The sequence below is a fragment of the Ensifer sp. 22460 genome (genome assembly GCF_052044935.1).
In the GTDB taxonomy this organism is placed as follows: Bacteria; Pseudomonadota; Alphaproteobacteria; order Rhizobiales; family Rhizobiaceae; genus Ensifer.
In genome coordinates this window covers 270,245-325,332 of the sequence record NZ_JBQENZ010000003.1, presented here as the reverse complement: position 1 = coordinate 325,332, position 55,088 = coordinate 270,245, and the positions used below count along the sequence as shown (strand labels likewise).

Here is a 55,088-nt window from a genome sequence, read left to right as displayed (position 1 = left end):
AAGGCGCCGCGGTTCTTCTCGACGCTGACGAGCCCTTCATAGGAGAGCGCCTGCAGGGCGGCGCGCACCAGCGTGCGGCTGACATTGAAGAGTTCGCCGACATCGCTTTCGGAAAGCTTGGTGCCGGGGGCGAGCCGCCGCTCGACGATCGCATCGCGCAACGTGTCGCGGATATGCTGACTGCCAGTGTCGGCGGCGGTGTCTGTGGCCATGTCGGCCAGTGGAGGCGTGGTGGTCAAGGACATGAATCGATCCGCGAAATAACGGCTCATCTTATCGCCGGGCGAAGCGAAGGGAAACGACAATCTGACGCGCATGGGTTGCGCGCCGACAACTGCATGTTTCCTTAAATCGTACCCGGTTTAAGGACAAAACATGCAGCGCTTCAAAGTGCTACAGCGACCATTGTGCGCCTGATAAGACGCGCGGCGCTGTAGGGGCGGCGAGGGGCTATTTGTCGAGTTCGGGATAGACGCGGTCGAGGAAGCCGGGCCTGAGCTTCTCGCCGATCAGGCAGTCGGATGCCGGAAGGGCATCGGCCAGGCGGACGGTGGGCGGCGGCAGACCGCTGACCTCGAGCACCAGCTTCTGGCGAATTGCGATCGAAAAATCCTCAGGCTCGTGCACCGGCAGCACGAAGGACCCGGGACCGCCGATGACGCATTCGGCGTAGTACTGGTCGAGCGGGCCGGTCGAAACCGAGGGGCGGATGAGGATCGCAAGCCCGTTGATGGTGATGCCGCGGGCGACCGCCGTCTCGCGGGCGGGAATGACTGGCGGGCCGATATTGTTCGGGCCGTCGCCGGAAACGTCGATGACCCGGCGTATGCCGTTGAAGGCGTTCGAATCGATCAGCATCGTACCGTAGGTGATCGCATTCGAAATCGACGTACCGCGCCGGGTACCGACCGGTCGCGCCTCGATCAGCTTGGCAAAGGCATCGGCGTCGGCGGCGGTGGCGATCACTTGCCAGGCGACGACGGAGGATTCGTTAACCGTTCCGGCCCATTCGAAATAGCCGATGGCGATCTTGCCCAGTTGCCCGCTTGCGACCGCATCGAGGAAATCGCGGTGCCGGAGCGCCTCCACGTAACCGGCGCGCTGGATGCGCGCCTCGTCCAGATCCATCGAGCCGGACATGTCGACGGCCAGGATCAGTTCGACATCGACATCCGTCGACGCGGCGGTCGATGGGCTCGGGCCACCACTCAATGAGAGGATCAACGCCAACACGCTCAACATCGCTTCAACCAGTCATTGCGCGCGGTCAGATTAGAAGAATGTAACACAGGATTGGATTTCGGCGACTATTTGGGTGTAGCTGGCCTTCAACAAAGAGTGATTTGCCGGCGTTAGCCCAAAAGGACGTATGACTGGGGCCAGGGTCCGGAAGGGCGGAATGCTGAAACAGACGGAAAATGCCGAGCTATTTCAAACTGATGGCCTGCAGAAGGCGGCGTTCGGATACTTCCTCGATCACGCCGATCCGGCCACCGGATTGATCGCGGACACGTCGCTGCCGGTCGCGCCGTCGAGTATTGCGGCGACCGGTTTCGGCCTTTCCTGTTATCCCATCGGCGTCGAGCGCGGGTGGATTTCGCGCCGCGAGGCGATCGGGCGGGTGTTGACCACGCTGCGCTTCCTGGCCGAGAGCCCGCAGTCGCGCGACCAGCGGGCGAGCGGCTATCGCGGCTTCTACTATCACTTTCTCGATATGCGGACCGGCGAGCGCACCTGGCGCAGCGAACTCTCGACCGTCGACACGGCGCTGCTGATCGCCGGATGCCTGACCGCTTCCGCCTTTTTCTCCGGCGAGGACACGGGGGAATGCGAGATCCGCACGCTGGCCGAAAGGCTCTATGCGCGGGTCGACTGGCGCTGGGCGTTGAACCGGAGTGACACACTGACGATGGGCTGGCGCCCGCCCGGCCGGTTCCTGAAGCATCGCTGGCGGGGATACAGCGAGGCGCTGTTGCTCTATGTGCTGGCGCTCGGGGCGCCCGATCATGCGATCGAGCCGGAGCACTACACCGCCTTTACGGAGGGCTACGACTGGATCGCGGTTGATGGCGGGCCTCACCTCCATGCGGCGCCGCTGTTCATCCACCTGTTCCCGCAGGCCTGGCTTGACCTTCGCGGTCTCGGCGATCGGCCGATGCGCGAGAGGGGGACGGATTATTTCGAGAATACCCAGCGCGCCATTGCGTTGCAGCGCGACCATGCGCGGCGAAACTCGGGCCGTTTCGCCGGCTATGGCCAACATCTCTGGGGGCTCAGTGCCTGCCATGCGCCACGCGGCCGGCTGCGCCTCAAGGACGGACGCTGGCAGCGGCTCTTGGGCTACGTCAACCGCGGCGCACCCTTCGGTCCGGATGACGGCACGCTCGTGCCCTGGGCAGCGGCGGCCTGTCTGCCTTTCGATCCGGATGCGTCCCTATCGGCCCTCGGCCATGTCGCGGCCGGCTATCCCGGGCTTCTGAAGGAAGGGCGCTTTCCGGGCGGGTTCAATCCGAGCCTTGCTGGCGAGGGGCCTGCGGGTTGGATCGACGAGCGTGTCGTCGGCCTTGACCAGGGGCTCGTCGTGATGATGATCGAGAATTGGCGGAGCGGCTTCGTCTGGGAGCTGACACGCAGCCTGCCGGCGATCCGGCGCGGTCTTGAGCGCGCGGGATATGAGGGCGGCTGGCTGGCGACGGAGACGGCATGAATTCGAGAAATCACCAGCGGATGGCGCGGACGGTCGAGGGATATCCGCCGCAGGCGCTGGCAGTGGTCGAGCGGTTGCACGCGCAGTTCCCCGACGCCGGTGTCTCGCTCGGGCCGGCGGACAGTGCCTTCAGCGCACCGGCCGCCTTCTGGGCCGCTGGTGGGACCGGGATCGAGCAGAGCCTTGCCTATCAGGACTTTTTCGCAATCGGCATGACGGACCGGATTCGGGCGGCACATCTGATCGCCTTCTACAGCCGCCAGCTGAGTGTGGTTCTCGGCGCGCTCTATCTTGGCGCGGGTCTTCAGGCGCAGATCGCCGGGCTTCGCTTCGAAGAGTGGACCCGCCTTCACCATGATCGGGAAGTTGCCGGCAAGCGTTATCATTTCCGCCTCGGTGTGGCGGAAGGGCCGCAGGATGCCGAAGGCATCAGCGCTTTCGAGCGCGGCTTCACGGCCCATCTGGCGCCGGTCATCGCGGTCCTGAAAAAGCGCACCGGGCTTTCTTCCGGGGCGCAGTGGCGGCTGGCAGCGGATTCCCTTGCCGGAGCGTTCCTGGAGATCGGTCGCGCGATCGGTGACGAGGCGCGCGGCATGGCCGAGGCGCTTGCGATCGTCAAGCGGCGGGGCTCGCGGTTGTTCTCGGAAGAGCTCTGCTACGAGGAGATCTCCGCGGTCGATCCGGCAAGCGGCGCGCAACTGTCGCGCCAGTATCGGATCCGTTGCGGCTGTTGCCTCTACTTCCAAACGGAGGGTGGCAGCTTCTGCGATACCTGCGTCCTGCTGGAGCCGGACGATCGCCGCGCGCGGCTGGCCGCGCATCTCATGCAAAACGGCGGGGCTTGAACCCCGCCGTCGTTTGTTCAGGTGCCCACGGGGGCGCGTGATCGGCCGGGTCAGTTCGCCCTGGCGAAACGCTCGTTGATGAAGCCGGAGACGACGCCAAGCACGATCCAGAAGGCGAGCGTGGTGGCGAGTGCGGCAACCGCAAACTCGGCGCCGAGCACGGCCGGAACGTTGCTCGTAATATCGACCGGCTGCGGCGCGCCGTAGACGTGCGGCGCGGCGATCAACGCGAGGCCGACGACCTTGGACACGATTTCTTCGCGCAGGACGACGAGATAGAGACCAACTGCGGAGAGGGCGACGGTCGCCAGCCACCAGGTTTGGCGGTCGCCGAGTTCGGCGGCCGGGAAACCCGGCAGTTCCGGCGGCAGGCCGATTGCCGGCAGCATGTGCACGGCAAGCCAGCCGCAGGCGCCCCAGAGCGCGCCGTTCCTAAGCGTGATCGGGTAGCCGATCACCAGGCTGACGCCGGCCAAGAGCAGACCGAAGCCGGAGCCGGTGACGAGGTTGGCAATGAGCGTGCCGGAGAACCGGCTCATGCCGAACATGATGCCGCCTTCCTCGTGTTCGCCCTCATGCGCATAGGCAGGCGTGATCGGCGAAAGCGCGTCGAGCATGGCGGAAAGCGGCGAGACCGCCTTCAGCGACGAATGCTGATCATGGCCCTCGGCGGCGGGTTGCGTCGTTCCAGGCTGTGCAGCGGGCTGTTCGGTTGTGGCCGGAGCCTCGCCTTCGAATTCCTCCGCATGCAGGATCAGCGGGGTTACCCTAAGTTCCTGGGCGCCGGTCATGAAGACACCGGCAATCAGTCCAGCCACGATCGCGGCCAGAAGCGTTCTGACAATCATCTTGAATTCCCTCGATAACGGCAAAAGCCACGCGCTGCGGCGTGGTTTGCAAGCCTTCCCGTTCTGCCATGCGGATGGCCGTTGCACGCCGGACGAACCGGCATGCACAAACACCGACATCCGGCACAGGCCGGATGCGTTCATGTCCGCAGACACTTCGATGCGGAACGTGAGTTACGTTCCGGAACATCGTCTTAGTGGCAGGGGAAGCCGTAGGAGTGGCGGGTGTCGTGCGCGGTGTCGTGCAGCACTGCCGAGTTGGCAAGGCCGGCGCCGAAGACGAGGAATGCGCCGATGAAGAGCGCGATGACGCCAGCGGTCAGACGATCGCTGAGGGAGAGCGGAATGCTCGAAACAGTAGACGTAGCCATGACAACCTCCGTGATGGCATCGGGAAATTCCCGGTGTGGGCCCTATGCCCGTATCGAGTGGCAGGTTTCCTGGCTCACGGCGCTGGGCGGGAAGCCCTGGATCTGCCTCGCCTTCCCAGATCGACCACCCTCTCGTGGTCTCTTCCAGTGGCTTCTTCCGGATCGCTCCGGAATGGCAGATCGACGTCGCTCTACAGTCGCGGGGTCGGCCGTGATGTGAATGCCCAGCATGGGTCCATCCGTCACGTTCCCGTTTACTCCCGAAACACGTTCGCGTCCCGGGAACCAATCGATCCCAGATGATTAGGAGCGTGTCATGGAGTTGTCAATTGAGCCTGCGCCGCCCGCCGCTTCATTAGCGACAAAATCGCGGAGGATCATCTGCTTGTAGGCCTCGACGATGCGGTCGCCCTCGGTGCGATCGACCGACACGGCAAGCCGCATGGTGCAATCGCCGAGATGCATGATCAGGAAAGCGGCGCTATCAATGGTTTCGCGCGGCGCTTCGGGCACAAGCCTAGCCCAGACATCGGCAAGAAGTTTTCCGCCGGCGCGGCTTTGCAGAAGATCGATCTCGCGCAGCGCCTTGTCGGCCTGCATTGCCGACCAGATGTCGCGCATCACAGGCTCGGCCAGGAACATGTCGTAGTAGATGTCGAACAGCACACAGAAAGCGTCGCGTAGTTCCGCGAGCGATGTGACCTTGGCAAGTTCGGCGGCGATGCACTCGTTGCACACGGCATTGTATCGCTCGGCCAGCGTGCGCACGATCGCCGCCTTGTCGGGGAAGTACTGGTAGAGCGAGCCGATTGAAATTCCGGCCTTTTCAGCGACTTCGCTCATGCGCATGGCGTCGCTGCCCTTTTCCTGAATGAGCGCCGTCGCGCAGCTAAGGATCTGTTCGACTCGCTCGCGGCTGCGTTTCTGGCTGGGTGTCCGGCGCAGCGCAGTCTCGTCTTCGGCGGGGACCACGGATGGGCTTGTTTCTGTAATCATGAGTGATGCTCACATTTTGGCTTGACTCTTAAAATACGAGGATTTATCACATTTGCAAATGTGAGAGATGCTCATGTTTGTTGATGAACCTTAGGAGGAAACGATGTCTCAGAAAGTCGCACTGGTTTTGGGCGGTACCGGCAAGACGGGGCGGCGGGTGGCTGAGCGCCTTCAAGAGCGGGGTGTTGCGGTGCGCATCGGCGCCCGTTCGGCATCACCGTCCTTCGACTGGACGGACGAGGCGACCTGGGCGCCTGTGCTCGAAAATGTCGATCGCATCTATGTCTGCTACCAGCCCGATCTGGCGGTGCCGGGCTCTGTCGAGACCATCCGCAAGTTCTCAAACCTTGCCGTCGGCGCGGGCATCAGGCGGCTGGTGCTTCTGTCGGGGCGCGGCGAGGACGAGGCGGAAGCGGCCGAGCGCGCGCTGCAGGCCTCCGGCGCCGACTGGACGATCATTCGGGGGAGCTGGTTCTTCGAAAACTTCAACGAAGGCTTCCTGGCAGAGGGAGTTCTAAGCGGTTCGGTCTTCCTGCCCGTGGATACAGTCACCGAGCCTTTCGTCAGCTGCGACGACATCGCCGACGTCGCGGTTGAAGCGCTTCTCGACGATGATCATGTCGGCAAGGTCTATTCTCTGACCGGCCCGCGGCTGATGACCTTCGCTGAAGCCGTGACCGAGATCGCTGCCGCGGCCAAACGCCCGATCTCCTATCAGGCCGTGCCGGTTGCCGACTTCGCCGCGCAATTGCAGGCTGACGGCGTGCCTGATGACTATGTCGAACTCATCCGCTATCTCTTCACCTCGGTGCTCGACGGGCGCAATTCGAGTGTGACGTCTGACGTCGAGCGCGTGCTTGGGCGGCGGCCGCGCGACTTTGCAACCTACGCCCGCGAGACCGCAGCAACTGGTGTCTGGAGTATTGCCGCATGATCCCGCTGATCCCCGCTCTGGCGTTTGCCGCCGCGATCGGTTCCGGCCTGATGGCCGGGCTGTTCTTCATCTTTTCGGTCTGCATCATGCAAGCCTTGTCGCGGCTGCCGCCGGAGCAGGGGATCGCCGCGATGAACGCCATCAATGTCGTCATCCAGAACCCGATCTTCCTCAGCGCCTTCATGGGCACGGCGCTGCTCGGCCTGGCGCTGATCGTCGTCGCGTTCATTTCGGGTGGCGAGGGCCGATGGCTGCTGGCCGCGGGCGGCCTGGCCTATGTCGTCGGCGTGCTTCTGGTGACGATCGTCTTCAACGTGCCGATGAACGACGCACTTGGGGCCGCTGCACCCGGGCAAGCTGCAATCGACCTCTGGCGTGAGCGCTATCTCACCGACTGGGTCTGGTGGAACCACGTTCGCACCTTCGCATCGATCGGTTCGCTGGCGCTCTTCATCCTCGGTTTCGCCCGCACTTGACAAAAAGCGCCGGCAAGGCCGTCATTCCTTGCCGGTGCACCCTTCTGAGGTCTCGTCACCTCGGGCGGTCAGCGCTTGGGGATGCGCGCGTCGTACTGCTCTTCAAGCTCAGCAAACTTGCTCCAGAAGGCTGCAGGCTGCTCTCCTTCCAAAAGGTCGCGCAACAGGTCGAGATGCACGTGCCAGCCGGCGGAGAAGCTCGTCATGATGCCGCGGTTGGCGATCCGGGTATGGGTGACGATCAGCAGCACCTTGTCGCCGCGCGGGCTGAGTTCGAAGCGGACCTCGGAGGGCGTATCCGTGCCTTCGTCCCAGCTATAGGCGAGCAGGCGCGGTGGCTCCCAGGCGAGCACATGCCCGTGCTTGCGAACCTCGCCGGCGTGATCGGCGTATTTTTTCGGCGGTCGATCATCCTCTGTCGTCAGTTCCGAATGGCGGAAGACGTGTTCGACCGCTGCACCCTCGGAAGAGCCGATCGTTCCCGATGCCATCCAGAGCCGGCGCTTGTTTTCCTCTGTCAGATAGGACCAGACCCGCTCGATCGGGCCGGGAAGCAGGCGTTCGATGCGCACCGCATCGGGGGCGATGACGCGGCCGTAATCGGCGCTGGCAAAGGCTGTGGCAGGCGATGTCATGGCTTTTCCTCCGTATCGTTTTGAACAGTTGCGTCGTCGGCGAGAAGCAGCGCCTCAAGTGCGTCAATGCGCGTTCGCCAGAAGGCTTCGTAGTGGCGCATCCACTCCATACCTGCATGCATCGGCGCTGCATCGAGGCGGCATACATGCGTGCGTCCTTTCACTTCGCGGCGCACGAGACCTGCTCCTTCCAGCACCTTGATGTGCTTCGATGCCGCGGCCAGCGAGATCGAGAAGGGGGCCGCAAGCTCGCCGACCAGTCTCTCGCCTTGCGAAAGGTTCTGGAGCATGGCGCGGCGCGTCGGATCCGAAAGCGCGTGGAACACGGCATCGAGATGTTCGTTCTGATATTCAACCATGTTGTTGAATATCACTTCGATTGCGAAGATTGTCAACCGTTTGGTTGAATTTAGTAGTAGCTCGAGAAGGAACCGTCGCGCGGCGGGTCGTCGTGGACATGCCGTCCCTTCCAGGCGGCGAGCGCATCGGAGAGATCGTCGGTCGGCACCATCTGGGCGAACTGTTCGCTCTCGACCAGCAGCCCGTCTGCGATCGACATGTTGAGGCCGCGGGTGACGGCGGTGATGATCGAGCGGATGGCGAGCGGCGAATAGCCCATGATGCGGCTGGCCAGGTCGCGGGCGGCGGGCATCAGCTCCTCATGGGCGACGATGTGATTGACGAGCCCCATCTCCCGCGCGCGTTCCGGCGAAAAATCCTCCCCCGTCAACAGCAGTTCGAGTGCGCGCTTGCGGCCGGCAAGCCGCGGCAGGCGCTGGGTGCCGCCGAAGGTCGGCGGCATGCCGAGCTTGATCTCCGGCTTGGCAAAGCGCGCCCGGTCACTGGCGATCGCCAGATGCACGGCCTCGGTGATCTCGCAGCCGCCGCCGAAGGCGAGCCCGTTGACCGCGGCGATGACCGGCTTCGGAAAGGCTTCGAGCCGCGCCGTCAGCCGCTGGCCGCGGCGGACGAAATCGCGCACAGCCGGGTTTACGCCCGCAGCCACGCTTTCCGAGAACTCGTGGATATCGCCGCCTGCGGAAAAGGCACGGTCGCCGGCGCCGGTGATGATCACCGCGCCGACAGCGTCGTTCACTTCGATCGTGTCGAGAAGGACCATGAGCCGGTCGATCAGCTCATAGTTCAGCGCGTTGAGTTTCTCCGGGCGGTTGAGGATGAGCAGGGCGGTCCCCTCGGAAATCTGCATCAGTACGGTCTTGGACATGGTCGCTCTCCGGCTAGGGTTGACGGGGAGAGGCTAGGTGAGCGACGATGCGATGTATATTCACTAGTCGGTATACTTGAGAGATGGCGAAAGCAGAGAAATCAACGCGGGATGTGATCGTCGAAGCGGCGGAAAAGCTCTTCTATGCGGAGGGTATCCGCGCCGTCAGCGTCGATGCCGTGGCGGAAGCGGCGGGGGTGACCAAACGCACGCTCTACTACCATTTCGAAAGCAAGGACGAACTGATCGCCGCCTATCTCGAAGGCCGCGACCAGCCCAATCTCAAGCTCTTCCGGAAGTGGTTCGACACGGCCGAAGGGGAACTGGCCGACAAGGTCGAGGCGATCTTCTTCAACCTGGCGCGGGCGGCACGTCACCCGAAGTGGAAGGGCTGCGGCTTCCTGCGCACTTCGGCGGAACTGGCCAACATGCCGGGCCATCCGGCAATCCGCATCGGTGCAGCCCACAAGAAGAAGTTCGAGGCGTGGATGGCCGAGACCTTTACCGAAGCCGGCATTGCCGAGCCGATCATGCTGGCGAGGCAGGTCCTGCTTCTGCTCGACGGCAGCTTCGCCGTGGTGCTGCTGCACCGGGATGCCAGCTATATGGAAACGGCAGGCAAGGCGGCGGCGACGCTGGTGCAATTGGCGCTTGCCGGTGCGGGCCCGCGACCTCAGGCGGCGGTTGCTACACCCTGAGGCTGTCCGACGATTCCCTCTTCAATCCGGCGCGTTTGGCAGGCAGGATGGCCGCATCGCCGTGAAAACCGACACCTGTGAGCGCCGGAGCGCGCTCCGGCGCTCGCCGGATAAGGAAGAACCAATGACCGTCTTGCGTATCGTCTCCAATCTCCACGCCCCGGACCCTCAGATGGCACAAGCCTTTTACGGCGACCTGCTGGAGCTCGACGTGGTGATGGACCATGGCTGGATCCTGACCTTTGCCGCCGAGGGACAGGCGGCGATGCCGCAGGTGAGCGTTGCCAGCCAGGGCGGCAACGATACACCGGTCCCGGTGCTTTCGATCGAAGTGGACGACGTCGACCGGACCTATCAGCGGGCAATAAGCGCGGGTGCCGAGATCGTCTACGACATCACCGATGAGCCCTGGGGCGTGCGCCGCTTCTTCATGCGCGACCCCTTCGGCAACATCGTGAACATTCTCTCGCACTAGGCAATTCCAGGAAAAGTGTGAAACGGTTTTCCGTCCGAAATTACGCCATTTCAAAGACTTAGATCATTTCACTGTTTCGGCGAAACAATGAAATGATCTGGGAGGCCGCCGGCTCGACCGGCGGCCGCGATATCGTGTCAGGCGACCGACAGGGCGTTTGAAAGATCGGCGACGAGATCATCCGGATGCTCGATGCCGATCGACAGGCGGATGGTCGACTCCAGCACGCCGATGCGGTGGCGCACCTCGATCGGCACGCCGGAATGGGTCATGGCCGCCGGGTGGCTTGCCAGCGATTCCGTGCCGCCGAGGCTGACGGCGAGCTTGAAGATCTGCAGCGCGTTGAGGAAACGGAATGCCGCGTCCTGGCCACCCGTGATGTCGAAGGAGAAGGTCGATCCGGCGCCGGTGCACTGCGCCCTGAAGGTGCGGCCAACCGGAGAATCCTCGTCATGGAAGGGCAGGTAGTGGATGCGCTCGACCTTCGGGTGCTCGCGCAGGAACTCGGCGACGACGCGGGCATTGTCATCGGCCTTCTGCATGCGCACCGACAGCGTTTCCAGCGACCGGCCGAGCATCCAGCAGGAATGCGGGTCGAGCTGGGTGCCGATCGCCCCGCGCAGCGCCTTTACCTGTTTCATCACAGCCTTCGAGCCGAGAGCTGCACCGGCGATGAGGTCGGAATGGCCGCCGACATATTTGGTCAGTGAATAGAGCGAGATGTCGGCGCCGTGTTCGATCGGTCGCTGGAAGACCGGGCCGAGCAGCGTGTTGTCACAGGCGACCACAGGGGTATGACCCTGTTTCCGGCCGATCATATCGGCGACGCGGCGGATCATGGCAACATCGACGAGGCTGTTCGTCGGGTTTGCTGGCGTTTCCACGAGAATCACCGAGACGCGGCCTTTGGCCATCGCCTCTTCGGCAGCGGCGCTGACGGCTGCTTCATTGACGCCATCGGCAAAGCCGACGGCCGCAACGCCAAGATTGAGGAAGGTTCTGGCAAGCAGCGTCTCGGTGCCGCCATAGAGCGGCTGGCTGTGCAGCACCGCGTCGCCCGGCTTGACGAAGGCAAGAAGGGTGGTGGCGATCGCCGACATGCCCGACGAGAACAGCGCGCAGCTCTCGGTGCGCTCGTAGACGGCGAGGCGATCCTCGACGATCTCGCTGTTCGGATGGTTGAAGCGCGAATAGACGAGACCGGCGCCGACACCCGCTGGCGGTTCCTTCCGACCGGAAACGAAATCGAAGAAGTCGCGGCCTTCTTCGGCTGAGCGGAAGACGAAGGTCGAGGTCAGGAACACCGGCGGCTTGACGGCGCCCTCGGACAGTTCCGGATCGTAGCCATAGTTCAGCATCTGCGTTTCGGGATGCAGCTTGTGGTTTCCGATGTGGGTCTTGGAGGGATGCGGTGCGGTCATGACTTGTCTCCTGAAGGGAAGCGGACTCGACTGACTGGCAAATTATATCAGATGCTTGGACCGATCCTTGCTATTTCCGGCTCGATGTCTTTGAGTTGCGCAAAGATTTGGCTGAGTTGGAAAGATATGGCGCAGAAAATTGCCGACGAGACGGATCGCAGGATTTTGAAGGAGCTGGTGGCGGACGCGCGCCTCACCAACAACGAGCTTGCCGAGCGCGTGGGGCTCTCGGCTTCGCCATGTCTCCGCCGCCTGCGGCGGCTGGAGGAGACCGGTGTGATCCGCGGCTATACGGCGCTGATCGATCCGTCGATCGACGGCTGGACGATGACCGCAATTGCCACCGTCAGGCTCAGCCGCCAGCATGAAGATGAGATCGTGATGTTCGAGGAGGCGGTGCGCGGCTGGGACGAAGTGCTCGAATGCCATCTGGTGACCGGCTCGCGCGACTATGTGCTGAAGGTGATGAGTGCCGGGCTCGAGCACTACGAGCGCTTCATCAAGGAAAAGATCGCGCGGCTCAAATGCGTCGCCTCGATCGAAACGAGCTTCGTCATGAACACGATCAAGGAGCGGCGGGTCTAGCGTCCATCCGGCAATAAGCTTTTGAAGATGCTAGCTTTATTCCGAGCCTGCCACGATTTGCAGGTGCGACGGATCTTGCGAGGCATCCGAATTCAGGGGGATCGACGCACCGGCTTCGGGTGGCGGCATTGAAAGTGTCAAGGATGCCCTAGATTCAAAGGATTAGGGCGTCCCCCCCCAAAAAAACGCTCGGTCGGACGCCTGGTTCTCTCGGAGAGAGACGATGGATTTCGCAGAAGCGTTCGACGCCGTCGCTTCCTCGTCGCGGACGGTCCTTTTGAACGAGTGGACGTATTATCAGATCGCCATCATCGTTGCCGGCTACCTGATCTGCGGCGCGCTGGCAAAGCGGATAGAGCCGCTGGTCGAAGCCCGCGCCCGCCTGATCAAGGGCAATCCGGACCTGCTGCGCGTCATCATCGCCTTCATGCGGCGGCTGCGCTGGCTCTTCCTGATCGTGTGGCTCTGGATCGCCGACGGCATGATCTTGCGTTTCGGTTGGCCGTCGTATCGCTGGCTGGTGGCGACTGCGCTGACCCTGACGGCCGCCTGGTTCGTGATTTCCGTGCTCACCCGCATCATCCGCAACCAGACGCTGGCGCGCGTCACCGCCGTCGTGGGCTGGATCTATTTTGCGCTTTATGCGGTCGGGCTGGACCGGGTGATCCTGACGACCCTTGATGGCGTTGCCGTCAACCTCGGTGCCGTTCGTCTGTCGCTGCTGCTCGTCCTGAAGGCTGTCGTGCTTTCGTCCGCGCTGATCTGGCTTGCCGTGCTGTTGGGCAACGTCTCGGCGCACTGGATCCAGCGGTCGGCAGAACTCACGCCGTCCTTCAAGGTGCTGATAAGCAAATTGGTCAAGATCGTGCTGATCGGCTTTGCCGGTGCGATCGCGCTGTCCGCGACCGGTATCGACCTGACCGCGCTGACGGTCTTTTCCGGGGCGGTCGGCGTCGGCATCGGCTTTGGTTTGCAGAAGGTGGTCTCCAACTTCATTTCCGGCATCATCATCCTGCTCGACAAATCCATCAAACCGGGCGACACGATCACGCTTGGGGATACCTTCGGCTCCGTGCGCGATCTGCGTTCCCGCTTCGTCTCCGTCATCACCAGGGACGGCAAGGAATACCTCATTCCCAACGAGGACTTCATTTCGCAGCAGGTCGTGAACTGGTCGTTCTCCAGCGACTTCGTCCGCATCGAGGTCAGTTTCGGCACTTCCTATGACAGCGATCCGCACGAGGTGGCGCGCATTGCCATCGCGGCTGCCAAATCGATCCCACGGGTTGCGAGCGGCCACGCGGAGCCGGTCTGCTGGATGACCGGCTTCGGCGCATCGTCACTCGATTTCAAGCTCAGGTTCTGGATCTCCGATCCGAGCAACGGGCTGACCAACATTCGCGGCCAGGTGATGATGGCGCTGTGGGACGCCTTCAAGGTGGCCGGTATTTCGATCCCGTTCCCGCACCGCGAAATCATCATGAAGACACCGATCGAGGTGACCCGGGCGTGAGGGGTGCGACCGTCAGAGTCCAGCTTGCGTCCGTGCGTCTTCCGGTTGCGGCAATTGACTGGACACGTCGGGGAAGCGACATTGCCGCCGGCGGAACGGCCTATGGTCTTCCGGTGACAGTGTCAGCATGAGGGGGCCCGACGCCATGGAACATCTTCAACAGACGCCGCTGTCGAGGTTGCCGGTGCCGCGGTTTCTCTCGACGCTGCTCGCATCGTTTTCGACCACTGGGCTGATCGTCGGCGTCTTCTTCTTTGCGATGTCGCTGACGCCGAGCCTCATCCCGCGCCCCTATGTGGTCCAGGCGGTGATCTCGGGCCTGTCGCTTGGCGCCGGCTATGCGATCGGCGTGTTGCTGCGCTGGGTTTGGTCGCTGCTCGACCTGCCGGAGATTCGCGGGCGCACCGGGCTCACGGTGAAGGTGCTGGCCGCTGTCGGCTGCACCGCCGTTGCACTCGCCTTCCTCTGGCGCACGGCCTATTGGCAGAACACGGTGCGTCAGATCATGGGACTTGATCCGGTCGAAAGCGCCGAGCCGTTCAAGCTCGGGCTGATCGCGGCGCTTGTCTTCGTCGCCATCGTGCTTTTGGCGCGGCTGTTCCGGCTGACCTTCCGGTTTCTCACCCGTCGTTTCGAACATGTGCTGACGCGGCCGCTGGCGAAGGTCGCCGGCGTGATTGCGGCGCTGGCGCTGTTCTGGTCGGCCGCCGATGGCGTCATCTTTCGCTATGCGCTGCATGCGGCCGACAGCTCGTTCCAGCGGCTCGACGCGTTGATCGACCCCGACTTAGCCCCACCCACCGATCCCTTGAAGACGGGCAGCAGGGCGTCGCTGATGACCTGGGACGAGCTCGGCCGCCAGGGACGCCAGTTCATCGCCTCCGGACCGGCGGCAAAGGACATCGGCGCCTTCTTCGGCGGCGAGGCGAAGGAGCCCTTGCGCGTCTATGCCGGCCTCAATTCGGCTGAAACCGCCAAGGAACGTGCGAAGCTGGCGCTGGAGGAACTGAAACGCGTCGACGGTTTCGAACGCGCCAATCTTCTGATCGTGGTGCCGACCGGCACCGGCTGGATCGACCCGCCCGGTCTCGATTCGCTCGAATATCTCCTGAAGGGCGATGTCGCCAGCGTCGCGGTGCAGTACTCCTACCTCACGAGCTGGCTGTCGCTGCTGGTCGAGCCGGAATACGGTGCCGAAACGGCCGATGCGCTGTTCGATGCGGTCTATGGCTACTGGACGACGCTGCCGAAGGACAAGCGGCCGAGGCTCTATCTCTATGGCCTAAGCCTCGGTTCGATGAACTCGCAAGGCTCGGTCGATCCCTTCGACATCATCAGCGATCCGTTCGAGGGCGCGCTCTGGGTCGGCTCGCCGTTCCCGACCAAGACCTGGCTGCAGATAACGAGAAATCGCAATCCCGGCTCACCCGAATGGCGGCCGCTCTATCGCGACGGTTCGGTGATCCGCTTCACCAACCAGGAAAACGCGCTTGAAATTCCAGGGGCTCGCTGGGGCAATGTCCGCATCGTCTACCTGCAATATGCCAGCGACCCGATCACCTTCTTCGATCCCCATTCCTTCTACCGCGAGCCGGACTGGATGAAGGCGCCGCGCGGTGCGGACGTCTCGCCGGCGCTCCGGTGGTTCCCGGTCGTCACCATGTTCCAGCTGCTCGCCGACATGGCGCTCGCGACGACCTCGCCGATCGGCTACGGCCACGTCTACGCACCCGAGCACTATATCGACGCCTGGATGCAGGTGGTTGCGCCGCTTGGTGTCACCGAGGCGGATGCCGAGCGGCTGAAGGGGCAACTCAAGGGCCGTTACTAGGTCTTTGAAACGACGCACTTCCGGACGGAAAACCGCTTCACACTTCTCCTGGAATTTAAGGCCCGCTCGGAACAGGCAACGTCGACAGCAGCGCACCCATAGCGCCGATGATCTTGCGGTGCTGGTGCGCGTGGCGGGTGCGAAGGCTCGTTGCGGCATAGACGGTCTGGGCGATGACCGGCGCATCCTGCACCCGATCGGCAAATCCGTCCGCGGCGAGCCGCTCCGCCGTTGCCGCCGTCACATAGGCCGCGCCACCGAGGGCGGCGAGCAGCCGGGTGATCGCCATGTTCTGGCCGGCCGAAAGCAGGGCTGCGGAAAGGTGCGGCAGGGCCAGCCGGTGGGCGCGGTCGAAGGTTGGCGAATAGCTTGCACGGATATAGTTCTCGGAGCGGACCTCGGCCAGTTCGCGCGCCTCGGTGCTGACCAGCACGTAATGCAGATCGCCGATCCGTTCGTAATAGAGGTCGGGCAGGTAGTGGGGGGTGTAGAGGATCGCAAGATCGAGGTCGCCGGCGCCGAGATCGCGATTCATCTGATTGGAATAATCGGCCTCCATATAGACCTCGGTGGCAGGCAGGTCCTGCCGAATCGCCGCCATCCATTCGCCGGCGAAAGCCTCGGCCAGATCGTGCTGGATGCCGAGGCGCATGGAGCGCTCCAACGCACCGGCGCTGGTGACCGCGCGTGTTGCCTCATGCCACTGGTTTTGCAGAGCTTTTGCGTAGTCGAGAAAGCGCAGGCCGGCGGCAGTCGGCACCGTTCCGCCCTTGTTGCGGGTAAAGAGCTTGCGGTTGAACTGGGCTTCGAGCGCCTTGACCCTATGAGAGACGGTCGACTGGGTGATGTTCAGCCGCTCGGCGGTGCGGTTGAAGGAGCGGCTTTCCATCAGGTCGAGAAAGGTTTCGATCAGTTCCACCTGCATGCCATGCGCTCCCTTTGCAATCGCTTCAATCTAATCGAATTTGTCGATCAATAAAGCCTGTTTCCGTCGCTTGATGGCGCACTGCTTCCCCGGCAAGAATTCCGCCAAAACGAGGGAACAGTTGATGTCGAATTTACCGTCGCACGCACGGGTCGTGATCATCGGTGGGGGAGCGATCGGCGCTTCCTCGCTCTACCATCTTGCCAAGGCCGGCTGGACCGATTGCGTGCTTCTGGAAAAGAACGAGCTGACGGCGGGCTCGACCTGGCATGCGGCCGGCAACGTGCCGACGTTTTCGTCCTCCTGGTCGATCATGAACATGCAGCGCTACTCGGCATCGCTCTATCGCGACCTCGGCGCACTCGTCGATTATCCGATGAACTATCACGTCACTGGCTCAATCCGGCTCGGCCACTCCAAGGAGCGCCTCCAGGAGTTCAAGCGCGTCGTCGGCATGGGTCGCTACCAGGGCATGGATCTCGATATCCTGTCGCCCGACGAGATGCGCGCCCGCTACCCTTTCCTCGAAACGCACGAGCTGACCGGCGCGCTCTACGATCCCTATGACGGTGACATCGACCCGGCGCAGTTGACGCAGGCGCTCGCCAAGGGCGCGCGCGACATGGGCGCAAAAATCATCCGCTTCTGTCCCGTCACGGCGGCGCGCCGAGAGAACGACGAATGGGTGATCACCACACCGCAGGGCGAAATCCGCTGCGAATACGTCGTCAACGCCGCCGGCTACTATGCCCGCGAGGTCGGCAAGATGTTCGGCCGCGACGTGCCGATGATGGTGATGAGCCATCAGTATATCCTGTTCGACGAGATCCCGGAGCTTGCCGCCTGGTCGAAGGAGGCGGGCCACAAGCTGCCGCTTCTTCGCGACGTCGACAGCTCCTACTATCTCCGCCAGGAGAAGAACGGCATGAACCTCGGGCCCTATGAGCGCAACTGCCGCGCCCATTGGGTAACGCCTGACGATCCGATGCCAGAGGATTTCTCCTTCCAGCTCTTCCCCGACGATCTCGATCGGCTGGAATGGTACCTGAACGACGCCGTCGAACGCGTACCGATCCTCGGCACGGCCGGGCTGTCGCGGATCATCAACGGCCCGATCCCCTATGCACCCGACGGCAACCCGCTGATCGGCCCAATGCCGGGCGTGCCCAATGCGTTTGAGGCTTGCGTCTTTACCTTCGGCATCTGTCAGGCCGGCGGCGCCGGCAAGGTACTGGCCGAATGGATCACCGAGGGCCAGACGGAGTGGGACATGTGGTCCTGCGACCCACGCCGTTACACCGACTATACCGACCAGGACTATTGTATCGCCAAGGGCATGGAGATCTACGGCCACGAGTACGCGATGCATTTCCCGAAACACTATTGGGCGGCGGGCCGCGGCAAGAAGTTGTCACCGATCCACGACCGGATCCAGGCACTCGGTGCGCAGTTCAAGCCCTATAACGGCTGGGAGCGCGCCATGTGGTACGCCAAACCCGGCGACGACACCTCTGAAGGTGCGACGCAGACCTGGGGTCGCGCGGGGCCGTGGGCGAAGCGCATCGAGGAGGAGTGTCTGGCCGTGCGCGATGCCGCCGGCATTCTCGATTTGCCGGGCTTCTCGCGCTTCCGGGTGAAGGGCGAGGGGGCGACCGCGTGGCTTTCGGGCCTCATCACCGGGCGCGTGCCGAAGCCGGGTCGTATCGGCCTTGCCTATTTCGCGGACGACAAGGGCCGGATCGTCACCGAAATGTCGGTCATGATGATTGACGAGGACTTCTTCTTCCTGATCACCGCCGCAACGGCGCAGTGGCACGATTTCGAGTGGCTGACGAAGCACCGGCCGGCCAATGCCGCCTTCACCATCGACGATGTCACCAAGTCCTTCTCCTGCCAGATCCTGACCGGGCCGAAGTCGCGCGCGATCCTCGCCGAGGTCAGCGAGGCCGATCTCGTCAAGGGCTGGCTCACGCACCAGACGGCGCAAATCGCCGGCCGCTATTGCCAGCTCGTGCGCGTCTCCTTTGCCGGCGAGCTCGGCTGGGAAATCCACACCAAGGTCGAGGATACGGCTGTCATCTTCGACGCCGTCTGGGCCGCGGGCCAGAAACACGGCCTGAAGCCATTCGGCATGGAGGCGCTCGATAGCCTGCGCATCGAGAAGGGCTACCGCGCCTGGAAGGGCGATCTTTCGACCGATTACACCATCCTTCAGGGCGGGCTGGAGCGCTTCGTCGACTGGGCCAAGCCCGGTTTCAAGGGCAAGGCGGCGCTGGAACGGGAGAAGCAGCAGGGCGTCAGCAAGCGCTTCGTCACCCTGACGGTCGCCGCCGACGGCTGCGACGCGCCCTACATGTCGACGCTCTGGTCGGATGGCCAGGTGGTCGGCGAGACGACCTCGGGCAACTGGGGCTACCGCGTTGGCAAGTCGATTGCGCTCGGCATGCTGCGCGCCGATCTCGCCGTGCCCGGCAAGGAAATCGAGGTCGAGATCTTCGGCGACCGCTTCAAGGCGACAGTCGAGGCGGACCAGCCGCTCTGGGATCCCTCCAATGAAAGACTGCGCGCATGAGCAAGCCCATTCCCTCGAAAGCCCGTGCAGTCATCATCGGCGGCGGCGTTTCCGGCTGTTCGGTCGCCTATCATTTGGCCAAGCTCGGCTGGACCGACGTGGTGCTCTTGGAGCGCAAGCAGCTGACCTCGGGCACCACGTGGCATGCGGCCGGCCTGATCGGCCAGCTGCGTGCCTCGCAGAACATGACGCGGCTCGCGAAATACTCGGCCGACCTCTACGTCAAGCTCGAGGCCGAAACCGGCATTTCCACCGGCATGCGCCAGAACGGCTCGATCACCGTGGCGCTGACCGAGGAGCGCAAGGAAGAGATCTATCGCCAGGCCTCGCTCGCCCGAGCGTTCAACGTCGACGTCCGAGAGATCACGCCTGATGAGGTGAAGGCGATGTATCCGCACCTCAACACCTCTGACGTGAAGGCGGCGGTGCATCTGCCGCTCGACGGCCAGTGCGATCCGGCCAACATCGCCATGGCGCTCGCCAAGGGCGCGCGGCAGAACGGCGCGACGATCATCGAGGGCGTCAAGGTCACGGCCGTGCTGAAGAAGGATGGTCGGGTGACCGGCGTCACCTGCGAGCAGAACGGCGAGACATATACGATCGAGACGGATCATGTCGTCAACTGTGCGGGCATGTGGGGCCGGGAGTTCGCCCGCCAGGCCGGCGTCACCGTGCCGCTGCATGCCTGCGAGCACTTCTACATCGTCACCGAGGCAATCCCGGAGCTCAAGCGCCTGCCGGTGCTGCGCGTGCCCGACGAGTGCACCTACTACAAGGAAGACGCCGGCAAGATGCTGATCGGCGCCTTCGAGCTCAAGGCCAAGCCCTGGGGCATGGACGGCATCCGCGAGGATTTCTGCTTCGACCAGCTGCCTGACGATTTCGACCACTTCGCGCCGATCCTGGAGATGGCGGTCAACCGCATGCCGATGCTGGAAACGGCGGGCATCCATACGTTCTTCAACGGCCCCGAAAGCTTCACGCCCGACGACCGCTACTATCTCGGCGAAGCGCCCGAAGTGAAGGGCTATTGGGTGGCGGCCGGCTACAATTCGATCGGCATCGTTTCCTCCGGCGGCGCCGGCATGGCGCTCGCCCAATGGATGAACGACGGCGAGCCGCCCTTCGATCTCTGGGAAGTGGATATCCGCCGGGCGCAGCCGTTCCAGAAGAACCGCGCCTATCTCAAAGATCGCGTCTCCGAGACGCTCGGTCTGCTCTATGCCGATCACTTCCCCTATCGCCAGATGGCAACGGCCCGCGGCGTGCGCCGCTCGCCGCTGCATGAGCATCTGAAGGCCCGCGGCGCCGTCTTCGGCGAAGTCGCGGGATGGGAGCGTGCCAACTGGTTCGCCAAGGAAGGCCAGGAGCGCGAGTACCGCTATTCCTGGAAGCGGCAGAACTGGTTCGAAAACCAGAAGGCCGAGCATCTGGCCGTGCGCAACGGCGTCGGCCTGTTCGACATGACCTCCTTCGGCAAGATCCGGGTGGAGGGGCGCGATGCGCTTTCCTTCCTGCAGCGGCTCTGCGCCAACGAGATGAATGTCGAGCCCGGCCGCATCGTTTACACCCAGATGCTCAACGCCCGCGGCGGCATCGAGAGCGATCTGACGGTGACGCGTCTGTCGGAGACCGCCTTCCTGCTGGTCGTGCCCGGCGCCACGCTGCAGCGCGATCTTGCCTGGCTGCGCAAGCATCTTGCCGACGAATTCGTCGTCATCACCGATGTCGGCGCCGGCGAAAGCGTGCTTTGCGTCATGGGGCCGAAGGCGCGGGAGCTGATGCAGAAGGTAAGCCCGAACGATTTCTCCAACGCAGCCCATCCCTTCGGGATGGCACGTGAGATCGAGGTCGGCATGGGGCTCGCCCGTGCGCATCGCGTCACCTATGTCGGCGAACTCGGCTGGGAGCTCTATGTCTCGACCGACCAGACGGCGCATGTGTTCGAGGCGCTGGAGGTAGCGGGGCAGGATCTGGGCCTTAAGCTTTGCGGCATCCATACGCTCGACAGCTGCCGCATCGAAAAGGCCTTCCGCCATTTCGGCCACGACATCACCGACGAGGACCATGTGCTCGAAGCCGGGCTCGGCTTCGCAGTCAAAGCCGACAAGGGCGATTTCATCGGCCGCGAGGCGGTGCTGGCCAAGCACAATCGCGGGCTCTCGCGCCGGCTGGTGCAATTCCGTCTCGCCGATCCGGAGCCGCTGCTCTTCCACAACGAGGCGATCGTCCGTGACGGCAAGATCGTCGGCACGATCACCTCTGGCAATTACGGCCACCACCTCGGCGGCGCGATCGGCCTCGGCTACGTGCCTTCGGAAGGCGAGAGCGACAAGGACGTGCTCGGCTCGCATTTCGAGATCGAGATCGCCGGGACGCGGGTTGCTGCGGAGGCGTCGTTGAAGCCGATGTACGATCCGCGCTCCGAGCGGGTGCGGATGTAGGTCAGGCGTTTGGGACTGGCGTCGGGCATCGTGTTCGGTGCTTGAGGATTGCCCGTCATCCGCCTGCCGGCACCTTCTCCCCGTTCTGACGGGGAGAAGGGACGCGTGGCACCGGGCTCGTTCCTCTCTACGCAGGCGGGGAAAGGGGCAGGGGACGGACGAGGCGGGCGCAGAAGACAGATAATCCTCTTCCTCATGAACGGTGAGGAGGGGAACGAGCGGAAGCAGCAAGTCCCTTCTCCCCGTCAAAACGGGGAGAAGGTGCCGGCAGGCGGATGAGGGGCTTTAACCTCACCGCGCGAATGAGGGGGCGAGGACACACCCGCCCATTGGGAGATGATGATGGCTGACGATTGCGCAGTTGCGGCTTCGAGACGGTCCGGCGGGCGGGCGGCGCGGGTGGCGCTGCGTTCGGCGCCGCTGGCCGAAAACATCCGGCCGGTGCGTCCCGGCCTTTCCGGCGGGCAATACAAGCCGCTGACCGATGCCGGCGTGAAGCGCATCCATGAGGCGGCGCTCGATGCGCTCGAACAGATCGGGCTCGCCAACGCGCCGAAATCGGGCATCGAGATCATGACCGCCGCAGGCGCCATTCTCGGCGATGACGGGCGTCTCCGCTTCCCGCGCGCCCTGGTCGAGGACATGCTTTCGATCGCCGCGCGCGACATCACGCTTTATGCCCGCGATCCGAAGCAGGATCTCGAGCTCACCGGCACCCGCGTTTACTACGGCACCGCCGGCGCGGCCGTGCATATCGTCGACGTCGAGAAGCGCGAATATCGCGAATCCACCGCCAAGGACCTATTGAACGCCGCACAGCTCGTCCACCATCTCGACAACGTGCATTTCTTCCAGCGCGCCATGGTCTGCCGGGATGTCGCCGACAATTTCCTGATGGACGTCAACACGCTCTATGCCTGCTGTGCCGGCACGACGAAACATGTTGGCACCAGCTTCTCCGATCCCTCGCATGTCGACGGCTGCTTCGATCTCATCCACATGATCGCCGGCGGCGAAGACAAATGGCGGGCGCGGCCCTTCGTTTCCAACTCGAACTGCTTCGTCGTGCCGCCGATGAAGTTTGCCGAGGAAAGCTGCATCACCATGGAGAAGTGCATCCGTGCCGGCATGCCGATCCTGTTGCTTTCGGCCGGCCAGGCGGGCGCCACCGCGCCGGCGCCGCTCGCAACCGCGATCGTGCAGGCGGTCGCCGAATGCCTGGCGGGCGTCGTCTATGTCAACGCCATGTCGCCGGGACATCCGGCGGTCTTCGGCACCTGGCCTTTCGTTTCGGATCTGCGCACGGGGGCGATGTCCGGCGGCTCCGGCGAGCAGGCGCTGCTGACGGCCGGCTGCGCACAGATGCACCAGTTCTACCGCCTGCCCGGTGGGGCCGCTGCCGGCATTGCCGACGCCAAGCTGCCTGATATGCAGGCCGGCTGGGAGCAGGCGATCTCCAATGTCATGGCCGGGCTTTCCGGCCTCAACATGGTCTATGAGGCCGTCGGCATGCATGCCTCGCTGCTCGGCTTCTGCCTGGAGTCGCTGGTGCTCGGCGACGATCTGCTTGGCCAGGTGCAGCGCTGCATCCGCGGCATCGACGTGACGGAGGATTCGGTCTCGCTCGAAACCATGCGCTCGGTCTGCCTCGATGGCCCCGGTCACTATCTCGGCCATCCGCAGACGCTTGGGCTGATGCAGACGGAATACATCTATCCGGCGGTCGCCGATCGCACGAGCCCGAAGGAATGGGTCGAGATCGGCCGCCCCGATCTGGTGGCGCGGGCGATCGAGAGGAAAAACCGCATTCTGGCCGAAGCAGCCCCATCGGTGATCGCGCCGGATATCGATCGGGCGATCAGGGAGAGGTTCCAGATCTTCTGCTGAGTTTAGCTCTCCGCCCCGGTCGCGGGGCGGAGGCAGCGGGGGCCAGGTCTGGCCGATCCGTCATCTACAGATTGCAAGGACTACGTCGAGCTGAGGTATCGCCGAAGTTCGCGAGCGATGGCGTTTGCATTGGGGACGGAGGCGTAGGTGCCTGAAGCTGCCCCTCGTTCGCGTGGTGGGGGAAGCGCCCCTCATCCGGCCTGCCGGCCACCTTCTCCCCGTTCTGACGGGGAGAAGGAGACGCCTGGCCAGCCCCAAGCCTCAGGCGGCGAGGCGAGAGGAGGCGGCGCCTTTCGACGTCGCGCTCCAAGAGAGCAGACGAGGGAAGGGAAACGCGCCGCGATGCTGCGGACCTGGGCGGGGCGGATCTCGCGCCAACGGCAGAGGGCGCGCCATCCGGTGCCCGATGAAATTTACACGCGCGCCGGAACGCGGTCCTTCCGGTCCAAAATTGTTGGAGTTCAACCCCATGCTCGTTTCGGAGCTCAAGACTACGACTGTCACCGGCGACCGCATCGATCAGCTGGTTGCTGCCCATCGTCCCGGCCATGGGCTTGCCCGCGCCTTCTATCTCGACCCGGAAATCTATGAACGTGATCTGGAGCGCGTTTTCCGCCGCCACTGGCACTGCGTGGCGCATGAGAGCGCTATCCCGAACGCCAATGACTTCGAGGTGTTCCGCATGGCCTCCGAGCAGGTGATCGTCACCCGCACGGCCAGTGGCGAGATCCACGCGATGCTCAATGTCTGCCGCCATCGCGGCGCCGAGGTCTGCGCCAAGAACAAGGGCAATGCCCGCGCCTTCGTCTGCCCTTACCATGCCTGGACCTATGGCAATGACGGCGCGCTGAAGGCGGCGCGGTTGATGCCGAAGGATTTCCGGCGCGAAGACCATGGGCTGAAGAAGCTCCATGTGCGTGTCATCGAAGGGCTGATCTTCATCTCATTCGCCGACCAGCCGCTCGATTTCAGCGATGTCGAGCATCTCCTGCACGCGACCTGCGGGCAATATGGCTGGGGGTCGGCCAAGATCGCCCATCGCCAGACCTATCCGGTCGATGCCAACTGGAAGCTCGCGGTCGAGAACTATGTCGAGTGCTATCACTGCGGTCCGGCGCATCCGGAATATTCCGAAACGCATGCGCTGGAACAGCCGCTGCACATGATCGAGGAACTGAACGCCCGGATGGAGGCGCGCACCTGCGAACTCGGCATCGAGGTCGGCTCCGGCAACCATTGGCAGACATCTGTCACGGGGAAGGAGGCGGTGCACGCCTTCCGCTATCCGCTCTATGACGGCGCCAAGACCGGCAGCAAGGACGGCCAGGCGCTGAGCCGGCTCATGGGGCGTTTCAGCGATTTCGACGGCGGCGTCACCTCGATCCACTTGGGCGGCACCACTTTCCTCGTCTGCTATCCCGATCATGGCATGATCTACCGTTTCATCCCGAAGACGGCGGAGACGTCGGAGATGGAGCTGATCTGGCTGGTCGACGGCAAGGCCGAGGAAGGGTGCGACTACGATCTCGACAGGTTGACCTGGCTGTGGAAGGTGACGACCGAGGAGGACAAGGCGATCATCGAGCACACGTCGCGCGGCGTGCGCTCGCACTATTTCGTGCCGGGTCCGATCGCGCCGATGGAGCATAACGAGCTTCGTTACATCAACTGGTATCTCGACGAGATCAGCCGACCGGTCTGATCCATCTCATCAACCGAGTGGGATCGGCCGAGGCCGTCCCACCTAATCTCTGCGATCGAAATGGGTCCGGAGCGCCACATGCGTCTGCACAGTGGCGATACCCGGGATCAGGGAAATCTGCCGGCGGATCGTGTCGAGGTCGCCGTTCGTAGCGCATTCGACGAGCACCATCAGATCGGTGGAGCCGGCGAGCGACCAGCATGTGACGACCGGCGACAGGGCGGAAAGGTGCGGCACGATGTGGTCGCAATTCTTGCTGGACTGAAATGTGATGGCGACCAGGGCCCTGACCGTCGGGTTCTTGTCCTCGACGCCGAGACGGATGGTGTAGCCGGCGACGACGCCCTTGGCTTCGAGGCGCCGCAGACGCTCGTGCACGCCGCTGCGCGAGAGGCCGGCATGTCGGGCGAGCGCCACCAGGCTCTGGCGTGAATCCTGGCGAAGCGCTGCCAGCAGCAGCCGATCCTTGTCGTCGAGTTCCGTCAAATTGCATCTCCTTTTGCGCGAATTCCGGACGTTTGTCCGGTTTGGCGCCATCTTGTCCAGTGAAACCGGACGATAGGACAGGTAGCTTCCTTCTCGCAACGAAGGAGCTTTGCCATGAAAATACCAGTCGTGCCCGACAATGCCGTGCTGCTGCCGATCGACATGCAGCAGGCTTTCGACAGCGCCCCCTGGCCGCGCCGATGGAATGCCGATATCGACCGGAACGGTCTCACCCTGCTTGTCGCCTGGCGCGGGGCCGGCCGGCCGGTGATCCATGTCCGCCATGACAGCGTCATGCCGGGCTCGACGCTTGGAGCCGGTGCACCCGGCAACGCCTTCCGGCCCGGCTTCGAGCCGCAGGCCGGCGAACCACTCGTCACCAAGAGCGTCAACGCGGCCTTCATCGGTACCGATCTCGACCTCAGGCTTCGGCGTCTTGGCGTCGATACAGTCGTTGCCTTCGGCATCTCGACGGACATGTGCGTCTCCACCTCGGTGCGCGTTGGCGCCAATCTCGGCTACCGCATGATCCTCGTCGAGGATGCGTGCGATTGCTTCGACCAGCCGGATGGAGATGGAACGGTAATCGCGGCCCGGGATGTCCACCGGGCCCATGTCGCGACCTTGCGCGCCGAGTTCGCCGAGGTGACGACGACGGTTGCCTTCGTCGAAGCCCTACGCCGTCCGGACGCCGCCTAGAGTGTCCCACTCTCCTGTCGAATCGCTGAGCGCGCGCTGTTCACAAGCGATTCCTGATAAACTTTGAAGCGGGTTTCCGCCGGAATTGTGTCGCATTCCGGGCATTGCACCCGCTGTTCACCGGTTTGTGCCGCGGACCTCGACGATGTCGGTCGTCCATTTCGGCGCCGTCAGGCTCTGGCCTTCGCGGTTCGGAAAGGTGAGGAAGGTCTCGAACGGCCGGCTCTGGCCGGCCGGCACCCGGGCGAGTATGAGGGCCGCGTCGTCGCCGATCGTCTGGCAGACGTCGTCCGGGCAATCTTCCAGCGTGACGGAGAGGCGGAAATATTCGAGCAGCGTCTGGCCCTTGTTCGTCACTGTGCCACGCAGGCGGAAGCTTCGTCCCGGTTGGCTTTGCTCGAAGGTCAGGCCATCAAGCGCAATGTCGGCGGCGGTCAGGCCCGCGGGCTGCGTCGTCTGGACCGGTTCAGGTGCTGCGGGCTTGCGACCGTCGCGATCGCTGAACCAGATGATGAAGGCGACGAGCAGGCCGACCGCTACGGCAACTGAGAGGATCGGTTCCGCCCATTGGCGAAAACGGCTGAAGCGCGCTGCCATGTACACAACGACAAGACCCAGCGGTAACGCAATCAACCAAAGCATCCGGATCCTCCTCACCGCATCATTCCTTGAATCGGATTCGATGCAAGAGGGAAACCATGCAGCCGATCAAAGCTTTAGACGGTCCTTGCCCTCAAGAGGCATGGCCGTGACCGCACTTATATAGGGTGCTCGGCGGCTGACAACACGCGACCATAAGCAGGAGCCGATGGTTCTCGGCCAAGGACGGACTCTATTGCTGGTGAGGACAAAGCGGATGCTAGTCCGCCGGTTTCAGGTCCACCCAGTAGGTGCCTTCGAACGGGACCGCGGCGAAGCGGGTGTTGATCTCGGCAAGGCTTTTCTTCGGGTCGAGATCGGAAAAGAGATCCGGCCGGATCCAGGCGGCGAAGGCCTCTGCCGCGACGATGTTGAGCGGGATGGCGTTGAAGAAGTTCCAAAGCCCATGGACGCGCTTTTCCTGTACGGCGCGGATGCTCGAAAGGGCGGGCGCCTCGATCGTGCGGGCGAGCGTCTGTTGCGCTTCGTCTTCGCTGATACCCGGGCCGATCGAGAGCGTGCCGTACTTGCCGCCGGGCGAGGAGGTAGCGATGTAGATGTCGGGATTGGCGGCCATGACCGCCTCGGCGTTGACCGTGCCGCCCGGCCGCGGCAGCGTGCCTTCGGCGATGTTGCGGCCGCCGGCAATCGTCAGGAACTCGCCGAGGCCGCCGGTGCCATAGGCCCAGCAGCAGCGGTCGGCCTGGGGGAAGGCGTCCATCAGCACCAGAGGGCGTGGCTCCGGCCTGGCGGCGAGGCGCGCCCGGATCAAGGCCAGCTTGTCCTCGTAGAACTGAGCGAAGGCGTCTGCCTGTTCGTCCCGTTCGAGGATCTTGCCGAGCAGGCGCATCATGCGCGGCGTGCTCGTCAGCGGATCATTGTTGAAGTCGACGACGATGACAGGAACACCGATGCCGGTCAGATAGTCGATGGCGCGCTTGCCGGGTTCGGTGTCGGCCTGCCAATTGGCGAGGATGGCAAGGTCGGCCTTCAGCGTCAGCAGCGTCTCGAAGGAAAGGCCCGGGCCGGTTCCGTCGTCGATCTGCGGGACGTCTGCGATCGCGGGAAACTTCCGCCGGAAGCTCTCGTAGATCTCCGGATTGTCGCCCTTCATGTCGCCGGACCAGCCGGCAAGCAGGCTGACGGGATCGGGATGGATCAGCGACAGCGCGACGAGATTGAAGCCGCTCCCGAGAAGGATCGCCTTGGGCTTTGCCGGGATCGTCACCACACGGCCGACCGCATCGGTGACGGTCATCGGCCATTGGCCTTCCGCATGGGCGGCGGTTGCTAGCGTCAGAGCAGCAAGGATGACGAGGAAGAACCGCCGGGCGGTCTGGAAAATGCAGCGATGAAGCAAGCCTATTGGTTCCTTTGGCTGGGAAGGGCGCAGAGGCTGCCGCAACTCGGCACGCCGGGCAGCAGGTAGCGCAGGCAGCAGATCTTGCGGCGGCACACGCGAGCGCCGTCCTCTTCCTCGTGACGCAGGCAATCGAAGAAGGGATTGGGCGTGCCGTCCGGCAGGGTTTTGCTGCCGATCAGCGCATCGGCCTGGGCGTTCAGCGGCTCGATGCCGGAGGCCCGCAGCGCATAGTCGATGTAGACGAGCGCATTGTTCCAGGCGAGTTTCGGGGCGATGCCGCCGACGGACTTGAGGTAACCGACGACCTCGCGCAGGTGCCCTTGCATCAGCGGCGCGAGCGTCGCGAAGACGTCGGCATCATCGCCCGCCTGCCAGTCGCCCGACGTCGCGACGCCGAAGGTTCGGGGCAGGCCGTCTTCGGCAAGCGCCACTTTCATCTGATCGAACGTGACGGGGAGCACCTGATGGTCGAGCACGCGCGCCACCAGATAGGGGATGGTGAGGCTCGAGAAATAATAGAGCGACCACATGGAGGCGACGGCGCGCCGATCGCTGGCTCCGGATTTTTCCGTGTAGACGTCGAGCGCCCGGTCGAAGGCGCCAGAGGCGAAGAAGTCCGGCAGCGCAACGCCGTCGGAGAGTCCGTCCGAGAGCACCATCTTCTCGTTGCACCAGGCATGGGTGCCGGCAAAGGCGGCCGACAGCGCCTTGGGACCACCTGTCGCGACGACTGGTTCGGAAACGGCAGCCGTCATGGCGTCACCCGCGCGCGGGTACGCCCGATCGGAAACTCAGCCGTAAAAGAACGCCGTCCTGCAAGCATGCGACACCTTCTGAGCGCGGTCAGAAACTCATAAGGTGATCGTGTTACTCAAGATTATTTGCGACGCAAGTTATTTATGAGTTTTGCAATCATGATTTGTGGGCAAAAGAAGCGAGTAGCCGCAAGCCGGAGCCTGCGGCTGCCAATGTGCAAGGCCAGTTACATCAAGCCGAGCTGCTTGTAGAAGCCGAGGGCGTCGTAATAGTCGTTCTGGGAGGCGATCTTGCCGTCCTTGATGGTGAGGACCGAAGCGCCGGTGAACTTGAAGCTCTTGTTGGTTGCGGCCGTGCCATCGGCCCAGGCGCCCGAATTGGTGCCGGAGAATTCCCATTCGAAGGAGACCTTGTCGCCGGCAGCGATCGGGTCGCCCTTCATGGTCCAGACCGCATCGGGAACGGCGTTCAGGAAGTTGTCGATGACGCCGGTCTTGGCGGCATCTTTCCCGGTTACCGGCTTGCCGACGGACGCGTCGTAATAGGTCACGTCGTCGGCGAAGTAGGATGCGGCCTTGGCCGAGTCATGGGCGTTCCAGGCCGCGACATAGGCCGCGACCACATCCGGCGCGGCGTCGGCGGCGAAGACCGCCGGCGAGAGCACCAGGGCGCTGAGGCTCAGAGCGCCTGCAGCAACAAGCAATTGACGACGGTACATGGCAAACTTCTCCCGTTTGTTTTCGTTTGCATGCGATATGCGAGCGAGCTCAGGCGCGTGTGCGCCTCAGCCGTGGTTGATCATGATGTGGCGCACGGCGGTGTAGTCCTCGAGCGCATAGACCGACATGTCCTTGCCGTAGCCCGACTGCTTGACGCCGCCATGCGGCATCTCGTTGGTCAGCATGAAATGGGTGTTGATCCAGGTGCAGCCGTATTGCAGCCGCGAGGCTGCCTTCATCGCCCGGGAGATGTCCTTGGTCCAGACGGAGGAGGCGAGGCCGTAGTCGCTGTCATTGGCCCAGGCGATCGCATCGTCCTTGCCGGTGAAGCGGGTGACCGAGACGACCGGGCCGAAGACTTCGCGGCGGACGATCTCGTCCTCCTGGGTCGCACCGGCGACCACGGTCGGCTGGAAGAAGAAGCCATCGCTGCTGCCGGCGTTGCCGCCGGTGGTGATCTCGATGTGCTTCTGGTCGGCGGCGCGCTCGACGAAGCTTGCAACGCGATCGCGCTGGCGGCGCGAAATCAGCGGGCCGATCTCGTTTTCGGTGTCGTCGGCAAGATTGTAGCGGATGGTCGAGACGGCGGAGGTGAGGTCGGCGACCAGCTTCTCGTAGATGCCCGCTTCGGCATAGATGCGGCAGGCGGCGGTGCAGTCCTGGCCGGCATTGTAGTAGCCGAAGGTGCGGATGCCATTGACCACCGCTTCGAGATCGGCGTCGTCATAGACGATAACAGGGGCCTTGCCGCCGAGCTCCAGATGCGTGCGCTTGACGGTCTTGGCGGCGGCCGCCAGCACCTTCTTGCCGGTGGCAATGTCGCCGGTGATCGAGACCATCGAGATCTTCGGATGGTTGATCAGCGCATTGCCGACGGTTTCGCCACGGCCGGAAATGACGTTGACGACGCCTTCCGGCAGGATGTCGGCGAGCACACGGGCAAGCTTCAGCGCCGTTAGCGGCGTCTGCTCGGAGGGCTTGAAGACGACGGTGTTGCCGCCGGCGATCGCTGGCGCCAGCTTCCAGGCCATCATCATCAGCGGATAGTTCCAGGGGGCGATCGAGCCGACGATGCCGATTGGGTCGCGTCGGATCATCGAGGTGTGGCCGGGCAGATATTCGCCAGCCGTCGGCGCATGAAGGTTGCGCACGGCGCCGGCGAAGAAGCGCCAGCAGTCGACGATCGCCGGCAGTTCGTCGTTCTTCACCGCATTGATCGGCTTGCCGCAGTTCAGCGCCTCAAGGGCTGCAAAGCCGTCGGCATCCTTCTCGATCGCGTCGGCGATCTTGAGCAGATAGTTGGAGCGTTCGGCGGGTGTGGTCTGCGACCAGGTGGTGAAGGCGCTTTCGGCCGCGTCCACGGCCGCCTCGACCTGGGTATGCGAGGCTTCCGGCAGGTCGACGATCTTGCCGCCCGTCCGCGGGTTCAGGATGTGTTCGTCGGCCTCGGTGCCGGCCTCGAAGCGCGATCCGATCAGCAGTTGGGTGTCCATGTCTGTTCTCCCTTGATAGTCGAGTTATTTGCCGGCGCCGGCGATCTGGTCGCCGTCGCGGGTGAGGTAGTAGGCGCCGAGGATCGGCAGGAAGGTGACGAGCACCACGACCATGGCGACGACGTTGGTCACCGGCCGCTGGCGCGGGCGGATCAGCTCTTCGAGCATCCAGATCGGCAGGGTGGATTGCTGGCCGGCGGTAAAGGTGGTGACGATCACCTCGTCGAAGGACAGCGCGAAGGCGAGCATGCCGCCGGCGAGCAGCGCCGTGCCGATGTTCGGCAGGATGATGTGGCGGAAGGTCTGGAAGCCGTCGGCGCCGAGATCCATCGAGGCTTCGATCAGCGAGCCCGATATCCGCCGGAAGCGGGCGACCGCATTGTTGTAGACGACGACGATGCAGAACGTCGCGTGGCCGAGAACGATGGTCCAGAAGGAGAAGGGGATATCGGCCATCGAGAAGGCGGAGCGAAGCGCAATGCCGGTGATGATGCCGGGCAGCGCGATCGGCAGGATGACAAGCAGCGAGATCGTCTCGCGGCCGAAGAAGCGCGTCTGGCTGACGGCGGCCGCACAGAGCGTGCCGAGCACCAGCGCCACCGACGTGGCGATCGCGGCGACCTTGACCGAGAGCGTCAGCGCCGCCCAGACGTCGGGCCGGTTCCAGGCAACGGCGAACCATTGCGCGGTCAGCCCCGGCGGCGGGAACTGGTAGCTCTTCTCTTCCGTCGTGAAGGCGTAGAGGAAGATCAACAGGATCGGCAGGTGCAGGAAGGCGAGGCCGGCGGCGGCCGCCATCTTCAAGCCCATTGGCGAGCGGTTCAAGCGATCAGAGCGCATCGAAAGCCCCCATGCGTTTGGCCACAAACAGGTAGGCGCCCATGATGACGATCGGCACCACCGTGAAGGCGGCGGCGAGCGGGATGTTGCCGGCGGTGCCCTGCTGAGCATAGACCGCCTGGCCGATGAACAGCCGGGACGAGCCGACGATCTGCGGGATGATGTAGTCGCCGAGCGTCAGCGAGAAGGTGAAGATCGAGCCGGCGACGATGCCCGGCAGCGCTAAGGGAAAGAGCACGTGACGGAAGGTCTGCGCCGGCGTGCCGCCGAGATCCGAGGAAGCCTCAATCAGGTTGCCCGGTACGCGCTCGAGCGCTGCCTGGATCGGCAGGATCATGAAGGGCAGCCAGACATAGACGAAGACGATGAAGGTGCCGGTATAGCTGACCGAGAGCGAGTTGCCGCCGACGACGGGAAGCGACAGCCAACCGTCGAGCAGCCAGAGCAGGTGCAGCTTTTCGAAGATCCAGGTGAGGATGCCTTCCTTGGCGAGGATCAGCTTCCAGGCGTAGATCTTGACCAGATAGCTCGACCAGAGCGGCAGCATGACGCCGAGATAGAAGAGCACCTTCCATTTTCCCTGCGCGTAGCGCGCCGCGTAATAGGCGATCGGGAAGGCGATGACGGCGGAAGCGAGCGTGACGGTTGCCGCCATCGTCACCGTGCGCAGGATGATGTCGAGATTGGTTTCGCTCAAAAGCTGGCGATAGGTCGCCAGCGTGAACTCGTAATTGATCAGGCCGGAGAAATCGTCGATCGAGAAGAAGCTCTGCAGCAACAGCGCAAAGAGCGAGCCCAGATAGACGACGCCGAGCCAGAGCAGCGGCGGCGCAAGCATCACCGTCAGAAGCAGATGCGGGTGCTTCCAGAAAAAGTCCGACAGGCGGCCGGCGGGACCGCGGCGCTCAGGTAGGACGAGGGGTTCGGCAAAGGCGGTCATGCGTCCTCCATCGGGTGCAGCTCGTCGGCGGCGAAGCTGATGGTGACGGGGCTGCCGACCGCAGGCACCGTGAGCGCTGCGGGGCTGGCGACGGCGACGCGGGCGCCGTCGACATCGACGACGACGCGGTTGACGGCGCCGAGGAAACTATGGGCCGAGACGGTGCCCGAAAGGCTGAGCGCGCCGGTCCACGGGGTGGAGATGGAGATCGCCTCCGGGCGCAGGCTGGCTGCGGGCGCCTTCAGGCCGAGCCGCTGGCAGAGTTTCGCCGGCAGTACGTTGGACGAACCGACGAAATCGGCGACGAAGCGGGTCTTCGGCTGCTTGTAGACGTCTTCCGGGCTGCCGAGCTGCTGGATGCGGCCATCGTTGAAGACGGCGATGCGGTCGGCCATCGACAGTGCTTCGCCCTGGTCGTGGGTGACGAAGACGAAGGTGATGCCGAGTGATTTCTGCAGGCTCTTCAGTTCCTCTTGCATCTGCTCGCGCAGCTTCAGATCAAGCGCGCCGAGCGGTTCGTCGAGCAAAAGCACCTTGGGCTTGTTGACGAGCGCGCGGGCGAGCGCCACACGCTGGCGCTGGCCGCCGGAGAGTTGTCCGGGGCGGCGGGTGCCGTAGCCGGGCAGCTTGACCATGGCGAGCGCGTCCTCGGCAGCCTTGCGGCGTTCCTCGCGGCCGACGCCCTTGACCATCAGCCCGTAGGCGACGTTGTCGAGGATCGAGAGATGCGGGAAGAGGGCGTAGTCCTGAAACACCGTGTTGACGCTACGCCGATAGGGCGGCACGCCCTCGGCCGTCTCGCCGAAGATCTCGATATGGCCGCCGGTCGGCTGCTCGAAGCCGGCCATCAGGCGGAGACACGTGGTCTTGCCCGAGCCGGAGGGACCGAGCATGGCGAAGAATTCGCCCTCGGCGATTTCGAGGTTCACGCCATCGACGGCGCGCACGGCGCCGAAGTGGCGGGAAACATTGTCGAAGAGAACGGCGGTGGTCATTGAAGTACTCCGGAAAGTGTGGCCCCTCATCCGCCCTGCCGGGCACCTTCTCCCCGCAGGCGGGGCGAAGGGGACTCGTGGCGGGCGTCTTGCCTCAAAGGTCACGCCCGAGGCTTGGCCGGGGGCGTTCCCTCTCCCCGCGTGCGGGGAGAGGGCTAGGGTGAGGGGCGATGCTTGCGATGTGGTCGCGACGGCTCAGCGACCGCCGATCACGCCGATGTAGTCGGAGACCCAGCGGTGATAGGGCACGCATTCGCCCTGGCTTTCGCACTTCGTAACCGGCGTCTTCCAGAACTTGACCTTGTCGAAGTCCTCATAGCCATTGGTCTTGCAGCCGGCGTCGGTCAAAAGGTCGTTGCCCTTGCAGGCGGCACCGACGGACGGGTTTGCGCCGAACCAGGCGGAGACGTCGCCCTGCACCTTCGGCGACAGCGAGTGCTCCATCCACATATAGGCGCAGTTCGGATGGGCGCTTTCGGCATGCAGCATGGTCGTATCCGCCCATCCGGTGACGCCTTCTTCCGGAATGGTCGAAGAGATCGGCAGCTTTTCGGCTTCCATCAGGTTGACCTGGAACGGCCAGGAGCCGGAGGCGACAACGCCTTCGTTCTTGAAGTCGTCGATCTGGATCATCGCGTCGTGCCAGTAGCGGCCGACCAGCTTGCGCTGGCCGCGAAGCAGATCGAGGGCCGCCTTGTACTGGTCTTCGTTGAGTTCGTAGGGATTCTTGATGCCGAGCTCGGGCTTGTGGGCCATCAGGTAGTTGGCGGCGTCGGCCACATGGATCGGGCCGTCATAGGCCTGGACGCGGCCCTTGTTGGACTTGCCGTCGGGCAGGTTCATTTCCTCGAAGACGACATTCCAGCTCTTTGGCGCTTCGCCCTTGAAGGCGTCCTTGTTGTACATCAGCACATTCGGGCCCCAGACATAAGGCGTACCGTAGTGAACGCCGTTGACCGTGAACCACGGCGCGTTCTGCATACGCTCGTCGATCGTCTTCCAGCTCGGGATCAGGTCGGTGTTAACAGGCTGGACGCGCTTGCCGGCAACGAGGCGCAGCGACGCGTCGCCCGAGGCGGTGACGAGGTCGAAGCCGCCTTCGTTCATCAGTGCCACCATTTCGTCCGAGGTGGCGGCCGTCTTGACCGAGACCTTGCATCCGGTCTGCTTTTCGAAATCCGTGACCCAGTCGTAGTTCTTGTCGGTGTCGCCGCGCTCGATGTAGCCGGCCCAGGCGACGATGGAGAGTTCGCCTTCACCCTTGCCGAGTTCCTTCAGCGGCTCCTGCGCGAATGCCGGGGCAACAAGGCCAAGCGACAGGGTCAATGCCGTGCAGGATTTAAGCATCTGCTTCATCTGAATTCTCCCAGTTTTGAGCCGCATTTTACGGCTTCGTTCCCAGAATGAAGCGTGCCTTGATTTCTCCGCATTCGCAAATTCATTAAACAGAATGTCGCTTTCGGTTTTTCCGATATCAACGCTCAGAAGCGGCCTGAAAGCAAACAAATACAGTGGGTTAACGCGGGCGGGCGCTTCGAAGCGCCTCGGCGATGCCGACGAAATCGCGCGCCGATTGCGGCAGGCCGGAGCCTTTGCGCCAGACCATGCCGACCTGCACGACGGGGAGCGCGCCGGAGACGTCGCGGCTCTCGATGCGGTCGCCTTCAAGCGACCAGGGGCGGTAGACGAGATCGGGCAAAAGCGCGATGCCGGCGCCGGTCGCGACCAGGCTGCGCACCGCTTCCACCGAGCGGGTGCGGAAGGCGACGTGCGGGCGGGCGCCGAGTGCCGACAGCAATTTGCCGGTGTTCTCCTCGATTTCATCCACCGTCAGCATGATCAGCGGTTCCTTGGCGATATCGCTGACGGAGATGATGTCGGCGCTGACCAGAGGGTGGCCGATCGGCAGCCAGAGACGATAGGGCGACGTCTCGAGGATTTCGGCCTGCAGCGCCATGCGATCGCGCAGGTTGGAAATGACCATGACGGCGACATCGAGCTCGCCGCCGATCAACAGATGTTCGAGATAGGAGCCGTTGTCCTCGATGGCGCTGACCTCGACGCCGGGGCAGGCGCGGCGATAGCGGGCCAAGAGATCGGAGAGCACGTAGCCGGCAACAAGCGAGGTGACCCCAAGATTGAGCTTGCCGCCGGTTTCCTCGCGGCTGACGGAAAAGCTGCGTCGGGCGTCGGAGACATTGGAGAGGATCTTGGTGGCGTGGCGCAGGAACTGGTGGCCGTTATGGGTGATCGACAGGCCGCGCGGATGGCGGTCGAAGAGCTCGACGCCGAGATCGCCTTCGAGCTCCTTGATCGCCTCGGTGATCGAGGATTGCGAGATCGAAAGGTTCTGCGCCGCACGGGTGATCGAACCCAGCTCGGCGACGGCGACGAAATACTGCAACTGTCGAAATGTGAAGGCCATGGCGCGAGTTAATAGGTGCGGGGCAGGGCTGGCAAGCGCCGAAACGCAAGCGGATCGGTCGGTGATTTTTTCCTGTCATGTCGGTTTTCGAACAGGGAGCGGGCGTGCCGATGCTAAGCTGGCGCGAAAGCGGGATGAGAGGAGGACGATGTGGACCAGATGACGAAGCGGCCGATGCCGACGGAGGAGGGGATCCTCGCCTTTCACCGCCGCTGCGAGGCGTTCTATCCGGCCGATGCGGTCGATGCCTCGATCGAGCAGCAGCGCCAATGGTACGACGCGCTTTGCGCCGAATTCGATGCGCCGAGCCCGGCCGGTCTCACCCGCGAGGATAGGCTCGTCGATGGCCGCATCCCGATCCGGCGCTATTGGCCGGCGACCGTTTCGACGAAGACCCGCATCTACTACATCCATGGCGGCGGCTTCGTCGTCGGTTCGCTTAACAGCCATGATGCGATCTGCGCCGAGCTGGCGGATTTTGCCGGGGCAGAGCTGGTATCGGTCGATTATCGCCTGGCGCCCGAGCATGTCTGGCCAGCGGCCTTCGAGGATTGTTATGCGGTGCTGCAGGAGTTGCTCGCCGATGGTCGCCCGGTCGTCGTTGCCGGTGACAGCGCCGGTGGCAATCTCACGGCCGGCATCGTGCTCAAGGCGCGAGCGGAGGGGCTCGCCGGCATCGTCGGCCAGGTGCTGATCTATCCGGGTCTCGGTGGCGACCTCGTGTCCGGCTCCTATGTGGAGATGGCCGAGGCGCCAGGGCTGACGACCGCCGACACCAGTTATTATCGCAGGGTACTGCAGGCGCCTGCCGACAATCCCTTCGCAGCGCCCTTGGCGGAAAAGGATCTCTCGGGCTTGCCGGCGACCTATATCACCGGCGCCTTCTTCGATCCCTTGCGCGATGACGCCCGGATCTATGCCGCGCGCCTTGCTACGGCCGGCGTCAACGTCACCTTCCGCGAGGAGCCGCAGATGATCCACGCCTGGCTGCGGGCGCGGCACATGAGCGACGGCGCGCGGGAAGGGTTTCGGCGGCTGGCCGAGGGCGTGGCGGTACTTGCAGGAACCCGCTGACAATTGGTGCGTTGCCGTTCCGGGCGGAAAGCTGCGTCACGCTATTTCTATCGGTGCTAGCTTTTCGCCTTGAACACCAGCACGGGGTTTGCCCGGAAGGCCTGCGGGAAGAGCGCCCGCAAGTTCTCGATCTTCGGCATGTCGTTGTAGACGATATAGGGGTGCGTCGGATTTCGCGTCAGGAAATCCTGATGATAGTCCTCGGCGGCGTAGAATCCCCTAAAGGGTGAGACTTCCGTAACGATCGCCGCGGGGAAGGCGCGTGACTTGCCGAGTTCGGCGATATAGGCGTCGGCGATGCGCTTCTGCTCATCCGTGACGGCAAAGAGCGCCGACCGGTATTGGGTGCCATGGTCAGGGCCCTGGTAATTGAGCTGTGTCGGGTTGTGGGCGACGGAGAAGAAGACCTGCAACAATCCTCCATAGGTCACCTCGCGCGGATCGTAGATGACCTCCACTGATTCCGCGTGGCCGGTCTTGCCGCCGCTGACCGTCTCGTAGTCGGCGGTCGCAGCGCTGCCGCCGGAATAGCCCGAAACGGCTTTTTTCACGCCTTTGACATGCTGGAAAACGCCCTGAACGCCCCAGAAGCAGCCGCCGGCAAAGACGGCGATCTCCGTCGTGCCGGACACTTTCTCGTCGAGCGAGGGCGGCGGGATGACGACGGCCGGTTCCTGGGCGGCGGCGAGCGGTACCGCCGCCAGCAGCGCGGCGAAGGTAGCCGTCAGCATCCCGAGGGGTCTGTAAGAGGCATGTGCCGACTCGCTGCGCAACGCCATCATTTCCTCCTCCACCCGGTTTCCACTCCGGGCGCTTGATGACCTCATGTTTTCACGGGAATGACAATGGTCAAATCGCGTTCGCGTGCTTCACGCCAACGTGACGATCCGCTACCACTTCAGCCGATCAGATGCGCAAACGGGGAAGATGTCATGGCTGGCGAAACGGATCTCGCAAAACTCCTGGCGACGATGAACCCGGTGCTGTTTCCGCAGACCTATGTCTACTGCACCGTCGCCTACCGCGATCAGGCGCGCTACCAGGCGCTGGAGCCGCTCGCCACTTATCGCGAGGATGAGGGGCTCACGCTGGTCCTTGCCCGCAGTGCTGCGGACGAGGCGGGGCTCGATTACGGTCCGCTGCTTCGGCGCATCACGCTCAATGTGCATTCGGCGCTGGAAGCCGTTGGTCTGACTGCGGCTGTCTCGGCGGCGCTGACGCGCGAGGGCATCAGCGCCAATGTGATCGCGGCCTATTATCACGACCACATCTTCGTGCCGGAAGCGGATGCCGAACGGGCGCTGGACGCGCTGCGGGCCTTGACCGTCGCCTGACGCGGTACAACTCCCGGCGGACCGCGCCTCACATGAAGCGCGTGTCTTCTGGCGGGTTGAAATGGTCGTCAGCGCGGCCGTTCTCGTAGATGATGGGCGCTTCGGCGAGTTCCGCGTCGCTGACGCCATCGAGGCAGGCGACGTTGACCGCGTAGAAATGGCCAAGAAAATCCTTGTGGTAACCGCGCGAGAAGGGGCGGACGCCGCAGCGGCTGCAGAAATAGTGATCGACATCGCCGACGATCCAGCTCGAGTTGTCGGCCCGATAGCTCGTGAGCTTGTCCTTGCCGGTGGTGATCCCGAACTCCTCGCGAAGGGCAAAGGCCTTCTGCATCCGTGTCTTTGCGCAGAAGGAACAGTTGCAGCGGCGAACGCCCTGGGCGAGATCGAGCTGGCATTCGAAGGTGACGGCACGGCAGTGGCAGCTACCGCGATAGAGCTTTTTCATCGGTTTCCTCCCTTCGGGCGCATGTCACCGTTCGCCGGCCGATGGCCCACGTTGCTGGGTGCAGCGTTGATTGCGTTCTGATGCCGCGGCGACTTGCGCCGCGGGTGTTATCCGACGTTGCCCGAGGGCGCTGCCTCGTCGACCAGCGCCGTGGCCTTGCCGTCGCCGTCATCGCTCGCCTTGCGCAGGAGCAGGAAGGCCATGAGCGCGGTGGCGAGCGATAGGAATACGCAGATCGAGGCGGTGAAGGCGAAGGACTGGGTGAAGACGTCACGTGCCGCCGTCAATAGACGCTCGGCTTCAGCCGACGGTAGATCGGCGGCGACGGCCACCGCGCCGCCGAGCGTCTGCCGGGCCGCGGCGATCGTCTCTTCCGGCAGGCCGGTTACCACCAGCCCGTCCATGCGGCCGCGATAGGCCGAGGTCAGCAGGCTGCCGAGCACGGCAATGCCGAGCGCGCCGCCGAATTCGAAGCTGGTCTCGGAGATCGCCGAGGCTGCGCCGGCACGTTCCGGCGGCGCCGAGCCGACGATCATGTCCGTCGTCAGCGTCCCGACCGAGGCAAAGCCGAGGCAGAGCACGACGAGACCCGTCGTGACGAGCAGCGGGCTGCTCGACGTGCCCACCTGGGTGCAGATCGCAAAACCGATGGCCGCCAGCACGAAACCCGCGGCAATCAGGTTGGAGGCGGCGACGCGTGTGGCAAGCATCGGAACCCCCATCGAAGCGAGGATCATCGCGACGCCCGTTGGCATCGACCAGAGTCCGGCGACGAAAGGCGAAAGCCCGAGGACGAGCTGCAGATACTGCGCCACGAACAGGAACGCGCCGAAGCCTACGAACATGCCGAGGATGTTGACGCCGAGCGCCGCGCTGAAGGTCGGTGTCTTGAACAGCCTCAGATCGATCAAGGGATCGGCAAGCCGGAGCTGGCGGCGTGCAAACAGGATCGCGACGGCGATGCCGAGCAGAATGAAGAAGGTCGCTGTCGTGTCGAGTCCGGCCTCGGCGATGTGCTTCACGCCGTAGATCACCGAAAGCACGGCAACGAGCGACTGGCCGGCGCTGGTGAGGTCGATCCGACCGGCCTCGGGATCACGGAACTCCGGCAGCAGGATCGGTCCGAGAACCAGGATCAGCACCATGACGGGAACGGCGAGAAGGAAGACCGAGCCCCACCAGAATTGCGACAGCATGAGGCCGCCGACAACGGGCCCGATGGCACCGCCGGCCGAGAAGCTGGCAAGCCAGACGCCGATTGCGAAAGTGCGCTGCCTGTCGTCCAGGAACATGTTGCGGATCAAGGAGAGGGTGGAGGGTGCAAGCGTCGCCGCCGCGACGCCGAGCACGGCACGTGCGAGGATCAAGGTTTCGGCGTTCCAGGCAAATGCGGCGAAGATCGAGGCGAGGCCGAAGGCGATCGAGCCGATCATCAGGATGCGCCGGCGGCCGATGCGGTCGCCGAGCGTTCCCATAGTTATCAGGGAGCCCGCGACCATGAAGCCGTAGATGTCGATGATCCAGAGAAGCTGGGCGGCGGAGGGTTTCAGCTCCTCGGTCAGTTGCGGGACCGCAAGGTTCAGTACGGTCAGGTCCATTGAATAGAGCATGCAGGGCAGGGCCAGCACGGCGAGCCCGATCCATTCGCGCCGGGTCGCCCTAGGGCCGGGCGTCACAGGGCTTTGCAGGTTTGCGATCTCAGACATGTTCGACGTAATCCTTGAGTCGCTCGAGGCACTCGCCCCAGCCTTCCTGGTGCGAGTCGCGCTCCTCGACGGTCTCGAATGGTGTTTGCTGGAAGGTCAGCCGCGTCCGGCCGCCGATATCGGCAAAGGACACGGTGACCAGCGTGTCGTTGCCGGGCTCGCCCTCTTCATCCCAGGCGAAGGTGAAGACCAGCTTTTCGGGCTCGCGCACTTCGCGATAGACGCCGCTCATCCAGTAGTCCTGGCCCTCGGGAGAACGGATGCAGGCGCGCCACGCGCCGCCTGGACGGAAGTTCATGTTCACCGAATGCGGCGTGAAATCACGCGGTCCCCACCAGCGCAGCATGTGCTCGGGCGTCGACCAGACCTTGAAGACGAGGCTCACCGGCGCTTCGAAGTCACGCACGATTTCCAGGCTGATATCCTTGCGCGCTGCGTTCGCGGTCGTCGCTGTCATGAAGCCTCCTCGCTCGGCGCCCCAATGCACCCAGTCTTTAACCGTAGAGTTATTTAACTCATCGGTTAATATCTGCGCGCGGAGGCGCTTGTCAAGGCAGGCTCAAGCGGTGATCTGATTTTTGTCAATTTGGCGGGGGGGGGACAGGTAGCGCGGCGGCGTCCTTGCCGTCCCTCGCATTTCACGATGATGCGGGCAGGCACCGCGTCTTCAGCCGGGCGAGCACCCGGCCGAAGGCGCCGGGGTCGTCAAGGCTGCGAGCGAGGATCAATGCCCCCTGAATACCGCCGACGATTTCCTCGGCGAGCGCGTTGCATTCCGCCTTTGGCGTGCCGGCGCGTTCAAGCGTCGCAGCGAGATCGGCGCGCCAGTCGGAGAAGTAACCGTTGAGTTCGCGGGCGAAACGGTCGTGGGCGCCGCTTGCGGCGATCACCCCCATCAGGCAGAGCCTGCGGCCCTGGCGGAAATAGCTGTCGACGCCGGCAAACATCGTCTCTAACGCTTGCTCAGAATTTTCCGTGTTGCGCAGCGCGTCGAAGATGTGCGTGCGGAACCACGCGGCGATATCGCCGAGCACGGCCTCGGCCATCTCCTCCTTACCGCCGAGAAGATCAGCACGCAGCTGGCGCCGAAGGGCGCCATCAGCATGGGATGGCCGACAAGATTGGTGAGCGCGCCTACGGCGGCAATGGCGACAAGGCCACCGATGCCGGCGATGAGGCCGCGGTTGATATGAACGGGAGGCTGGTGACGCGAAAAGAAGTGGCGCATTTGTGTACCAATCGGTCAAGTGTTTACCGATTGGTACAACTCCTTACCGATGAAGTCAAGAGAGTGCTGCCGGACCGGGTGTGGCGGCGGCCAACGGCCCGCCCGGTCCTGGCGCGCACCTCACATGAAATCGCGAGGGATGCGCTTCTTGAAGTGCTTCTCGAAGATCTGCTTGTCACCCTCATAGGCGACGACTTCAGCCTCGGTGATCCACTCGCTTTCGGTGCAGTGGAGCGTCGAGGTCGACACCGTGCGCACCGACCAGCCGTCGCGCTTGGCGACACAGGTCCAGGTCGAGGTTCCGATCATCGAGAGCGGATCGTCGGGCGCGATCGACCAGGTTTCGTCGCGGATGTCCTGGGTGGCAAGGCCCGTATCCGGATGTTCGGAGAGGCCGGTGTCCTCGTAGATCCGGTAGTGGGTCATGCCATGGGTCATGTCGCGCTCGACGGTGCGGCTCGATGTACCGCGTGTCAGTTCGCGGTATTTCGGCAGCGGATCGGGGTTTTCCGGCGCGGGCACGGCGATTTCGCGGTGAGCGCCAAGCAGCGGAAGCGCCAGCGACAGGCTTGATGTGTCGATCGTGAGGCCCGGCTCCGTGGGTGATGGCAGGATCAGCGGCCAGTAGGAGGTGGAGAGCGACACGCGAATGCGGTTGCCCGCGCGGAAGCGATAGCCACAGGCGTCGAGCACGAGCGTCACCCGCGTCTTGCGACCCGGTTCCATTGGCCGCGGCTGGGCGTTGCCGTCGCGATGCGCAAGGTTCAGGACGCCGAAGGCGACGCGGGTCGCGGTGCCATCCGGATGCACGTCGACGAGGCGGACGGCGAGATTGGCCGTTGCCGCCTGGCAGCTGACATCGACGGTCAGCGTCGGCTGGCCGAGATAGTCGGCGGCGGCGAGCAGTGGCGCCGTCTCGAACACAAGCGAGCCTGCATCGTCGATGCGCTGATCACCGGCCATTTCGGCGTCGGGCTTCAGGGTGAAATACTCGCCGGCTGCCGTTCCGGTATCGAGCGGCGATTTCAAGTAGATCTCGCCGATGCCGGTGCCGCCGGCCGAAGGCGTCAGCCGCGCGTCATGGGAAACGCCGAAAAGCTGCATCTCCGGCGATGCCCACGCGTCCTTCGCCACCCAGCGGCCGGGATCGCTGTCGCGCCGGAGCGACGGGCGCGGGCCATCGAGAATATAGGCGCGCACCTGCGGGCCGTCCTCGGCGCCGTTCTTCTCGTCGCGCAGCCAGCGGTTCCACCAGCGGATCGCCTCGCCGTGAAAATCGGCGCGCGGCTTCGGGAAGGCGAAATGCGGATACTTGTGCACCCAGGGCCCGATCAGGGCCTTCGCCTGGTCGCCGAGACCTTCGACTGCCTTCAAGGGCGTGTTGCGGTAACCGTCGGCCCAGCCGGCGATGACGAGTGCCGGCACCTCGACGCTTCCGAAATCCTCTGCGATCGAGCCGTGCTGCCAGAAGGCGTCGCGGCGCTGGTGCTTCAGCCATTCCTCCATGAAATAGGGCTCGTTCTCCAGCCGCTCCATCCACATTTCCTTCCAGCGGTCGCCGACGATTGCGGGGTCCGGCGAGCGCGACTGGTAGCCGAGCATGGTCGCCGCCCAGGAAAGCTGGGCGGAGAGGTGGCAGCCGTTCTTGTAGTGGATGTCGTCGTTGTAGCGGTCGACCGTCGAGGCGATGGAGATGACGGCTTTCAGCGCCGGCGGCTTCAGGGCTGCGACCTGCAGGCAGTTGAAGCCGCCCCAGGAGATGCCCATCATGCCGACCTTGCCGTTGGACCAGGGCTGCGCGGCGATCCATTCGATGATCTCGCAGCCGTCCGAAAGTTCGCGCGGCGTGTACTCGCCATCGATGACGCCATCGCTTTCGCCGGAGCCTCTGATGTCAACGCGCACGCCGGCAATGCCGGCGGCGGCAAAGACGGGATAGGTGGACTCGTCGCGGACACTCGTGCCGCCCTGCTTGCGGTAGGGCAGGTATTCGAGCACGGCCGGAACCGGCGCGGCTTCCGCGCCGGCGGGCATCCAGATGCGGGCGGCAAGCCGGGTGCCGTCTTTCAGCCGGATCCATTCGTTTTCGATCACAGTGAATTCACGTTCTGACATGTCGTTCTAGCACTCTATCTCTTTGTTCTTTCGGGCACTTCCGAACGTGGAATTGCTTAGCTGTCGAACCAGACGCGGCTTGCGACATAGCCGTTGGAAAGATCGTTGCCGATGTCGTCGACGAAGCCCTTGAGCGAAGCCGAGGCAGCGTTCACGTAATCGTTGAAAACGGGCAGGATCAGGCCGCCTTCGTCACGCACCGTCATCGCCATGCTGTGGTACTTTTCCTTGCGCTTGGCATCGTCGAGCTCGGAGCGGGCCTGAAGCAAGAGCTTGTCGAAGTCCTCGCGCTTGAAGCGCGTGTCGTTCCATTCGGCGGTCGAAAGGTAAGAGGTCGAGTAGCGCGAATCCTGCGTCGGCCGGCCGCCCCAGTAGGAAGCGCAAAAGGGCTGCACGTTCCAGACGTTGGTCCAATAGCCGTCCTCCGGCTCGCGACGCACTTCGAGCTCGATGCCAGCCTTCTTGGCGCTTTCCTGGAAGAGCACGGCAGCGTCCGCCGCACCCGGGAAGGCGGCGTCGGAGGTGCGCAAGAGGATCGGCCGGTCGTGGCCGGACTTCTTGAAGTGGAAGGAGGCCTTGTCGGGGTCATAGGCCCGCTGCTCGATGCCCTCAGGCGCCAGTGCGTAGTTGCCGTTGACCGGATAGTCGTTGCCGAGCGTGCCGAAGCCGCCGAGCACCCGGTCGAGGATCGCCTGGCGGTCGACCGCATATTTCAGCGCCAGCCGGAGATCGTTGTTGTCGAAGGGCGCGGTGTCGCAATGCATCAGGAAACTATAGAAACCCTTGCCCGCGGTCCGGAGGATCTCGACGCGCGGCGCCCGCTTCAAGAGCGGCACGGTCTTCGGGTCGATGTTGTTGATGAAGTGAACTTGGCCGGAAGAAAGGGCGGCGATGCGCGCCGTCGTGTCGTTCATCACGATGATCTCGACCGAGTCGACGAAACCGCGGTCGGAGCGCCAGTCAGCGGCGTTCTTCTCGAAGGTGGCGCGCAGGCCTGCCTCGTAGCTTGCAAGCTTGTAGGGGCCGGTGCCGATGGGCGAGGCCGGGTTGTCGACGCCGCCCTTCGGCTGGATGATCAGGTGATAGTCGGTCAGAAGCAGCGGCAGGTCGGCATTGCCCTCGGTCAAGGACAGCACCAGCGCGCCGCCCTTTTCCTCGATGGTCTTGATGGAGCGCATCAGCCCGAGGGCGCCGGACTTGGAGCCTTCGTCGGCATGGCGCTTCAAGGTCGCAACGACATCGGCGACCGTCAGCTTGCTGCCGTCATGGAAACTAACGTCGCTGCGGATCTTGAAGGTCCACTGCGACGCATCCGCCGAAGGCTCCCAGGATTCGGCAAGGGCCGGCAGCGGCGCGCCGGTCTTCGGGTCGGATTCGACCAGCGTATCGCCCCAGAGGTGACCGATGACGAAGGAGACGGAACCGCTATAGGCGGCGGGGTCGAGCGAATCGGTGGTGGCGCCGCCCTTGAGGCCGAGCTTCAGATGGCCGCCGCGCTTTGGCTCCTGCGCGCGCGCGTCGCCTGCCGCCAGCGTTGCGCCGAGGCCGGCCGCAAGTCCGAGCGCTGCGGTACCCGCCAGGAAGCCGCGCCGGCTGATGCCGGTCGAAGCCATGCTCGCGGGGACGAGAAGGCCGTCGGGTCGCTTCGTGAATTCGGTCATTTCAAGGTTCCCTTTGGTATGATGTTTATCGAGGAAACCTAATGGCTGCAGGCGCGTGCACAATTTCGCGACTTGACGCTTTTTTACGCTCTTTTACGCTATCCCTTCGCCGCCGGCTTCTATCAAGGTGGTTGGCGCCAAGGTGAGGGCGGGTAGCGCAGTGCAGGACATCGACATCTTCTCGGCCAATCTTCGCTTTGCCTGTTCGACGCGGCGCTCGATCTCGCAGATCTGCCGTGAGATCGGCATCAACCGGCAGCAGTTCAATCGCTATATCGGTGGCGAAGCGCGGCCGTCACCGCACAATGTCGCGCGCATCGCCCGCTTCTTCGGACTGGCGGCCGAGGACTTCGCGCTGCCGGCAAAACAGTTCGAGGCGCGCATGACGCGACCGGACCGCGACCGCTCGGATGCCAGCCTGCTGCTCGACGGCTTTCCCGGCGACATCGCGGGCTTGAGGCGCCATATCGGCTACTATCAGACTTACCATGTTTCGCTCTCCTGGCCGGGACTGGTTGTGTGTTCCTGCGCCCGGATCTACGAGGAGGCGGGCTCGATCCGGGTCAAATCGATCGAGCGCATCCGCGACCCGAAAAACGAGATCCAGCAGTTCTCGAAATATGTCGGTCTCGTCACCTTCTGGCGAAACCGCATCTTCGTCGCCGAGCGCAGCATCGGGCGCGAGCCGATGCTGGCGCAGACGATCCTTCTACCCTTCGAAGTGCACCAGCGCGTCTATCTGCGCGGTACCACCATGGGGGTCTCCTGGCGCAAGGAGAACCTGCCTTATGCGTCTCGGATGATCTGGCGATCTCTTGGGGCTCAGCCGGATCTGCGCCAGATGCTCTCGCGCTGTGGCGTGCTTTCCTTCGGTTCGCGACACATGCCGCAGACGGTCCGCGCCTTCCTTGATGCGCCCGAAGCCGAGCCTTTGACCGTGCCGACCGAATATTGAGGCGGGGGCGCGGCCGTGTCATAGCTTGCACCGGCAAGGGGACAATTGGAGGAGAGATCATGAAAGCTGTAGCGGCCGTCACCGCCTGCCTTTGGTTCGCCGTGCCGGCTCCGTCTGCAATGGCCGAGGAGGCGCGGGCGCCGATCCCGTCCTGCGCGCTTTCGGGCGCCTCCAGCGTGATGATCGGCGGCCAGCCGGCGCTCAGGCTCTCCGACGTCGCCAATTGCCCGCCGGAACTCTACGAGGTGGTGCCGAGCATCATGATCGAGGGTCAGCCGGTCGTGCATTTCCGCGCGGGTGCTGGCGCCAAGGGCGATTGCGCCGCGAAGGCAGAACCGTCTGTGACGTTTGAAGGCGAAGCCGCCCAGCGCGTGGGCGACGTCGATTGCCGGCAGAAGTGAGATTGCGCCGTCAGTCGAGCATCGCCAGCCGGGCTCCTTCCTGAACGGCTTTGAGCGCCGGCGGGTTGGTGACCGGGTAACCGGCGATGAAGCGCTCGACGGAGAAGTCCGGGAACTCGGTGCGTAACCGTGATGCGGCGCTTGCCGCTTCTTCGGTCTCTCCGATACGGGCGTGTCCCATGGCCTGAAACATCAGCGTATTGGGCGATTCCTGTGAACTGCGTCCCAGCGCCGAAAGGCTCTCCGCATGACGGCCGATGACGAAGAGCACGCGACCGAGCATGCCGTAGTACCAGGGCGGTGCCAAGGGATTGAGGGACAACGCTTTCTCGATTAGCGGCATCGCTTCGGCCGGATTTCCGGCCACCAGAGCCTTGCTGCCGGCCAAGAGCGCCAGGGTATCGGCATTGTGCTTGCCGTGCTCGAACGCGTGCGCCTGGGCGTCGGCGGCACCTTTGAGATCGCCGAGGCACGCCTTGAGATCGCCAAGGCAGGTATGGGCGAACGGGTTTGCCGGATCGAGGCGCAAGGCCTCCTCGATAGCCGATCGCCAGTTCCCGATGGTCGTATCAAAGTCGATGCCATAGCCGTTGCAGGCCTGGACGGAGTAGGCATAGGCCAGTTCGGTCCAGGCCCTTACCCGTGCGGGGTCCAATTCGAGCGACCGCGTGAGGAGGTGAATTGCCGCGGCGTTTCCTTCCGCGCTGAACCGGTTGAGCTCTTCGACGCCGAGAAGATAGTAATCGTAGGAATGCAGGTTCGAGGGGGTCTTCTTGCGGCTGGCATTGCGCCTGAGGGCGGCCAGCTTGCCGAAGCAGCCTGCCAGCGCGTTGACAACGCTCTCCGTCAAATCGTCCTGAAGCGCGAGTATGTCTCCGATCGGCCGGTCGTAGCGTTCGCTCCATAGCGTCATACCGGAGCGCGTTTCCGAGAGCTGGATCGTCAGCCGCACCTGCCGGTCGTCGGCGCGCACTTGGCCGGTCACCGCATAGGTCGCGCCGATGGCCTGGACATGGTCGTCGTAGCTCTCCGCACGATTGCCGAGCAGCCTCATGGTGTGAAAGGCGACAACGGGCAGATCCGCGTAGCGCGCGAGATCGACGCAGATATCCGACGAAAGGCCGTCGGCAAACCGGCGCCAGCGCTGCTCTTCGTTCAGGCTATCGATCGGGAACAGGGCGAGGACCGGTGGCCCTTGCTCTGCCGGTGCCGCGGTCGTTAACTCCCTTGGTCCGGCTATCTCTGACGCCAGCGCGATCTTGTTGCGAACGCCAAGCTTGCCATAGATCGTCGCGAGATGGCTGCGCACGGTCGATGGCGCGATGCAGAGCGCTTCGCCGATCTGGCGGTAGGTCAGGCCGGCAGCAAAGCGTTCGGCGACTGCACGCTCGCGATCCGACAGGATCGCAGGCACAAAGCGACGCCTCAGGATGCGGGTCATACCTGCCTCCTTGTCGTTTCACCGGTTCGGTTCTGCTGCGGCTCCAGCAAAATACTACAAATGCTGGAAGCAAAACACTGCACATGTGCGATTGCCGCATAGTCCTATGAGGCTAGAGTTTGCGCTGAACATCACGCGGGAGGACGACCATGAGCAAGCTTCTGTCAGGCATGTCCGACTTCTACCACTCCGTATCCGAGGACGTTGAGCAGACATCCGAGCCCGGCGATGGCCGCATCACCAAGTGGTTTCACCCGAAGCGTCTCTTTGCCATGTGGGACGATCGTCAGCACTACCGCGATCAGCTTGCCCATATGGCGGCCGACTCGCCGGAGTTGATCGATGATATCGGCCTGACCGAAAAGCAGGTCGATAGCGAGGTCAAGAAGCATTTCTGGGAGCATTGACGCGAGCTCACGCGAAGCGTGACTGCGCCCGTCGGGTCGTGACACGGCGGATCCCGGAAACCGAGCATTGGGGGCAGGGAAGCCGATCGCCTCTGTGCAGCCGGCTTCCCTTCAGATTGCGTCCCACAACAGGCAACGCGCATTTTCCGCGATGGCCCTAGAGCAATTCACTGTTTCATTGAAACAGCGAATTGCTCCAACTGTTTGAAATTGCGCAATTCCGGACGGAAAACCGTTTCACACTTTTCCTGGAATTGCCTTAGTTTCCGGCGCTTTCCATCCTTCGCGTCTTCAGCACGCGCTCCAGCCAGCCGATCTCCATTTCCGGAACCGATTTCAAAAGCAGGTCGGTATAGTCGTCGAAGGGTGGCGACAGCACCTTCGATTTCGGCCCGAAGCGCACGAGGCGGCCGCGATGCATGACCGCGACGCTGTCGGCGATCGCCCGGACGATGGCGATGTCGTGGGTGATAAAGACATAGGAAACAGCGGTTTCTTCCTGAAGCTTCAAAAGCAGATTCAGGATGCCTTCGGCCACCAGCGGGTCGAGCGCCGAGGTCGGCTCGTCGCAGAGGATCAGTTCCGGCTTGGCGGCCAGCGCCCGGGCGATCGCCACGCGCTGTTTCTGCCCGCCGGACAGCTCGGCCGGATACCGATCGAGGAAGCGGCTGCCCATCTCGATCTGGTCCAACAGTTCCTTGACCCGCTCCGACTTCTTCTGGCCGTGCATGCCGAAATAGAAGGAGAGCGGCCGGCCGACGATGTCGCGCACCGTCTGGCGCGGGTTCATCGCCGTGTCGGCCATCTGGTAGATCATCTGGATGCGGCGAAGCTCGTCATTGCTGCGGCCCTTCAAGGCCCGCGGCAGTTCCTTGCCCTCGAAGCTGATGCGGCCCTCGGTCGGCGGCAGGAGGCCGGTGATGACGCGGGCGAGTGTCGATTTGCCCGAGCCGCTTTCGCCGACGATCGCCAGCGTCTGGCCCTTCGGCAGATGCATCGAGACGTCGTGCAGCACCTTGAAGCCGTTGGCGTAGCCGGCGCTGACGTGCTCGATCTTCAACTGCGCCCCGGCCTGGTCGGCCGCCTCGTCGCGCTTGGTCTGGCGGACGCTGACGAGTGCGCGGGTGTAATCCTCCCGCGGTGCCTCGATCACCTGCTTGGTGGTGCCGTATTCCACCGTCTTGCCGTGGCGCAACACCATGATGTCGTCGGAGATCTGGGCGACCACCGCGAGGTCGTGAGTGATGTAGAGCGCTGCCGTATGCGTCTCCTCGATCGCGTGCTTGATCGCGGCAAGCACGTCGATCTGGGTCGTCACGTCGAGCGCAGTGGTCGGCTCGTCGAAGACGATCAACTCCGGATTGGGGCAAAGCGCCATGGCGGTCATGGCGCGCTGGAGCTGGCCGCCGGAGACCTGGTGCGGATAGCGGTCGCCAAAGGTTTCCGGATTGGGGAGGCCCAGCACCCGGAACAGATAGAGCGCCCGCTTCTTCGCCTCCTCACGGTTCATGATGCCGTGGCGGAGCGACGCCTCGATTACCTGGTCACCAAGCCGGTGGGCCGGGTTGAAAGCGGCGGCCGCGGATTGCGCGACGTAGCAGACCCGGGCGCCGCGGATCGAGCGGATACCGTTCTTGTCGAGCGTCAGGATGTCCTTGCCATCGAGCAGGACCTGGCCGCCGGTGATGCGCACGCCGCCGCGGCCATAGGCGAGCGCCGAAAGCCCGATGGTCGACTTGCCGGCGCCAGATTCGCCGATGAGGCCGAGCACCTTGCCCTTCTCAACGTCGAAGGAGACGCCCTCGACGAGGGTCACGACCTTGGGCGGTTCGCCCGGCGGATAGCTGGTCGCTTCGATCTTGAGGTTCTTGACGGAAAGCATCTCAGGCATCGCCGCGTCCTCCCTTGAGGCTCGAGGTTCTTTTCATCAGCCAGTCGACCACGAGGTTGACGCAGATCGCCAGCGTGGCGATTGCCGCGCCCGGGATCAGGGCCGCCGAAATGCCGAAGATGATGCCATCCTTGTTGTCCTTGACCATGCCGCCCCAGTCGGCGGACGGCGGCTGGATGCCGAGGCCGAGGAAGGAGAGGGTGGAGAGGAACAGGATCGAGAAGGCGAAGCGCAGGCCGAATTCGGCGAGCAGCGGCGACAGCGTGTTCGGCAGGATTTCGCGGAAGATGATCCAGAGCGAGCCTTCGCCGCGCAGCCTTGCGGCTTCGACGAATTCCATGACCGCGACATCGAGTGCCACGGCGCGGCCGATGCGGAAGACGCGGGTGCTGTCGAGCACTGCCATGACCAGGATCAGGATCCACAGATGCTGCGGCAAGACGGCGAGAACGACGAGGGCGAAGATCAGCGTCGGGATCGCCATCATCAGGTCGTTGAAGCGGGAGAAGAACTGGTCGGTGAAGCCGCCGACGACGGCCGCCGTGAAGCTTAAGAACATGCCCAGCGAGAAGGAGAGCACGGTTGCCGCCAGCGCCACGAAGATGGTGGTGCGGGCGCCATAGACCAGACGCGACAGCAGATCGCGGCCGAGATTGTCGGTGCCGAGCAGGAAGTCGCCGCCGGCCGGAAGCCAGATGTCGCCGACGACGTCGCGTTCGCCGAAGGGGGCGATGACGGGCGCGAAGACGGCACAGAAGATCGCAAGGGTGATGCCGGCGATGCCGACCCAGGCGCTGAAGGGAATGGATCTCAGGTTCATCGCGGATGCCTCAGTCTCGGGTTGGCGATGATTGCGAGAATGTCGGCCGCCATGTTGAGGAAGATGTAGAAGGCGGCAAAGATCAGGCCACAGGCCTGGACGACCGGCATGTCGCGCACGGTCACCGCATCCACCATGTATTGCCCCATGCCGGGATAGACGAAGACCACCTCGACCACGACGACGCCGACGACGAGATAGGCGAGGTTGAGGGCGATGACGTTGATGACGGGTGCCACCGCATTGGGAGCCGCATGGCGCGCGATGATGCGGAACATGCTGAGGCCCTTCAGCTCCGCTGTCTCGACATAGGCCGAAGACATCACGTTGAGGATGGCCGCACGGGTCATGCGCATCATATGGGCGAGCACGACGAGAACCAGCGTCGCGACCGGAAGTGCTATCGCCGAGAGACGTTCAGTGAAGCTCATGCTGTCATAGACGGTCGCGGGGAAGGTCGCGATGCCATATTTGACGGCGAAGAACATGATCAGGAGATAGCCGACGAAGAACTCGGGCAGCGAGATGGCTGCGAGCGACACGACGTTGATGATCTTGTCCGGCAGCCTGTTGCGGAACTGAACCGCCAGCATGCCGAGGCCGACGGCGAGCGGCACGGAAACGAGCGCTGCGAAGAAGGCGAGAAACAGCGAATTGCCGAGGCGCTTGCCGATCTGCTCGCCGACCGAATTCTTGCTGGCCCAGGAGGTGCCGAAATCGCCTTTGACGGCACCGCCGAGCCAGGACAGGTAGCGTTCGGTCCAGGGCTTGTCGAGGCCGAGATCCTTGCGGATGTTTTCAACCGCCTGCGGCGTTGCGGACTGGCCGAGATAGGTGGTGGCGAAGTCGCCGGGAAGCGCCTCGATGCCGCCTGATATCATCAGCGACACGGCAAAGAGCAGGCCGACACTCAGGCCCAGGCGCTGCAGGATCAGCGCCGCGAGCGGGCGGCGGAAGGTGAAGCGGCGCCAGAAGGTGCCGCCGATTTCACCATCCGCAGGGTTGGGTTTTGCTGGTACTCCGGAAAGTTCGGCAGGGCGCGGATGGGTTCCATCCGCGCTCCCGTCCGTCGGAACCGGACCAGTGAGCGGTCCGCTTTCCATCATCATGCGTCCAGCCACACCCGGGTTGCGACATAGCCGTTCGACATGTCGTTGCCGATGTCATGCACGTAGCCCTTCACCTGCTTGCCGGCGGCATTCACGAAGTCGTTGAACATCGGCAGGATCAGGCCGCCTTCGTCACGCACCATCATCGCCATGGTCCGGTACATCTCCTTACGCTTCGCTTCGTCCAGCTCGGAGCGGGCCTCGAGCAGGATCTTGTCGAAATCGGCGCGCTGGAAGCGGGTATCGTTCCAGTCGGCGTTCGAGAGATAGGCGGTGGAATACATCTGGTCCTGGGTCGGGCGGCCGCCCCAGTAGGACGTCGAGAAGGGCTGGACGTTCCAGACGTTTGTCCAGTAGCCGTCGCCCGGTTCGCGCTTGACCTCGATTTCGATGCCGGCCTTCTTGGCGCTTTCCTGGTAGAGCACCGCCGCGTCGACCGCGCCTGGGAAGGCGACGTCGGAGGTGCGCAGCAGCACCGAGCCGCTATGGCCGGACTTCTTGTAGTGGAAGGCCGCCTTGTCCGGGTCATAGGCGCGCTGCTCGATGCCCTCAGGGAAGAGGGCATAGGTGTCGTTGATCGGGAAGTCGTTGCCGACCTTGCCATAGCCGCCGAGGATGCGCTCGACCATGGTTTCGCGATCCATCGCGTATTTCAGCGCCAGCCGCAGGTCGTTGTTGTCGAACGGCGCCGTGTTGCAATGCATGATGAACACGTAGTGGCCGCGGCCCGACGTGTTCAGGATCTCGACAGTGGGCGCCCTCTTCAACAGGTTGACCGTCTTCGGATCGACTCGGTTGATGAAGTGCACCTGGCCGGAGGAGAGGGCGGCGATGCGGGCCGTCGCATCGTTCATGGCGATCAGTTCGACGGAATCGACATAGCCACGATCCGTGCGCCAGTCGTCGGCATTCTTTTCGAAGGTGGCGCGAACGCCGGGTTCGAAGCTCGTCACCTTGTAGGGGCCGGTGCCGATCATCGCGTCGGGACTGTCGAGACCGCCGTTCGGCTGGATGATAAGGTGGTAGTCGGACAGCAGCAGCGGCAGGTCGGCATTGCCTTCCGTGAGTGTCAGCACGAGCTTGCCGCCGTCGGCCTTGATTTCCTTGATCGACTTCATCACGCCGAGTGCGCCCGATTCCGACTTGTCATCGGTGTGGCGCTGCAACGTCTTGATGACGTCGTCGAGCGTCAACTCCTTGCCGTCGTGGAACTTCACGCCCTTGCGGATGTTGAAGGTCCAGGTCGATGCGTCGGCCGAGGGCTCCCAGGATTCGGCAAGTGCCGGCACCGGTGCGCCTGTCGTCGGATGGCTTTCGACCAGCATGTCGCCCCAGTTGCGTCCGACGACGAACATGAATTGCGAAAGCGCCTTGGCCGGGTCCTTCGAGTCGGTGGCGGCGGCACCTTCGAGGCCGAGCTTCAGATGGCCGCCGCGCTTCGGCTCCTGCGCCGCCGCGCTGGTCGCAAACAGCGTGCCGGCCGTCGAGGCGAGAATGCCGGCAGCGGCTGCGCGGCCGAGAAACTCGCGCCGGTTCATCTTGCCGAGCATGACCTGTTGTGTGAGGTAATCCTTGTAATCGCTCATTCCCCTGTTCCCTTCTTTGTCGGCATTCGCCGTTCGTTGTGGTTGTTAGAGATTGCTGCGTACAGCCATTGTATCGATGGCATTTCGGATCGGCCCGGGCGGCCGCTTCTTGTTTCGTCGGGTTTCGTTCTCCTTTCGTCGACCGGGCGCATTAGCTTCAGATCGATAAGCGTAGTCGCTGGAACCGATCTTGTAACGCCCTAAATTACAATTTATTTCCATAAGCTTGGCTTATGGACGCGTGGTTTATGGCGCGCGGCTTTGCCCGCGCGTCTCGTCACGTCTCAATGCCGGTCGCCCGGCTCGGTTCCCTGCGCCACCAAGGATGGCGGGGTCTGTCAGCGGCCCTTCCAGACGGGGTCGCGCTTCTCGGCGAAGGCGCGTGCGCCCTCCAGCTGGTCTTCGCTAGAATAGAGAATGTCGACCGTCTTGAACTGCCGTTGGGTGATCTTGTTCATGGTCGTCTG

General features: G+C 63.6%; 54 protein-coding genes and 1 riboswitch (2 of these 55 running past the window's edge). Of the genes, 19 read left to right on the top strand and 35 right to left on the bottom strand.

Annotation, left to right across the window (positions count from 1 at the left end; all coding sequences use genetic code 11):
* Both ACTJKM_RS05790 and ACTJKM_RS05785 read right to left on the bottom strand, forming a co-directional pair.
* Positions 1–245, bottom strand: the 5' portion of a protein-coding gene (locus ACTJKM_RS05790; protein WP_082663474.1) for a GntR family transcriptional regulator. It extends 478 nt beyond the left edge of the window; 245 of the gene's 723 nt are visible here — the first part of the coding sequence; its start codon is at positions 243–245; its stop codon lies off the left edge, out of view.
* Positions 246–450: 205 nt separating this feature from the next.
* Positions 451–1,242: a DUF1194 domain-containing protein gene (locus ACTJKM_RS05785; RefSeq protein ID WP_058326822.1), complete on the bottom strand. Its 792-nt coding sequence runs from the start codon at positions 1,240–1,242 to the stop codon at positions 451–453.
* A gap of 157 nt (positions 1,243–1,399) precedes the next feature.
* Between ACTJKM_RS05785 and ACTJKM_RS05780 the strand changes: the two genes are divergently transcribed.
* A complete protein-coding gene (locus ACTJKM_RS05780; protein ID WP_058326821.1) occupies positions 1,400–2,707 on the top strand; it encodes a glucoamylase family protein in 1,308 nt (435 codons plus the stop codon).
* Positions 2,704–3,552: a (2Fe-2S)-binding protein gene (locus ACTJKM_RS05775; RefSeq protein WP_245296064.1), complete on the top strand. Its 849-nt coding sequence runs from the start codon at positions 2,704–2,706 to the stop codon at positions 3,550–3,552. The genes ACTJKM_RS05780 and ACTJKM_RS05775 overlap by 4 nt, the downstream gene beginning before the upstream one ends.
* Positions 3,553–3,602: 50 nt before the next feature.
* Here ACTJKM_RS05775 and ACTJKM_RS05770 read toward each other — a convergent pair whose 3' ends face one another.
* From ACTJKM_RS05770 to ACTJKM_RS05760, 3 genes are all read right to left on the bottom strand, one after another.
* The gene (locus tag ACTJKM_RS05770; protein ID WP_058326819.1) at positions 3,603–4,400 is read right to left on the bottom strand and encodes a CbtA family protein; all 798 of its coding nucleotides are present in this window, start codon (positions 4,398–4,400) and stop codon (positions 3,603–3,605) included.
* Positions 4,401–4,594: 194 nt separating this feature from the next.
* On the bottom strand, positions 4,595–4,771 hold the full coding sequence (locus ACTJKM_RS05765; protein ID WP_057253219.1) for a CbtB domain-containing protein: 177 nt from the start codon (positions 4,769–4,771) through the stop codon (positions 4,595–4,597).
* Between the two features lie 42 nt (positions 4,772–4,813).
* Positions 4,814–5,076: riboswitch (cobalamin riboswitch) on the bottom strand.
* On the bottom strand, positions 5,075–5,767 hold the full coding sequence (locus tag ACTJKM_RS05760; protein WP_156436832.1) for a TetR/AcrR family transcriptional regulator: 693 nt from the start codon (positions 5,765–5,767) through the stop codon (positions 5,075–5,077). Its footprint overlaps the riboswitch before it by 2 nt.
* Positions 5,768–5,870: 103 nt before the next feature.
* Between ACTJKM_RS05760 and ACTJKM_RS05755 the strand changes: the two genes are divergently transcribed.
* Positions 5,871–6,701, top strand: a complete 831-nt coding sequence (locus tag ACTJKM_RS05755) for an NAD(P)H-binding protein (protein WP_058326818.1) — start codon at positions 5,871–5,873, stop codon at positions 6,699–6,701.
* The gene (locus tag ACTJKM_RS05750; RefSeq protein WP_058326817.1) at positions 6,698–7,177 is read left to right on the top strand and encodes an anthrone oxygenase family protein; all 480 of its coding nucleotides are present in this window, start codon (positions 6,698–6,700) and stop codon (positions 7,175–7,177) included. The genes ACTJKM_RS05755 and ACTJKM_RS05750 overlap by 4 nt, the downstream gene beginning before the upstream one ends.
* A 68-nt stretch (positions 7,178–7,245) precedes the next feature.
* Here the strand turns inward: ACTJKM_RS05750 and ACTJKM_RS05745 are convergent, their stop codons facing one another.
* Genes ACTJKM_RS05745 through ACTJKM_RS05735 form a run of 3 tightly spaced genes read right to left on the bottom strand, consistent with a single transcriptional unit; the run spans position 7,246 to position 9,037 of the window.
* Positions 7,246–7,812 (bottom strand): SRPBCC family protein, encoded by a 567-nt coding sequence (locus ACTJKM_RS05745; protein WP_058326816.1) that lies wholly within the window; start codon positions 7,810–7,812, stop codon positions 7,246–7,248.
* Positions 7,809–8,171 carry an ArsR/SmtB family transcription factor gene (locus ACTJKM_RS05740; RefSeq protein ID WP_057254352.1) on the bottom strand — a complete coding sequence of 121 codons (363 nt, stop codon included), beginning with the start codon at positions 8,169–8,171 and terminating at the stop codon, positions 7,809–7,811. The genes ACTJKM_RS05745 and ACTJKM_RS05740 overlap by 4 nt, the downstream gene beginning before the upstream one ends.
* 50 nt (positions 8,172–8,221) lie before the next feature.
* Positions 8,222–9,037, bottom strand: coding sequence for a crotonase/enoyl-CoA hydratase family protein (locus ACTJKM_RS05735; protein ID WP_058326815.1), 816 nt, complete (start codon positions 9,035–9,037; stop codon positions 8,222–8,224).
* Positions 9,038–9,120: 83 nt separating this feature from the next.
* On the opposite strand from ACTJKM_RS05735, the gene ACTJKM_RS05730 reads away from it, so the two are divergent.
* Positions 9,121–9,735 carry a TetR/AcrR family transcriptional regulator gene (locus tag ACTJKM_RS05730; protein WP_058326814.1) on the top strand — a complete coding sequence of 205 codons (615 nt, stop codon included), beginning with the start codon at positions 9,121–9,123 and terminating at the stop codon, positions 9,733–9,735.
* 124 nt (positions 9,736–9,859) lie between these two features.
* Entirely contained in the window at positions 9,860–10,210 is a 351-nt protein-coding gene (locus ACTJKM_RS05725; RefSeq protein ID WP_058326813.1) for a VOC family protein, read from the top strand.
* Between the two features lie 137 nt (positions 10,211–10,347).
* Here the strand turns inward: ACTJKM_RS05725 and ACTJKM_RS05720 are convergent, their stop codons facing one another.
* Positions 10,348–11,631 carry a cystathionine gamma-synthase family protein gene (locus ACTJKM_RS05720; RefSeq protein WP_058326812.1) on the bottom strand — a complete coding sequence of 428 codons (1,284 nt, stop codon included), beginning with the start codon at positions 11,629–11,631 and terminating at the stop codon, positions 10,348–10,350.
* 126 nt (positions 11,632–11,757) lie between these two features.
* Here ACTJKM_RS05720 and ACTJKM_RS05715 point away from each other — a divergent pair, with 126 nt between their 5' ends.
* From ACTJKM_RS05715 to ACTJKM_RS05705, 3 genes are all read left to right on the top strand, one after another.
* On the top strand, positions 11,758–12,216 hold the full coding sequence (locus ACTJKM_RS05715; RefSeq protein ID WP_058321551.1) for an Lrp/AsnC family transcriptional regulator: 459 nt from the start codon (positions 11,758–11,760) through the stop codon (positions 12,214–12,216).
* 223 nt (positions 12,217–12,439) lie between these two features.
* Positions 12,440–13,729 carry a mechanosensitive ion channel family protein gene (locus tag ACTJKM_RS05710; RefSeq protein ID WP_057253244.1) on the top strand — a complete coding sequence of 430 codons (1,290 nt, stop codon included), beginning with the start codon at positions 12,440–12,442 and terminating at the stop codon, positions 13,727–13,729.
* Positions 13,730–13,874: 145 nt separating this feature from the next.
* A complete protein-coding gene (locus tag ACTJKM_RS05705) occupies positions 13,875–15,560 on the top strand; it encodes an alpha/beta hydrolase (RefSeq protein ID WP_058326811.1) in 1,686 nt (561 codons plus the stop codon).
* Between the two features lie 55 nt (positions 15,561–15,615).
* Here ACTJKM_RS05705 and ACTJKM_RS05700 read toward each other — a convergent pair whose 3' ends face one another.
* The gene (locus ACTJKM_RS05700; RefSeq protein ID WP_058326810.1) at positions 15,616–16,485 is read right to left on the bottom strand and encodes a LysR family transcriptional regulator; all 870 of its coding nucleotides are present in this window, start codon (positions 16,483–16,485) and stop codon (positions 15,616–15,618) included.
* A gap of 124 nt (positions 16,486–16,609) precedes the next feature.
* Here ACTJKM_RS05700 and ACTJKM_RS05695 point away from each other — a divergent pair, with 124 nt between their 5' ends.
* The 4 genes from ACTJKM_RS05695 to ACTJKM_RS05680 all read left to right on the top strand — a co-directional run bounded on the left by ACTJKM_RS05695 (position 16,610) and on the right by ACTJKM_RS05680 (position 25,090).
* Complete coding sequence (locus ACTJKM_RS05695) at positions 16,610–19,057, top strand: GcvT family protein (RefSeq protein WP_058326809.1); 2,448 nt, start codon at positions 16,610–16,612, stop codon at positions 19,055–19,057.
* Positions 19,054–21,501 carry a GcvT family protein gene (locus ACTJKM_RS05690; RefSeq protein WP_058326808.1) on the top strand — a complete coding sequence of 816 codons (2,448 nt, stop codon included), beginning with the start codon at positions 19,054–19,056 and terminating at the stop codon, positions 21,499–21,501. The genes ACTJKM_RS05695 and ACTJKM_RS05690 overlap by 4 nt, the downstream gene beginning before the upstream one ends.
* A gap of 342 nt (positions 21,502–21,843) precedes the next feature.
* Positions 21,844–23,388: a trimethylamine methyltransferase family protein gene (locus ACTJKM_RS05685; RefSeq protein WP_058321571.1), complete on the top strand. Its 1,545-nt coding sequence runs from the start codon at positions 21,844–21,846 to the stop codon at positions 23,386–23,388.
* Positions 23,389–23,857: 469 nt separating this feature from the next.
* On the top strand, positions 23,858–25,090 hold the full coding sequence (locus ACTJKM_RS05680; RefSeq protein WP_058326807.1) for an aromatic ring-hydroxylating oxygenase subunit alpha: 1,233 nt from the start codon (positions 23,858–23,860) through the stop codon (positions 25,088–25,090).
* A 42-nt stretch (positions 25,091–25,132) separates the two neighbouring features.
* Here the strand turns inward: ACTJKM_RS05680 and ACTJKM_RS05675 are convergent, their stop codons facing one another.
* Positions 25,133–25,576, bottom strand: a complete 444-nt coding sequence (locus ACTJKM_RS05675) for an Lrp/AsnC family transcriptional regulator (RefSeq protein WP_245296063.1) — start codon at positions 25,574–25,576, stop codon at positions 25,133–25,135.
* 114 nt (positions 25,577–25,690) lie between these two features.
* Here ACTJKM_RS05675 and ACTJKM_RS05670 point away from each other — a divergent pair, with 114 nt between their 5' ends.
* Positions 25,691–26,275: a cysteine hydrolase family protein gene (locus ACTJKM_RS05670; protein ID WP_058326806.1), complete on the top strand. Its 585-nt coding sequence runs from the start codon at positions 25,691–25,693 to the stop codon at positions 26,273–26,275.
* 117 nt (positions 26,276–26,392) lie between these two features.
* Here the strand turns inward: ACTJKM_RS05670 and ACTJKM_RS05665 are convergent, their stop codons facing one another.
* From ACTJKM_RS05665 to ACTJKM_RS05620, 10 genes are all read right to left on the bottom strand, one after another.
* Positions 26,393–26,917: a DUF3426 domain-containing protein gene (locus ACTJKM_RS05665; RefSeq protein WP_058321559.1), complete on the bottom strand. Its 525-nt coding sequence runs from the start codon at positions 26,915–26,917 to the stop codon at positions 26,393–26,395.
* A gap of 217 nt (positions 26,918–27,134) precedes the next feature.
* Positions 27,135–28,259, bottom strand: a complete 1,125-nt coding sequence (locus tag ACTJKM_RS05660; RefSeq protein WP_058321572.1) for an ABC transporter substrate-binding protein — start codon at positions 28,257–28,259, stop codon at positions 27,135–27,137.
* A gap of 17 nt (positions 28,260–28,276) precedes the next feature.
* Positions 28,277–29,032, bottom strand: a complete 756-nt coding sequence (fhuF, locus tag ACTJKM_RS05655; RefSeq protein WP_058321560.1) for a siderophore-iron reductase FhuF — start codon at positions 29,030–29,032, stop codon at positions 28,277–28,279.
* A 227-nt stretch (positions 29,033–29,259) separates the two neighbouring features.
* Positions 29,260–29,751: an ester cyclase gene (locus ACTJKM_RS05650; RefSeq protein WP_058326804.1), complete on the bottom strand. Its 492-nt coding sequence runs from the start codon at positions 29,749–29,751 to the stop codon at positions 29,260–29,262.
* A gap of 66 nt (positions 29,752–29,817) precedes the next feature.
* Positions 29,818–31,245, bottom strand: coding sequence for a gamma-aminobutyraldehyde dehydrogenase (locus ACTJKM_RS05645; protein ID WP_058326803.1), 1,428 nt, complete (start codon positions 31,243–31,245; stop codon positions 29,818–29,820).
* A 24-nt stretch (positions 31,246–31,269) separates the two neighbouring features.
* Positions 31,270–32,085 (bottom strand): ABC transporter permease, encoded by an 816-nt coding sequence (locus ACTJKM_RS05640; protein ID WP_093234399.1) that lies wholly within the window; start codon positions 32,083–32,085, stop codon positions 31,270–31,272.
* Positions 32,075–33,025: an ABC transporter permease gene (locus tag ACTJKM_RS05635; RefSeq protein ID WP_057253272.1), complete on the bottom strand. Its 951-nt coding sequence runs from the start codon at positions 33,023–33,025 to the stop codon at positions 32,075–32,077. The genes ACTJKM_RS05640 and ACTJKM_RS05635 overlap by 11 nt, the downstream gene beginning before the upstream one ends.
* A complete protein-coding gene (locus tag ACTJKM_RS05630) occupies positions 33,022–34,020 on the bottom strand; it encodes an ABC transporter ATP-binding protein (protein ID WP_058326802.1) in 999 nt (332 codons plus the stop codon). The genes ACTJKM_RS05635 and ACTJKM_RS05630 overlap by 4 nt, the downstream gene beginning before the upstream one ends.
* Positions 34,021–34,215: 195 nt before the next feature.
* A complete protein-coding gene (locus tag ACTJKM_RS05625) occupies positions 34,216–35,376 on the bottom strand; it encodes an ABC transporter substrate-binding protein (RefSeq protein ID WP_058326801.1) in 1,161 nt (386 codons plus the stop codon).
* Between the two features lie 160 nt (positions 35,377–35,536).
* Positions 35,537–36,445 (bottom strand): LysR family transcriptional regulator, encoded by a 909-nt coding sequence (locus ACTJKM_RS05620; RefSeq protein WP_058326800.1) that lies wholly within the window; start codon positions 36,443–36,445, stop codon positions 35,537–35,539.
* Positions 36,446–36,604: 159 nt separating this feature from the next.
* On the opposite strand from ACTJKM_RS05620, the gene ACTJKM_RS05615 reads away from it, so the two are divergent.
* Positions 36,605–37,519, top strand: coding sequence for an alpha/beta hydrolase (locus tag ACTJKM_RS05615; protein ID WP_058326841.1), 915 nt, complete (start codon positions 36,605–36,607; stop codon positions 37,517–37,519).
* Between the two features lie 56 nt (positions 37,520–37,575).
* On the opposite strand, the gene msrA is transcribed toward ACTJKM_RS05615, so the two are convergent.
* Positions 37,576–38,298: a peptide-methionine (S)-S-oxide reductase MsrA gene (gene msrA / locus ACTJKM_RS05610; protein WP_440638358.1), complete on the bottom strand. Its 723-nt coding sequence runs from the start codon at positions 38,296–38,298 to the stop codon at positions 37,576–37,578.
* A gap of 153 nt (positions 38,299–38,451) precedes the next feature.
* Here msrA and ACTJKM_RS05605 point away from each other — a divergent pair, with 153 nt between their 5' ends.
* Positions 38,452–38,853, top strand: a complete 402-nt coding sequence (locus ACTJKM_RS05605) for an ACT domain-containing protein (protein ID WP_058321568.1) — start codon at positions 38,452–38,454, stop codon at positions 38,851–38,853.
* 28 nt (positions 38,854–38,881) lie between these two features.
* On the opposite strand, the gene ACTJKM_RS05600 is transcribed toward ACTJKM_RS05605, so the two are convergent.
* From ACTJKM_RS05600 to ACTJKM_RS05570, 7 genes are all read right to left on the bottom strand, one after another.
* Complete coding sequence (locus tag ACTJKM_RS05600) at positions 38,882–39,301, bottom strand: GFA family protein (RefSeq protein ID WP_058321569.1); 420 nt, start codon at positions 39,299–39,301, stop codon at positions 38,882–38,884.
* Positions 39,302–39,408: 107 nt separating this feature from the next.
* A complete protein-coding gene (locus ACTJKM_RS05595; RefSeq protein ID WP_058326799.1) occupies positions 39,409–41,007 on the bottom strand; it encodes an MFS transporter in 1,599 nt (532 codons plus the stop codon).
* Complete coding sequence (locus tag ACTJKM_RS05590; protein ID WP_058321570.1) at positions 41,000–41,464, bottom strand: SRPBCC domain-containing protein; 465 nt, start codon at positions 41,462–41,464, stop codon at positions 41,000–41,002. The genes ACTJKM_RS05595 and ACTJKM_RS05590 overlap by 8 nt, the downstream gene beginning before the upstream one ends.
* Positions 41,465–41,645: 181 nt before the next feature.
* A complete protein-coding gene (locus ACTJKM_RS05585; RefSeq protein ID WP_058321809.1) occupies positions 41,646–42,053 on the bottom strand; it encodes an LmrA/YxaF family transcription factor in 408 nt (135 codons plus the stop codon).
* Positions 41,960–42,235 carry an HPP family protein gene (locus tag ACTJKM_RS05580; RefSeq protein WP_440638355.1) on the bottom strand — a complete coding sequence of 92 codons (276 nt, stop codon included), beginning with the start codon at positions 42,233–42,235 and terminating at the stop codon, positions 41,960–41,962. The genes ACTJKM_RS05585 and ACTJKM_RS05580 overlap by 94 nt, the downstream gene beginning before the upstream one ends.
* 120 nt (positions 42,236–42,355) lie before the next feature.
* Positions 42,356–44,350: a CocE/NonD family hydrolase gene (locus ACTJKM_RS05575; protein ID WP_058326798.1), complete on the bottom strand. Its 1,995-nt coding sequence runs from the start codon at positions 44,348–44,350 to the stop codon at positions 42,356–42,358.
* A gap of 56 nt (positions 44,351–44,406) precedes the next feature.
* The gene (locus ACTJKM_RS05570; RefSeq protein WP_058326840.1) at positions 44,407–45,963 is read right to left on the bottom strand and encodes an ABC transporter substrate-binding protein; all 1,557 of its coding nucleotides are present in this window, start codon (positions 45,961–45,963) and stop codon (positions 44,407–44,409) included.
* Positions 45,964–46,171: 208 nt separating this feature from the next.
* Between ACTJKM_RS05570 and ACTJKM_RS05565 the strand changes: the two genes are divergently transcribed.
* Positions 46,172–46,966, top strand: coding sequence for a helix-turn-helix domain-containing protein (locus ACTJKM_RS05565; protein WP_058326797.1), 795 nt, complete (start codon positions 46,172–46,174; stop codon positions 46,964–46,966).
* 59 nt (positions 46,967–47,025) lie between these two features.
* The gene (locus ACTJKM_RS05560; protein ID WP_057253294.1) at positions 47,026–47,367 is read left to right on the top strand and encodes a PAAR domain-containing protein; all 342 of its coding nucleotides are present in this window, start codon (positions 47,026–47,028) and stop codon (positions 47,365–47,367) included.
* Positions 47,368–47,377: 10 nt separating this feature from the next.
* Here the strand turns inward: ACTJKM_RS05560 and ACTJKM_RS05555 are convergent, their stop codons facing one another.
* The gene (locus tag ACTJKM_RS05555; RefSeq protein ID WP_058326796.1) at positions 47,378–48,808 is read right to left on the bottom strand and encodes a LuxR C-terminal-related transcriptional regulator; all 1,431 of its coding nucleotides are present in this window, start codon (positions 48,806–48,808) and stop codon (positions 47,378–47,380) included.
* Positions 48,809–48,957: 149 nt separating this feature from the next.
* On the opposite strand from ACTJKM_RS05555, the gene ACTJKM_RS05550 reads away from it, so the two are divergent.
* Positions 48,958–49,215 (top strand): DUF1127 domain-containing protein, encoded by a 258-nt coding sequence (locus ACTJKM_RS05550; RefSeq protein ID WP_058321814.1) that lies wholly within the window; start codon positions 48,958–48,960, stop codon positions 49,213–49,215.
* A 259-nt stretch (positions 49,216–49,474) separates the two neighbouring features.
* On the opposite strand, the gene ACTJKM_RS05545 is transcribed toward ACTJKM_RS05550, so the two are convergent.
* The 5 genes from ACTJKM_RS05545 to ACTJKM_RS05525 all read right to left on the bottom strand — a co-directional run.
* Positions 49,475–51,106, bottom strand: coding sequence for an ABC transporter ATP-binding protein (locus ACTJKM_RS05545; protein ID WP_058326795.1), 1,632 nt, complete (start codon positions 51,104–51,106; stop codon positions 49,475–49,477).
* Complete coding sequence (locus ACTJKM_RS05540) at positions 51,099–51,926, bottom strand: ABC transporter permease (RefSeq protein ID WP_058326794.1); 828 nt, start codon at positions 51,924–51,926, stop codon at positions 51,099–51,101. Before ACTJKM_RS05540 ends, ACTJKM_RS05545 begins: the two co-directional genes overlap by 8 nt.
* Positions 51,923–53,032 (bottom strand): ABC transporter permease, encoded by a 1,110-nt coding sequence (locus ACTJKM_RS05535; protein ID WP_058321866.1) that lies wholly within the window; start codon positions 53,030–53,032, stop codon positions 51,923–51,925. Before ACTJKM_RS05535 ends, ACTJKM_RS05540 begins: the two co-directional genes overlap by 4 nt.
* Positions 53,032–54,621 carry an ABC transporter substrate-binding protein gene (locus ACTJKM_RS05530; protein WP_058326793.1) on the bottom strand — a complete coding sequence of 530 codons (1,590 nt, stop codon included), beginning with the start codon at positions 54,619–54,621 and terminating at the stop codon, positions 53,032–53,034. The genes ACTJKM_RS05535 and ACTJKM_RS05530 overlap by 1 nt, the downstream gene beginning before the upstream one ends.
* Positions 54,622–54,959: 338 nt before the next feature.
* On the bottom strand, positions 54,960–55,088 hold the 3' portion of the coding sequence (locus ACTJKM_RS05525; RefSeq protein ID WP_058321818.1) for a carnitinyl-CoA dehydratase. The gene runs 654 nt beyond the window's last position; the window shows 129 of its 783 coding nt (coding positions 655–783); its start codon lies off the right edge, out of view — the gene reads right to left on this strand; the stop codon is at positions 54,960–54,962.

Coding starts and splice junctions, on each gene's coding strand:
- ACTJKM_RS05785 (WP_058326822.1), bottom strand. CDS start 1,242: ATGTTGAGCGTGTTGGCGTTGATCCTCTCATTGAGTGGTGGCCCGAGC.
- ACTJKM_RS05780 (WP_058326821.1), top strand. CDS start 1,400: ATGCTGAAACAGACGGAAAATGCCGAGCTATTTCAAACTGATGGCCTG.
- ACTJKM_RS05775 (WP_245296064.1), top strand. CDS start 2,704: ATGAATTCGAGAAATCACCAGCGGATGGCGCGGACGGTCGAGGGATAT.
- ACTJKM_RS05770 (WP_058326819.1), bottom strand. CDS start 4,400: ATGATTGTCAGAACGCTTCTGGCCGCGATCGTGGCTGGACTGATTGCC.
- ACTJKM_RS05765 (WP_057253219.1), bottom strand. CDS start 4,771: ATGGCTACGTCTACTGTTTCGAGCATTCCGCTCTCCCTCAGCGATCGT.
- ACTJKM_RS05760 (WP_156436832.1), bottom strand. CDS start 5,767: ATGATTACAGAAACAAGCCCATCCGTGGTCCCCGCCGAAGACGAGACT.
- ACTJKM_RS05755 (WP_058326818.1), top strand. CDS start 5,871: ATGTCTCAGAAAGTCGCACTGGTTTTGGGCGGTACCGGCAAGACGGGG.
- ACTJKM_RS05750 (WP_058326817.1), top strand. CDS start 6,698: ATGATCCCGCTGATCCCCGCTCTGGCGTTTGCCGCCGCGATCGGTTCC.
- ACTJKM_RS05745 (WP_058326816.1), bottom strand. CDS start 7,812: ATGACATCGCCTGCCACAGCCTTTGCCAGCGCCGATTACGGCCGCGTC.
- ACTJKM_RS05740 (WP_057254352.1), bottom strand. CDS start 8,171: ATGGTTGAATATCAGAACGAACATCTCGATGCCGTGTTCCACGCGCTT.
- ACTJKM_RS05735 (WP_058326815.1), bottom strand. CDS start 9,037: ATGTCCAAGACCGTACTGATGCAGATTTCCGAGGGGACCGCCCTGCTC.
- ACTJKM_RS05730 (WP_058326814.1), top strand. CDS start 9,121: ATGGCGAAAGCAGAGAAATCAACGCGGGATGTGATCGTCGAAGCGGCG.
- ACTJKM_RS05725 (WP_058326813.1), top strand. CDS start 9,860: ATGACCGTCTTGCGTATCGTCTCCAATCTCCACGCCCCGGACCCTCAG.
- ACTJKM_RS05720 (WP_058326812.1), bottom strand. CDS start 11,631: ATGACCGCACCGCATCCCTCCAAGACCCACATCGGAAACCACAAGCTG.
- ACTJKM_RS05715 (WP_058321551.1), top strand. CDS start 11,758: ATGGCGCAGAAAATTGCCGACGAGACGGATCGCAGGATTTTGAAGGAG.
- ACTJKM_RS05710 (WP_057253244.1), top strand. CDS start 12,440: ATGGATTTCGCAGAAGCGTTCGACGCCGTCGCTTCCTCGTCGCGGACG.
- ACTJKM_RS05705 (WP_058326811.1), top strand. CDS start 13,875: ATGGAACATCTTCAACAGACGCCGCTGTCGAGGTTGCCGGTGCCGCGG.
- ACTJKM_RS05700 (WP_058326810.1), bottom strand. CDS start 16,485: ATGCAGGTGGAACTGATCGAAACCTTTCTCGACCTGATGGAAAGCCGC.
- ACTJKM_RS05695 (WP_058326809.1), top strand. CDS start 16,610: ATGTCGAATTTACCGTCGCACGCACGGGTCGTGATCATCGGTGGGGGA.
- ACTJKM_RS05690 (WP_058326808.1), top strand. CDS start 19,054: ATGAGCAAGCCCATTCCCTCGAAAGCCCGTGCAGTCATCATCGGCGGC.
- ACTJKM_RS05685 (WP_058321571.1), top strand. CDS start 21,844: ATGGCTGACGATTGCGCAGTTGCGGCTTCGAGACGGTCCGGCGGGCGG.
- ACTJKM_RS05680 (WP_058326807.1), top strand. CDS start 23,858: ATGCTCGTTTCGGAGCTCAAGACTACGACTGTCACCGGCGACCGCATC.
- ACTJKM_RS05670 (WP_058326806.1), top strand. CDS start 25,691: ATGAAAATACCAGTCGTGCCCGACAATGCCGTGCTGCTGCCGATCGAC.
- ACTJKM_RS05665 (WP_058321559.1), bottom strand. CDS start 26,917: ATGCTTTGGTTGATTGCGTTACCGCTGGGTCTTGTCGTTGTGTACATG.
- fhuF (WP_058321560.1), bottom strand. CDS start 29,032: ATGACGGCTGCCGTTTCCGAACCAGTCGTCGCGACAGGTGGTCCCAAG.
- ACTJKM_RS05650 (WP_058326804.1), bottom strand. CDS start 29,751: ATGTACCGTCGTCAATTGCTTGTTGCTGCAGGCGCTCTGAGCCTCAGC.
- ACTJKM_RS05645 (WP_058326803.1), bottom strand. CDS start 31,245: ATGGACACCCAACTGCTGATCGGATCGCGCTTCGAGGCCGGCACCGAG.
- ACTJKM_RS05640 (WP_093234399.1), bottom strand. CDS start 32,085: ATGCGCTCTGATCGCTTGAACCGCTCGCCAATGGGCTTGAAGATGGCG.
- ACTJKM_RS05635 (WP_057253272.1), bottom strand. CDS start 33,025: ATGACCGCCTTTGCCGAACCCCTCGTCCTACCTGAGCGCCGCGGTCCC.
- ACTJKM_RS05630 (WP_058326802.1), bottom strand. CDS start 34,020: ATGACCACCGCCGTTCTCTTCGACAATGTTTCCCGCCACTTCGGCGCC.
- ACTJKM_RS05625 (WP_058326801.1), bottom strand. CDS start 35,376: ATGAAGCAGATGCTTAAATCCTGCACGGCATTGACCCTGTCGCTTGGC.
- ACTJKM_RS05620 (WP_058326800.1), bottom strand. CDS start 36,445: ATGGCCTTCACATTTCGACAGTTGCAGTATTTCGTCGCCGTCGCCGAG.
- ACTJKM_RS05615 (WP_058326841.1), top strand. CDS start 36,605: ATGACGAAGCGGCCGATGCCGACGGAGGAGGGGATCCTCGCCTTTCAC.
- msrA (WP_440638358.1), bottom strand. CDS start 38,298: ATGGCGTTGCGCAGCGAGTCGGCACATGCCTCTTACAGACCCCTCGGG.
- ACTJKM_RS05605 (WP_058321568.1), top strand. CDS start 38,452: ATGGCTGGCGAAACGGATCTCGCAAAACTCCTGGCGACGATGAACCCG.
- ACTJKM_RS05600 (WP_058321569.1), bottom strand. CDS start 39,301: ATGAAAAAGCTCTATCGCGGTAGCTGCCACTGCCGTGCCGTCACCTTC.
- ACTJKM_RS05595 (WP_058326799.1), bottom strand. CDS start 41,007: ATGTCTGAGATCGCAAACCTGCAAAGCCCTGTGACGCCCGGCCCTAGG.
- ACTJKM_RS05590 (WP_058321570.1), bottom strand. CDS start 41,464: ATGACAGCGACGACCGCGAACGCAGCGCGCAAGGATATCAGCCTGGAA.
- ACTJKM_RS05585 (WP_058321809.1), bottom strand. CDS start 42,053: ATGGCCGAGGCCGTGCTCGGCGATATCGCCGCGTGGTTCCGCACGCAC.
- ACTJKM_RS05580 (WP_440638355.1), bottom strand. CDS start 42,235: ATGCGCCACTTCTTTTCGCGTCACCAGCCTCCCGTTCATATCAACCGC.
- ACTJKM_RS05575 (WP_058326798.1), bottom strand. CDS start 44,350: ATGTCAGAACGTGAATTCACTGTGATCGAAAACGAATGGATCCGGCTG.
- ACTJKM_RS05570 (WP_058326840.1), bottom strand. CDS start 45,963: ATGGCTTCGACCGGCATCAGCCGGCGCGGCTTCCTGGCGGGTACCGCA.
- ACTJKM_RS05560 (WP_057253294.1), top strand. CDS start 47,026: ATGAAAGCTGTAGCGGCCGTCACCGCCTGCCTTTGGTTCGCCGTGCCG.
- ACTJKM_RS05555 (WP_058326796.1), bottom strand. CDS start 48,808: ATGACCCGCATCCTGAGGCGTCGCTTTGTGCCTGCGATCCTGTCGGAT.
- ACTJKM_RS05550 (WP_058321814.1), top strand. CDS start 48,958: ATGAGCAAGCTTCTGTCAGGCATGTCCGACTTCTACCACTCCGTATCC.
- ACTJKM_RS05545 (WP_058326795.1), bottom strand. CDS start 51,106: ATGCCTGAGATGCTTTCCGTCAAGAACCTCAAGATCGAAGCGACCAGC.
- ACTJKM_RS05540 (WP_058326794.1), bottom strand. CDS start 51,926: ATGAACCTGAGATCCATTCCCTTCAGCGCCTGGGTCGGCATCGCCGGC.
- ACTJKM_RS05535 (WP_058321866.1), bottom strand. CDS start 53,032: ATGATGGAAAGCGGACCGCTCACTGGTCCGGTTCCGACGGACGGGAGC.
- ACTJKM_RS05530 (WP_058326793.1), bottom strand. CDS start 54,621: ATGAGCGATTACAAGGATTACCTCACACAACAGGTCATGCTCGGCAAG.